Below are 57,671 nucleotides of genomic sequence, written 5' to 3'. Positions count from 1 at the left end.
GCCGCGCGTCGTATGAGAAACGGCTGCTCGACGGCGACACCGATTCCTGAATTCCGGCGTGTCGCCGCCGGGGATTCGGCGGAATCGACTCGTTGTCGTTGACCGGGGCACGGTCGGCGTTTACGCTCTCTGGCAATCACACATATGTTCGATAGTCCATATGTTCGAGTGGCGGAAGGCGCGACATGTCCGACGATCGGTTGAGCGAGAATGCCGCGATCGCGCCGAACACCGAGATCACGGCGCTCGCCCAGCAGGTCGCCACAGCCCGCGACAAGCTCCCCCTCCAACACGACACGGCCCTCTACGACGCGCTCTCCGACGACGAGATCCGCGCCGAACGGGAACTGGCCGAATGGATTCGCACGCAGCGGCGCACACAGCGTCGGCGCGCCGTGGGCGACGAGCTCGCCGCCGAACAACGCGACCGCCGCACCAGCGCCCTCATCCGCCGCACCGACGAAGCCGACGCGCGCTGGCATCGCAAGGCGCTGGCCGCACGACGACGGGTGTCGAGCGCCGACGCGCGCCTGGCCCAGCTGTACCGGCGGTCGGAATGGTCATCGCGCGCGCTGATCGGGGTCGTCGTTCTCGGCATGGTGTGGGCCGGGGTCAACGTGCAACGCAATCTCGTGCCGAGCGGCGACATGAGCGACCCGCTGTACTGGCTCAGCTACGGCATCGAGGCGATGATCTCGATCCCGATCATCGTCATCATGGTCACCGCGACCACCGCGGCCCGCTGGGGGCGTGAGTTGGAACGCGGCAAGGTAATCGTGTTCGAACTCGCCCTGCTCGGCACCACCATCGCCTTAAACGCGGGCCCCCACCTGGCCGCCGGATCCTTCGGTCGCGCAGCCGAATTCGCCATCGCCCCGGTGATGGTGGGTGTGGTGATCTGGTTGCACGCGTGGGTCTCGGCTCGGTACGCGATGTTGATCGAGAGCGCCTCCGTCGAATTGCCAGGGGACGCCGGGTATTCCGCATCCGAACGGATGGCTTCTCCTGCGTTCCCGCAGCAGGCGGCCGACTCCCTCGCCGCCGACAGGCGGGCGCTCGGGCACACTCTGAGGATCGCAGTCGCGCCCGAACTCCGATCACCGCTGATCGACCCGGCTGTCGTCAGCTCGACCGCTCCGCATTCGGCGGCGAAACACGACCTCCGTGCAACCGCGACCCCCACCGACGTCGCGACTGCCGCGACATTCGGCGGGCACGAGGCCGCGGACGTCGCGACCGAGGCGACCGAGTTCGCCGCCGTGAAAACAGCGTCCGCCGCAGGCACCGACGAATTGATCTCCACCACAACCGGAACGGCTTTCGAGACCGCCGCGGCTTCCGAGCAGGCGAACCCCGCCGACAGCCTCGACCAGCCGATCGTCTCGGAGCCGGTGGTTCGCGATACCTCGGCGCCGCTGGTCGCAGCGGCCGAGGGCATCGCAGCGCCGTCGGCCGAACGCACCTACCCGCACGGCCTGCGCCGCCCGTCCGCCGACAAGCCGAGCGCCCCCGGCACCCTCGAACTCATCCACAAGGCGGCCGCCGACCATCGCCGCAACGGCACCGAGCACGTCGGCCGGACCACTGGGGTCGGCGCGACCTTGCGGCGAATACCGGTCACCGCCGCCGCGCACTCCCCTGCGGGCGAAGCGACCGGTACCGACCCGGTTCCCGAGGCGACGATGCACGCCGGCACCGTCGCCCGTGACCCTGATGGCGACACTCCACCGATCACCGATCCGGTAACGGTGCACAACGATCCCCAGCCCCCCGCCGCGGAGCCGGAGCAACTGACCCTCACCGCCGAACCCGGCGAGCAACTGGCCTTGCAGCCGGCGCCCGCACCACACACCGAGCCCACCCCAGAGCCGGCCGAATCCACCGCCCCAGTCCCCGAGCGGACAGACACCACCGCCTCGACCTCAGCGCCGACGGCAGCCGTCTCGCACCCGACAACAATCCCCGCTGCCGATCTCGACGAGCCCGCGGTACCGGACCCGGTCGACCTGGACGTCCCCGACGAAGACGACGACGATCTCCCGGCCCCCGACGACTTCGACTTCGACGAAGACACCGAGGTCCGCGCCCTGGCCCGCCGCATCGCCCACCGCAGCCCCCTGCGCCTGACCCTCGACCAGATCGAAGAGATCCTCGAACTCACCGACCAGTCCTGGTCGGCCCGCAGCATTGGCAGCGAAGTCGGCGTCCCCAGCAGCACGGTCACCAACATCGTCGAATTCGCCCACAAGATCCGCCAGCCCTACGCCTTCACCGGCTGACCCGGCCCATACCGCAAAGGCCCGCCCCCACACCGGGAGCGGGCCTTTGTCATGTGACGGCATCGGGTCGTCGAACGACGAAGGCCCGCTTCCCAAAAGGGAAACGGGCCTTCGTACAAACGATCTCGATGGATCGAGGAGGGACCTTACTTGGCCTTCTCCAGGACCTCGACCAGACGCCAGCGCTTGGTGGCCGACAGCGGACGGGTCTCCATCAGCTGAACGTGGTCGCCGACGTGGGCGATCTCGTTCTCGTCATGCGCCTTCACCTTGGAGGTGGTGCGAATGATCTTGCCGTAGAGCTTGTGCCGGTGACGGTCTTCCAGCTCGACGACGATCGTCTTGTTCATCTTGTCGGAGACAACGTAGCCGCTGCGTACCTTGCGGCTGTTGCGCTCTTCGGTGTTCTCGCTCATGCCGCATCTCCCTTGCCAGCGGGCGCCGTGGCCAGGCCGAGCTCGCGCTCACGCATGACCGTGTAAATGCGCGCGATCTCGTGGCGGACGACGCGCAGTCGACGGTTGTTGTCGAGCTGACCCGTCGCCATCTGGAAGCGCAGGTTGAACAGCTCTTCCTTCGACTCGCGCAGGCGTGCCACGAGCTCTTCTTCGTTGAGCTCACGGAGCTCTGCGGCCGGTGTTTCGGTAGCCATCAGAACTGCTCCTCCCTGGTCACGATCCTGCATTTCATCGGGAGCTTGTGCATCGCGCGGCGCAGGGCCTCACGAGCGGTCTCCTCGTTGGGGTAAGACATCTCGAACATGACCCGACCGGGCTTCACGTTCGCGACCCACCACTCCGGCGAACCCTTACCGGAACCCATGCGGGTTTCGGCCGGCTTCTTCGTGAGCGGGCGGTCGGGGTAGATGTTGATCCAGATCTTGCCGCCACGCTTGATGTGGCGGGTCATTGCGATACGCGCCGACTCGATCTGACGGTTGGTGACGTAGGCGGGCTCGAGAGCCTGGATGCCGTACTCACCGAAGGCCACCGCGGTGCCGCCCTTGGACATGCCCGAGCGACCGGGGTGGTGCTGCTTGCGGTGCTTGACGCGACGGGGCATCAGCATGCGTCAGCCCTCCTTGTTCTCTGCCGGAGCCTCCGCCACTGCAGTGGCGGCGCGACCGACCTCGGTGCTGGTCGCGGTGGTGCCAGTGGCGCCGGACCGACGAGGGCGGCTCGGACGCTCGCGACGCGGGCGCTCCGGAGCAGCGGCGGCGGCGGTCAGTTCACGACGACCACCGACGATGTCACCCTTGTAGATCCAGACCTTCACACCGATGCGACCGAAGGTGGTCTTGGCCTCGTAGAGGCCGTAGTCGATGTCCGCACGCAGCGTGTGCAGCGGAACACGACCTTCACGGTAGAACTCCGAGCGCGACATTTCGGCGCCACCGAGGCGGCCCGAGCACTGCACACGGATGCCCTTGACGTTCGGCGAACGCATGGCCGACTGAATGGCCTTACGCATCGCACGACGGAACGCCACACGGTTGGACAGCTGCTCGGCCACACCCTGAGCAACCAGCTGCGCATCCGACTCGGGGTTCTTGACCTCGAGGATGTTCAGCTGAACCTGCTTCTTGGTGAGCTTCTCCAGCTCGGCGCGGATGCGGTCGGCTTCCGCGCCACGACGACCGATCACGATGCCGGGACGCGCGGTGTGGATATCCACACGGACGCGATCACGGGTGCGCTCGATCTCGACCTTCGAGATGCCTGCCCGCTCCATGCCAGTGGCGAGGAGCTTGCGGATCTGAACGTCTTCCTTCACGTATTCCGCGTACTGCTTGTCCGCGTACCAACGCGACTTCCAGTCGGTGGTGATACCGAGGCGGAAGCCATGGGGGTTAATTTTCTGTCCCATTTACTTTGCCCCTCCCTTCCGGCGGCTACGAGTGGCAGCGCCGGTGGTGGGCACGCTCTCGACCTCGATGGTGATGTGGCTGGTGCGCTTACGAATCCGGAACGCACGGCCCTGGGCCCGCGGCTGGAAACGCTTCATGGTGGCGCCCTCGTCGACAAAAGCAGTCGAGATGACCAGGGTGGCCGGGTTGAGGCCGAGGTTGTTCTCGGCGTTCGCCGCGGCCGAAGCCACGACCTTGGCCACGGGCTCGCTGGCAGCCTGCGGTGCGAACCGCAGGATCGCCAGCGCGTCCTCGACGCTCTTGCCGCGGACCAGGTCCACGACTCGACGGGCCTTCATCGGGGTGACCCGAACGTGCTTGGCGGTTGCGCGTGCAGTCGGGTTCTGAATGGTTTCAGTCATCGCCGCTTGCTCTTCCGGTCGTCCTTGACGTGGCTCTTGAACGTCCTGGTCGGCGCGAACTCACCGAGCTTGTGGCCGACCATGTTGTCCGAGATGAACACCGGCACGTGCTTGCGACCGTCGTGGACGGCGAAAGTGTGCCCGATGAAATCGGGGATGATGGTCGAGCGACGCGACCAGGTCTTGATGACCTGCTTCGTGCCCTTTTCGTTCTGCACGTCCACCTTCGCGAGGAGGTGGTCGTCGACGAACGGGCCCTTCTTGAGGCTGCGTGGCATTTCTTACCTCCTCCTTAGCGCTTCTTGCCGGTCTTACGACGGCGAACGATGAGCTTGTCGCTCGGGCGGTTGGGCTTGCGGGTGCGGCCCTCAGGCTGACCCCACGGGGAGACCGGGTGGCGACCACCGGAGGTCTTACCCTCACCACCACCGTGCGGGTGGTCGACCGGGTTCATCACGACACCACGGACGGTAGGACGACGGCCCTTCCAGCGCATACGGCCGGCCTTGCCCCAGTTGATGTTCGACTGCTCGGCGTTGCCGACCTCGCCGACGGTGGCGCGGCAGCGCACGTCGACACGGCGGATTTCACCCGAAGGCATACGAAGGGTCGCGTACGGCCCTTCCTTGCCCAGCAGCTGAATGCTCATTCCGGCGGAACGAGCCATCTTGGCGCCGCCGCCCGGACGCAGCTCCACGTTGTGAATCGTGGTACCGGTCGGGATGTTGCGCAGCGGCAGGTTGTTACCCGGCTTGATGTCGGCCGTGGGGCCGGACTCGATCGGGCTGCCCTGCTTGATGCCCTTCGGCGCGATGATGTAGCGCTTCTCGCCGTCGGCAAAGTGCAGCAGTGCGATGTTGGCGGTGCGGTTGGGGTCGTACTCGATGTGAGCGACCTTGGCCGGGATGCCGTCCTTGTCCAGCCGACGGAAGTCGATCAGACGGTAGGCACGCTTGTGACCGCCACCGCGGTGACGCGTGGTGATGCGACCGTGCGCGTTACGACCACCGGACTTGGTGAGCGGGCGCAGCAGCGACTTCTCCGGCGTCGACCGGGTGATCTCGGCGAAGTCCGAGACGCTGGAGCCACGACGGCCCGGCGTTGTCGGCTTGTATTTACGGATTGCCATGAGTTCTTCTCGCTTTCTGGAGTCCCAGGCGCTTACGCGACCGGTCCTCCGAAGATCTCGATGGGCTTGCTATCGGCCGAGAGGGTCACGAGTGCGCGCTTGGTGTCCTTGCGCTTTCCGTAACCGAATTTGGTCCGCTTGCGCTTGCCCTGACGGTTGGCGGTATTGACGCTGGTGACCTTGACGCCGAAAACCTTCTCAACGGCGATCTTGATCTGCGTCTTGTTCGAATCCGGGTGCACCAGGAAGGTGTAGGTGCCTTCCTCGATCAGCCCATAGGACTTCTCCGAGATGACCGGTGCGAGCAGGATGTCGCGGGGGTCGGCGATGGTGCTCACTTGCTCTCCTCCTGGGCCGCCTCGGCGGGACCGTGAACGAAAGCGTTCAGGGCCTCGACGCTGAACACCACGTCGTCGCTGTTGAGCACGTCGTAGGTGTTGAGCTGATCCGGGGCGATCGGCAGCACGTTCTGCAGGTTCGCCACGCTCTTCCACGCGGCGACGTCCTCGCGGCCGACGACGACCAGGAACTTCTTGCGGCCCGAGAGCTCGGCCAGGAAGTCCTTGGCGGTCTTGGTCGACGGGTTCTGACCCGCGACCAGTTCGGTGATCACGTGGATGCGCTCGTTGCGGGCCCGGTCGGAGAGGGCACCGCGCAGGGCGGCGGCCTTCATCTTCTTGGGGGTCCGCTGGCTGTAGTCACGCGGCTGCGGGCCGTGGACGGTGCCACCGCCGGCGAACTGCGGCGCACGGGTCGAGCCCTGACGGGCGCGGCCGGTGCCCTTCTGGCGGTACGGCTTCTTGCCACCACCGGAGACCTCGCCACGAGTCTTCGTGGAGTGGGTGCCCTGGCGAGCGGCGGCCAGCTGAGCGATGACGACCTGGTGCATCAGCGCGACGTTGGCGGTCACGTCGAAGATCTCCGAGGGGAGCTCGACGGTGCCTTCGGTCTTGCCGCCTGCGGCCTTAACGGTCAGCGTCAGGTTGGCCTTCTTGTCGAGGCTGGTCATGCGTGCGCACCACCCTTCACGGCGCTCTTGACGATCACGACGTTGCCCTTGCGGCCAGGGATAGCACCCTTGACCAGGAGCAGGCCGTTCTCGGCGTCGACCTTGTGAACCGAGAGGTTCTGCGTGGTGACGCGGTCGTTACCCATACGACCCGACATGCGCATGCCCTTGAACACGCGGCCGGGAGTGGCACAGCCACCGATGGAACCCGGGCGACGGTGCACAGCCTGCGCACCGTGCGAGGCGCCCTGGCCCTTGAAGCCGTGACGCTTCATGGTGCCGGCGAAGCCCTTGCCCTTGCTGATTCCGGTCACGTCGACGTAGGTGCCCTCTTCGAAGACATCAGCCGAGAGTTCCTGGCCGATCTCGAAGGTGGAGGCATCCGCGACGCGGATCTCGGTGACGTGGCGGCGCGGGGTGACACCGGCCTTGGCGAACTGGCCGGAAGTCGGCTTGTTCACCTTGCGCGGGTCGATGGCGCCGAAAGCGATCTGCACGGCCGAATAGCCGTCGCGCTCCACGGTACGAATCTGGGTGACCACGTTCGGGCCCGCCTTGATGACGGTGACCGGGACGACGCGGTTCTTCTCGTCGAAGACCTGGGTCATGCCGAGCTTGGTGCCCAGGATGCCGGCTGCGGGCCGGTTCTTGTTGTCAGTCATGTCTCGAGTCCCCGTCACTGAATGTTGACGTCGACGCTGGCCGGGAGGTCGATGCGCATGAGCGCGTCCACCGTCTTCGGCGTCGGGTCGAGGATGTCGATGAGGCGTTTGTGCGTGCGCATCTCGAAGTGTTCGCGCGAGTCCTTGTACTTGTGCGGCGAACGGATGACGCAGTAGATGTTCTTCTCGGTCGGCAACGGCACAGGCCCGACCACACGGGCGCCGGTGCGGGTCACCGTTTCCACGATCTTGCGCGCTGACGCGTCGATCGCCTCGTGGTCATAGGCCTTGAGCCTGATGCGGATCTTTTGTCCCGCCACGCTAAGTGTCCTTTTCTCCGCTTTCCTTCGTGGTCACAGGAGCTGAACTCCCGCACCACCCTCAATTTGCACAGCCCGAACACAAGAAAGACGCCTCAGCGTGGTTTCCCACTGAAAGACCCGCAACCAGGGCGCACCAAAAGGCACTACCTAGTCCTCGCCGCTGTTCATCTGTCATGGTTCTCCGGCCCACGCGGTCGGGCGTGTCGCCCTAACGCTTATTCTCCGACCCCGGTCATCTGCTCACCATCGGTCGGAAGTGCGTGGTACCGAACGTATCCACACCGGTGAACCGGCGAGATACAAACTACTGCTCCCCCTGCCCGGACCATCCGCTCCGAGGAGTCGGTCGATCCTGCGCAAGGCAACCCGAACAGTATGCACCATGCCGACGACGTCCTTCAAATCGGGGGTCATGAGGTATCGATCACGCCCACAGGGGGCTTCCACCTCGACCGCACCGCCGGCTGGGCTGTACCGATGAATGGTAGCTGGCTTGTCGCCCCGCCTGACCACCGGAGGGTTACCGCAGAACTTACTTTTGAGTAAGATAGTGCTCATGACACAGGAAACCGCGACCTACCGCGGCTGGAAGAAGCTGCCCGACAATCGCATCGGGCACGCGCTGTTCTCGCTCGGCATGGTCGCCCGGGTCCCCTACTTCGGCACCGTGCTCCCCCAGGTGATCCGCCTCGAGCCCGGCGTCTGCGAGGTGACCTCCCCGAAGTGGTTCGGCATCCACAACCACCTCGGCACCTTCCACGCGATCGCGGCCTGCAATCTCGCCGAGGTGGCGATGGGCATGCTCAGCGAGGCCACCGTCCCCACCACCCACCGCTGGATCCCCAAGTCGATGAACGTCCAGTACCTGGCCAAGGCGGAATCCGGGCTGCGCGCCGTGGCGAAGCTCGACGAGATCCCCGACTTCGCCGCGATCACCAAGGGCCAGGAACTGACGGTCCCCGTCTCGATCTACGACAAGGACGGCATCGAGGTCGTGCACGCCGACATCACCACCTGGGTGTCGCCACGCTGATCACGGCCACGTGAACCGCGGCACCGGTACGGTTGTGGGCCAGGCAACAAAGGACGGGGAGTTCGATGTTGGAAGTCGCCCATGTGACGCGGCGGTTCGGGGAGAACGTGGCGGTCGACGACGTGTCGTTCGCCGTCCTGCCCGGTGCGCTGACCGGGTTCGTCGGGGGTAACGGGGCGGGCAAGACCACCACCATGCGAATGATCATGGGCGTCTTGGCCGTTCAGTCCGGCGAGATGCGGTGGGACGGACGGCCGGTGACCGAGCTGGACCGGCGCTCGTTCGGCTATATGCCCGAGGAGCGGGGGCTCTATCCCAAGCAGCCGGTGCTCGACCAGCTCGTGTACCTGGCGCGCCTGCGTGGACTGCCCGCCGACAAGGCCAAGGCGCGTACCGAAAGCCTGCTGGAGCGGTTCGATCTGGGCACGCGCGGCAAGGACAAGCTCGAATCGTTGTCGCTGGGCAATCAGCAGCGCGTCCAGATCGCGGCGGCGGTGATCGCGCAGCCGTCGGCGCTGATCCTGGACGAACCGTTCTCCGGGCTCGACCCCGTGGCCGTGGATTCGATGGTGGAGTTGCTGCGCGAGTACGCCGATCAGGGCGTGCCGGTGCTGTTCTCCTCGCATCAGCTGGATCTGGTGGAGCGGCTGTGCGATCAGCTGGTCGTGCTCGCCGCGGGCCGGGTGGTCGGGCAGGGCTCGGTCGAGGAGCTGCGGTCCACCGGTGGCTCGCGGTATCGGCTGGTGCTCGAAGACGATGCGGGGTGGTTGCGGGGGTATCCGGGGGTTCGGGTGGTCGAGAGTACCGGGCGGGGCGTGTTGTTCGAGGTCGACGGCGGCGGCACCGACGGGGTGCTGAAGGAGGCGCTGTCGCGGGGTTCGGTGCGCGAGTTCGCCGAGGTGCGGCCGACGGTCGCCGAGATCTACCGGGAGGTGACGGCATGAGAGTTCAGCGCCTGGCGGCGGTAGCTCAGGTGGCCACGGAGGGCGCCCGATCATGCCGAGCAGACGCGTGAACGGCGTGTGGCGGATCGTCGCCGCGCGGGAGATCGCGGTGAAACTGCGTGACCGCAACTTCGTCATCTCGACGGTGGTGACGCTCGTGGTGATCGTCGCGTCGCTGATTCTCACCGGGTTCCTCAGCAGCAGACCCGACAAGATCGATGTGGCGGTCGCCGGTTCGGACACCTCTGTCGTGCTCGAAACGGCGAACACCCTGGCCTCCGGCGCGGGTACCGACACCAGCTTCACCGCACGGCCCGTCGCCGACCGGGCCGCGGTCGAGCAGCTGGTGCGCGAGGACGCGGTCGACGTGGGCCTGGTCCCCGCCGAACCCAGCGGGTGGCAGCTGATCGGCAAGACCGCCGAGGACGACGCCGCGGCCACCTACATCACCGCCGCCGCCCAGCAGCTCGCGTTGCAGCGCAATGCCGCCGCCGCGGGCGTTTCGCTCGACGAATTGGGGCGCGGTGCCACCGTGACCTACGGCTTGCTCGAGCAGGGCGCGATCGATCCCGGGCTCGCCAGGAGCATCTCGTTCGTCTTCGCGTTCCTCTTCTACATGGCGTCGGTGTTGTTCGGCATGTCCATCGCGCAGAGCGTGGTCGAGGAGAAGCAGAACCGGATCGTGGAGATCCTGGCGAGTGCGATTCCGTTGCGGCAGTTGCTGATCGGCAAGGTCGTGGGCAACGCGGCGCTGGCCTTCGCGCAGTTGGCCGTGTTCGTCGGTGCCGGGCTGATCGGGTTGGCCGTCACCGGCAAGGGTGCTCAGCTGGGCCAGATCGCCGGGGCCGCGGGCTGGTTCATCGTCTTCTTCCTCGTCGGCTTCCTCGCCTTGGCGAGCCTGTGGGCTGTCGCGGGCGCGCTCGCCACTCGCAGCGAAGACCTCCAGTCCACCTCGACTCCGCTCGGGTTGCTCATCATGATCGTGCTGTTCGCGGGCATCTTCCTCACCGGCACCGCCCGTGTCATCGGCTCCTACGTCCCGATCATGTCCATCGTCGCCATGCCCGCCCGCCTGGCCGACGGCACCGCCGCCTGGTGGGAACCCTTCATCGCCCTCGCCCTGATGGCGATCGCCACCTACGGAATCGTCGTCATCGCCGAGAAGATCTACCGCCGCTCGCTGATGCAGACCCAAGCTCGCCTGACCATGCGCCAGGCCCTGGCCTTGGAGGACTAGGAATCGCGGCGTCGAGGCGGTGTGACGACCGGGTCACTGATGCTTGCGTGGCGATGGGTGGGGCCGATTGAATGCGGACGTGAGTGTTGTGCGGGAATTCGATATCTGTGTGGTCGGGCTGGGGCCGGCCGGGCGGGGGTTGGCGCATCGGGCCGCGGTGGCCGGGTTGCGGGTGGCCGCGGTGGATCCGCGGCCGGAGCGGCTGTTTCCGCCGACCTTCTCCTGCTGGATCGACGAACTGCCGCAGTGGCTGCCCGCGAGTGCGATCGCGCAGCGCATCGCGGCGCCGACAGTGTGGACCACAGGCAAGCATCGGATCGAGCGGCCGTATTGCGTGCTCTCCAAGGCTGGGCTGCACGCCGCGTTGGCCCTGGACGACGCGACCGTCTTCGCGGATCGGGCGCGGCGGGTGGACGCGCACGAGGTGGAACTCGCGGACGGGACGGTGATCTCGGCGGGGGCGGTGTTCGATACGCGGGGGCTGCCGACGTTGGGCCGGCGCAGGGCCGCCTCGGCGCACGGGATCTTCGTGGACGCGCAGACCGCGGCACCGATGGTCGCCGAAGGTGAAGGGCTGCTGCTGGACTGGCGGCCGGAGAACGGGGCGGGCCCGGACGAGCCGCCGTCGTTCCTCTACGCGGTACCGCTCGGGGACGGGACGGTGATCTTCGAGGAGACGAGCCTCGGGCTACGCGGCGGGATGCCGCAGCACGAGTTACGCAAGCGCACGCTGAACAGACTCGCGGCACACGGTATCCAGCTCACCGGCGACGAACCGCACGAAGCCGCCCACTATCCCCTGGATCAGCGGCCCCCGAAGAAGGGCACGGCGATCGCGGTGCCGTTCGGCTCGCGCGGCGGGATGATGCACCCGTGCACCGGCTACAGCGTGGCCGACTCCCTGGCGCTGGCCGACACCGCCGTCGCCGCGGTGCAGCGAGGCGAGGACCCGATCGGAGCCCTCTGGCCGTGGCAGGCCAGGGCCGTCTACTGGATGCGCATGCGTGGTCTGTGGGGTCTCGGCCGGCTCACCACCGATCAGTCGATCGCCATGTTCGACGCCTTCTTCACCGAATCCGAACGAGGTCAGCGGGCCCTGCTCTCGGCCCACGACGACTACACCGCCCTCGGCGCCGTGCTGTTCAACACCGTGGCCCACACCTGGCCGTTCCGCTGGCGCTACGACCTCGTCGGCTGGACCAACCGCGACCGCTGGCTCGACTACCCCTTCGCTCCCGCCGGCGCGGACTACCCCAGCCGATAACGCACTGATCGCCGCCACGACGTTCGCGGCGGCGATCAGGAGCGAGGCGGTCCGGGCTCAGGACGACTCGGCGGCCTTCTTGTAGCCGACGATCGCCGGGTAGGCGAAGACCGCGACCATGCCGACCGTCCAGGCGACGGTCTTCAGCAGCGGTTCAGCGACCGGCCCACCGTAGGACAGGCCCTTCATCGCATCGATGGCACAGCTCATCGGTTGATTGGCGACCACATCCTGCAACCAGGTCGGGTAGGCGAAGACGGGAACGAAGCCGGTGTTGAAGAACATCAGCAGCGTGTTGAGGATGCCGATGAGGCTGATCAGCATCACGCCCTCGGTGATCGTGGCCAGCGCGGTCACCATCACCGCGAACCCGATGCCGAACAGCACCGGAACCAGGACCAGCGCGATATTGGCGAACGGGTCCTCCATGAACAGGAACCCGAGCGGCACCGCGACGAGCAGCACGATCAGCGTGGTGAGCAGGATGCGCAGCATCTCGGCCAGCAGTCGGCCGGTCAGCAGCGAGGCCTTGTTGAGCGGCATCGTGTAGAACCGGCTGAGCAGCCCCGAAGCCTTCTCGCGCTTGAACCCGAGGGCACTCACCACCGCGCCGGTCATGGCCGCGACCAGGGTGAGCAGCGCGGCCTGGCCGTAGATGCTGGGGGCACCGGTGGCCGCGGTGATCGAGTCACCGAGCACGATCCGGAACATCAGCAGGGTCACCGCCGGGTAGGCGATGGTCTGGATGGTCGTCGACGGGTCGCGCAACCACACCATCAGCAGACGCTTGGTCTGGATCAGGCTGTGGGTGAACCACACCGACACCGAACCTTCCGGCTTGGTGTGCACCACCGGAAGGTCGGCCGCGGCCTCCTCGACCGAGGTCTTCTCGATTGTTGTCATGATCGCCTCACACTCGCCCACACAGCCAGTGGGAGGAAGAAAACTGCCAGTCCGCCGAGCCATACCAGCGACACCCACGTGCCCGCCCAGCTCAGATGACCCGCGGCCATATCGCTGAGGGTCTGGGCGAACTGCGAGATCGGCTGGTTGCGCGCGAACGGCCGCACCCACGACGGGAAGCTGGCCTCGGGCACGAACCCGGTCGACATCATGCCGAAGATCAGAATCGGCAGCGTGAGGGCCTGGCTGAGCGCCTCCGGGTTCTTGGTGAGGCTGCCGAGCGCGTCGGCGCCGAGCGTGAGCACCACGCCGACGGTCAGCGCGAATCCGCAGAACGCGAGCGCCTGCAACCAGCCGCCGGTGAATCGGAACCCGATCACATAGCCGTACCCGACAGTCGCGATCAGGGAGACGACCGACCGCACCAGACCCGCGCAGATGCGCGACATCAGCGGCACCAGCGAACCGATCGGCATGGTCTGCAACCGAGTGCTCAACCCGGTGAGCGCTTCGAACGCCGCGAGCTGCGCGTTCGACATCATCGTCATGGCCATCGTCTGCAGCACGACGATCGGCATCACGTACTGCGCGTAGTCGATGCCCTGGACCTTCATCACGTACCGCAACGGCAGGTAGAAGGCCACGGTCACCACGAGCGGAGTGAGCACCGCGACGATCAGCTCGCCCTTGGTGGCCATGGTGTGCACGATGCGCCCGGTCAGCGCGCGCCACTGCGCGAAACTGCTCGGGCGCACAGCGGGAAGCTCGGCGAACAAGCTGTTCGCCGCGGGGGTGGACACGCTCACTAGTGGCCGCCCGAGTGGCCGGTGATCGACAGGAACACGTCGTCGAGCGAGGGCCTGCGCAGCGCGATGTCGGCCAGGTCGATGCCCGCGGCGTCGAGCCTGCGCAGGGCCTCGGCGAGGGTGGCGGCGCCGTCGGGGGCCGGGATGGACACCTTGTCGGCACCGTCGGTCTCGGCGGCGACGGCGGCCGGGACCAGGTCACCGAGGGCCTTGACGGTCTGCGGGACGCGGCTCGGGTCGAGCGGCACGATCTCGCAGAAGCTGCCGCCGGTCTTGGCTTTGAGCTCGTCGGCGGTGCCCTCCGCGATGACGGTGCCCTTGTCGATGACGATGATGTTGTCGCTGAGCACGTCGGCCTCTTCGAGGTACTGCGTGGTCAGCAGCACCGTGATGCCCTGGTTCTTGAGCGCGGTCACCAGATCCCACACGCCCTGGCGGCTGCGCGGGTCGAGGCCGGTGGTCGGCTCGTCGAGGAACACCACCTCGGGCCGCACCACCAGCCCGCAGGCGATGTCGACGCGACGGCGCATGCCGCCGGAGTAGTTGCGCACGGCCCGCTTGCCCGCGCTCACCAAGTCGAATTCCTCGAGCAGCACTTCGGCGCGCTTGCGGGCGGCCGACTTGGTCAGGCCCATCAGGCGACCGAACAGCTCGAGGTTCTCCCGGCCGGTCAGATTCTCGTCGAGCGCGGCGTACTGGCCGGTCATCATGATCGAGCGGCGCACGCCCGCGGCATCGGTGAGCACGTCGTGCCCCGCGACGACGGCGGTGCCGGAGTCGGGACGGAGCAGGGTCGACAGGACCTTGACCATGGTGGTCTTGCCCGCGCCGTTGGGGCCGAGAATACCCAGCACACTGGCCTTGTCGGCCTGGAAACTGATGCCCTGCAAAGCGTGCACATCGCCGAACGACTTGCGCACGTCGGACACCAGCACCGCGGGTTCACTGTCGCTCGACGCGACGCCACCTGCGGGCGAATCCACTGAGATCGAACTCGGCATCAACTCTCCACCATCGGCCGGTGCGCACGGCCCTGGAAGAGACGAGCGCACGCGGAATAAATTCTTCCCGGTAAGTGATCCATACCGTTCGGCGCGATGTTACCGGTCCGGCGGTTTTCCGGGCCCGGTCTGCGTTGATGCGCCCGGTTTGCCGGGCGCTGCCTGCGACGCGCTGTGGTGTTGCTCACCTGGGCAGTGCAAGGGCAGTGCGCGAACCTTGTCGGCCGGGCCGCGCGCCCATACGCTGACAGCGGGGAAACACTCGTCTCACCGGCCCGCGCGCGGGCGTGTTCGATCTTGGGGAGGTGACCATGGTCGAGTCGGCTCCTACCGCCGCCGCGCCCGCCGGTCGATCCGATGTGCTCACGGCTTTCGATCCGCGCACCGGTGAACAGCTCGCGCAGTATCCCGTGCAGGGCACGGCCGAGGTCACCCGCGCTGTGCGCACCGCGCGCGCCACCCAGAACTGGTGGGGGGAACTCGCGTTCAGCGAGCGCAAGCACCTGCTCCTCGACTGGCGTCGCGAGATCGCCAGGAACGCAGGCGAGTTGGTGGAGCTGCTGCGCAGCGAGACCGGCAAACCGGAGGCCGACGCCACTCTCGAAGTGATGCTGGCGGTGGAGAATCTGGACTGGGCCGCCCGCAACGCCGAGCGCACGCTGGGCCGAAAGCGCCTGTCCACCGGCTGGTTCACCCGCAATCAGCACGCCTCCGTCGGCTACCTCCCGCTGGGCGTGATCGGCGTACTCGGCGCGTGGAACAACCCGGTCTTCACGCCGATGGGTTCGATCGCCTATGCCATGGCCGCTGGCAACACGGTGGTGTTCAATCCGCACGAACTCAGTACCGGTGTCGGCACCTGGCTGGCCGACAGCTGGGCCGCGGTATCGCCCGAACAGCCCGTGCTGCAAGCGGTTACCGGAAATTCGCGGACCGCTACCGCCCTGTGCAAGGCCGAGGTGGACAAGATCGCCTACGCCGGGCCCGAAGCGCGCGGACGCGAGGTGATCGCGCTGTGCGCCCAGACGCTGACGCCGGTGGTGGTGGAGAACAGCGGCAAGGGCAGCATGATCGTGCACGTCGACGCGGTGCTCGACGCGGCCGCGGAGGCGGCGGTGTTCGGGGCGATGGCCAATGCCGGGCAGAACTCCTCGGGCATCCAGCGCTGTTATGTCGCCGATTCGGTGTTCGACGACTTCCTGGCCAGGGTGGCCGAGCGGGCGGCGAAACTGCGTCCCGGTGCCGACAACCGCGCCTCCTACGGGCCGATGATCAATGCCACCCAGGTCGACGTGGTGCGCAGACAGGTCCGTGACGCGCTCGCCCACGGCGGGCACGCGGTGCTCGGGGGGCTCGATTCGTTCCGCGACCCGTACGTGGAGCCGATCGTGCTGGCCGAGGTGCCGGAGGAGAGCATCGCGATCACCGGCGAAGGGCTCGGCCCGGTGCTCGTGGTGAACCGGGTCGCCGACCTGGCCGATGCGGTCACCCGGGTGAACGCGGCGGGCAACGGCATCGCCGTCACCATCTTCACCCTCGACATCCCCAGTGCGGAGCTCATCGCCGAACAGCTGAAAGTGGGTGTGGTGACGGTGAATTCGTCGACCGCGTTCACCGGCATCCCGGCCCTGCCGTTCGGCGGTGTCGGCGAATACGGCCAGGGACACAGCCACGGTCAGCACGGGCTGTACGAATACAGCCGCACGATGTCGATCGCGCGCAGGCGCTACCGGGCCCCGATCCGGCTGTCGACCTTCGACCGCCGACCAGGGCACTTACAGACGGCGAAAGCCCTGTTCCGTTTACGCCACGGCCGCGGCTGAGCGGCTAGTTCCCGTCCGCCGAGCCGCTGCCGAGCAGCACCGCGCCGGTCAGCGCGGCGAGGCGGGCGAGCTGTTCGGGGCGCGAGTCGAAGCGCAACAGCCGGCCGACATCGATGATCTGGCCGACCGCGGCGTGCACCCGGAAGCGGGCTTCGATCGGGTCGCCGTCGAGCAGGTTGGCCCATTCCAGGATGTTCTGCCGCTGGATGGCGCGCAGGCGGTGCTGTTCGGCCTGCGGGAGGTTGCTGAACTCCGCGTAGTAGACGGGCGCGATCTCGGGCGTCGCGAAGGTGAGGCGCGCGTGCTGGTCGGCGATGCGGCGGGCGGCGTCGGCCCGGTTCTCGCTCTCGGCCAGCGCCTCGCCGATCGCGACCGCGAGCCGGTCGGCGGTGCGATGAAAGGCGGCCGCGAGCAGGTCGGCCTTGCTGTCGAAGTGGCGGTACACGCTGGAGGCGTTGATGCCGACGGCGGCGCCGATCTCCTCGATGCCGGATTCGTGATACCCGTTGCGGCCGAAGATCCGGATCGCCTCGGTGAGCAGCTGTTCACGTTTCGAGGTGACCGGCAGGCCACGGGGCTGCTTGTCGGGCTCGGCCGCGGCGGGGGTCGGCGGCAGCTCGGCGCGCACGATCGCCCAGGCCATCTCGCGCTGCACCGCGAGCATGCGGCCGTGCGAGAGGGTGGTGCGGTGCGCGGCGATGCTGGCCAGCGAACTCAGCGCGCCGACGGCGAGCAGGATGCGGTCGTCGGCGCTCGCCTCCGGCCGGACGTCGGCGATCCGCGCGGCGACGTTCGCCTCGAGTTCGCGATAGAACGCGCGAATGCGCACCCGGTCGTCGGGCTCGAGGTAGCGGCGTTCCCAGCGGTAGAGCCCGGCCTCGCGCCGGATGTCGATGTTGCGTTCGGCGACGGCGGTGAGCACCGCGTCGAGCCTGGCTTCCGGGCTCAGCGACGGGTCGTCGGCCGCCGCGGCGACATCGCGCAAACCCCGAGCACCCTCCTCGGCGGCGGCGACGAGCAGCGCGTATTTGTTGGCGAAGTGGCGGTACAGCGCGGGTCCGGAGATGCCGACCTCGGCGGCGATCTCGTCCACGCCGACCGGGTAGTAGCCGCGCGCGCTGAACGCACGGGCGGCGGCCCGCATGATCTGCATCTTGCGGTCCTTCGGCCTGCGGCGCACGACACGGGCAGGTGCGGCCGTCGGCTCGCGGGCCTGTTCGGCCTCACTGCGATCGGCGACCATGCACTCACTTTCCGTTGCGCGAACCGGGTTGGTCCAAGTCAACCTAAGTTAACCACAATTCGCAAACGTCGAGGGCAGGTCGAGGAAATGGGACCGCCCCGGCAGCGACGTGCTCGCTATCGGGGCGGTTCGGGAGAAACCGGCGCTTACAGGCCGAGCCCGCGGGCCAGGGTCGGCCACGACAGCTTCAGCTCGTCCTTCCAGTAGCCCCACGAGTGGGTGCCGCTGGGGCGGAAGTTGAAGGTCGCCGGGATACCCAGCTCGTTGAGCCGGTTGGCCAGGTTGTGCGTGCAGTAGTTGGTGCCGGCCTCGATGACGCCACCGATGACGATCTGGTTGGCCAGGCCGTAGGCGCCGGGCAGCGCGTACGGACCGTCGAGGGTGTCGTACGGGCCGGGCAGGCCGTTGCCGGTGGAGATGTAGAGATCGAGGCCGCGCAAACCTTCGGCATTCACGTACGGGTCGTTCGCGACCCAATTCTGCGAGCCCTGCGGACCCCACATGTTCATGGTGTCGCCGCCACCCCAGGTCTCGACCGTGACCTTCACGAACTCCGAACCGACCGGGTCGGAGGTCTGCGCGCAACCGCTGTACGCCGCGGCCGCCTTGTACAGGCCGGGCTTGGCGATCGGCAGCGCGAGCACGGTGGTGCCGGAGGTGGACAGACCCGCGATGGCGTTCACACCGTTGGTACCGAGCGCGCCGTCGACCAGCGGGGGCAGTTCCTCGGTGAAGAAGGTCTTCCACTTGTTGCGGCCGAGGACCGGGTCGTCGTGGATCCAGTCGGTGTAGTAGCTCCAGGCGCCACCGATCGGCTGGATGACGTTGACGTTCTTGTCGCCGAGGAATTCGAGCGCGTCGGTCTTGGCCACCCACGACGCCGAATCCTCGCCGCCGCCCGCACCGTTGAGCAGGTACAGGGTCGGGCGCGGGACCGAGGCGTCGGCGGGGCGCTGCACGTCGACGATGATGTTCTGGTCCATGGCCGCGGAGTACACGTGCAGTCGCAGACTGCGCGAGTCCTTCACTTCGGCCTTGACGATCTTGGAGCCGTCCTCGGAGACCGGGTTGGCGAGCAGGCTCTTGGAATCGATGATCGGGTCAGCTGATGCCGGGCTCGTACCGATGCCGGACATCAGTCCCGCCGCCACTGCCGTTGCCGCGATCATCGCCGCGGCCCGGGAGCCACGACGCCGGGTGTGCCGACGCATCAATTTCGCACCTTCGCTTCGTCTCGAATTCCGATTCGGTCCGTGCTCCGACAGGGCACGAAGTTGCAACCAGCCAGACCCTACGGGTTATCCGGTGGTTACAACAGGGGTAATCGTTACAACAGCGCGGTCACATCATGCCTCACCGGCACCGCTGATGTCATTGCGCCCCAGCGTTCATGTCGCCGCGCACCAGCGTTGGTGTCACCGTGCCCCGGCCGCGCGGTCACCGGCGTCGAGCAGCTCCGCCAATCGCGGACCGATCTCCGCCAGCGCCTGCGGCGAGGTCATCTGATCATGCACCACCGCGACCGGCCGATCACGCACCGCGCCGTCGACATACGGGGCCCAATTGGCCGCCGCCGCCTCATGTCCGAGCGCGCTGAAGTATTCCAGCCTGCCACGGAACACCGCGGGCCGGTGTTCGGCGATCAGCTCGGCCGAGCGCACCGCGCTGCGATAGATCCGGCGCACCCGTTCGGGGGTGAGTACGGCCATGTTGGCCGGGATGATCGCGTGGAGCGCGGCCAGTGCGTCCTCGCTGAGTTCGCGCACCCCCGCGGCGGGCAGCGCCGCGCTGATGTCGACGCCGAGTTCGGCGAGCGCGTCGCGGACCGCCGTGTGGAAATCGGGGACATCGATATCGGGATGCGAATCCAGCATCGCCAGCAACGACACCTGCTCCCCCGCCGCCTGGAGTTCGGTGGCGACGGCGTGGGCGAGCACACCGCCCAGCGACCAGCCCATCAGCCGGTACGGGCCGTGCGGCTGCTGGGTCCTGATCTCGGCGGCGTAGCGGCGCGCCATCTCGGCGAGCGTGCCCGGCAGGTAGCCCGCCTCGCTCAGCGCGGGCGACTGGAGCCCGAAGATCGGCCGCCGCGCCGGAATGTACTGTGCCAGCCCGGCGTAGCACCAGGACAGCCCGTACATCGGGTGGATGCAGAACAGCGCTCCGCCGGCTTCCGTGCCGTGCGGCACCCGGTTGCGGATGGCCAGCAGGACGCCGAGGGCGTCGTCGGATTCGAGGTCGGAGGTGAGGTCGCGATCGCCGCCGGCGGACTGGGTGGCGTCGATCCGCTCGGCCAGCGCGGCGACAGTGGCGTCGGTGAAGAACCATTGCACCCGCACCTCGGCGCCGACCCTGGTACGCAGGCGGCTGATCGCCTTGGTGGCGATCAGGGAGTTGCCGCCGAGTTCGAAGAAGTCGTCGTCGAGGCCGACCTTGCCCGCGCCGAGCACCTCCGCGTACACCTCGGCGACGGCACGCTGCAACGGCGTGGTCGGCGGCCGGTAGGCGCGTGTGGTGAAGGCGGGGACGGGCAGGGCCTTGCGGTCGAGCTTGCCGCTGGCGTTGAGCGGCAGCGAGCTCAGGATCACCACGGTCGCCGGAACCATGTACGACGGGAGCGCTGCCCTGGCATGGGTGAGCAACGCGACTTGATCGAAACCAGTGGTAGTGGCGCCGCTTTCGATCGAATAGCCCTCCGGTCGGGCCGACGCGGGGGCTTCCTCGACCGGCGGTTCGACCGGCACCACGTAGCCGACCAGCCGGTCTCCCGTCGGGCCGTGGACGAGCGCGACGGCAGCATGCCGGACACTGTGATGATCGCGCAAGACCGCCTCGACCTCACCGAGCTCGATGCGCTGACCGCGCAGCTTCACCTGGAAGTCACTGCGGCCCAGGTACTCCAGGCTCTCGTCGGTAGTCCAGCGCACGACGTCGCCGGTGCGGTAGAGCCGGCCGCCGCCGGGATGGGCGACGAAGCGCTCGGCCGTGAGGGTGGGCGCGCCGAGGTAGCCGCGGGCCAGCTGCACCCCTTCCAGGTACAGCTCCCCCGCGGTACCGGGCGGGACGGGTCGCAGTTGCCGGTCGAGCACGTGGACGCGCGTGTTGGCGACCGGTATGCCGATCGAGATACCCACGGCGGGACCGGCTTCTACCTGCGCCGCGGTCACCACGGTGGCTTCGGCGGGGCCGTACCAGTTGACCAGCGCCGCCGCGGGCAGCACCTGGCCGAACCGGCGCGCGGTCGAGGACGTCAGCGCCTCGCCCGCCGCGAACACCCGCCGCAGCGAGGGGAATTCGCCCGTGTCACGGTCGGCGAGGAAGGCGTCCAGCATCGACGGCACGAAATGCACGGTGGTGACGGCTCGTTCGGTGATCACCTCGGCCAGATAGGCCGGGTCACGGTGACCGTCGGGGGCGGCGATCACCACCGTGGCGCCGGTCTGCAACGGCCACAGCAACTCCCAGGTGGAGATGTCGAAGGTGACCGGGGTCTTGTGCAGAACCACGTCGCCGGGGCCGTGCGGGTAGGTGCGCTGCGCCCAGCGGAACTGGTTGACCAGCTGCCGGTGCGTCAGCATGACGCCCTTGGGCGTGCCGGTGGACCCGGAGGTGTGGATGACGTAGGCGAGATTGTCGGCCTTCGGCAGCTCCAGCTCCGCCGCTTCGCCACTGACGGCGGCTAGCTCGAGGACGGGAATGCCGGAGTCGGTGGTGAAACCGGCGGTGGCGAGCACACAGATCGGCGCGGCCGAAGCCAGCACCCGGTCGGTCCGTTCGGCGGGGTGGTCCGGGTCGACCGGTACGTACGCCGCACCGGTCCGCAGCACCGCGTAGATCGCGGTCACCAGGTCGATGCCGCGCCGCATCGCGACCGCGACGAGCGTCTCCGGCCGGGCGCCCCGTGCACGGAGGGAACCGGCGAGCTCGCGCACGCGTTCGTCGAATTCCGCGTAGGTGTAGGTGGTTTCACCGTCGACCAGTGCGGTGGCCTGGGGCGTGCGCCGGACCTGCGCGTCGAACAGCGACAGCAGGGTCGCCTCGTCGAGCAGTTCGGGCGCGTCGGTGGCGTTGACCGCCGCCAGGGTCGCGCGTTCCTCCGCGAGCAGCACATCGATCTCGGCGATCCTGGCCTGCGGACTCGCGACGAACCTCGCCAGCAGCATCGAAAAGCGTTGCGCCAGCGCGGTGGCGGTGTCCTCGCCGAACACATCGCGCAGGTACTTCACCGAGACCCGGAGCTGCCCGTCGGCGACCACCTGCACGGTGAGCGGGTAGTGGGTGCCGTTGGCCGCGTCCATCCCGGTGACGGCGGCCGATCCGGACGCGGCCTGTGCCAGTCCTTCGCGGTCGACCGGGAACGACTCGAAGACGACGAGCGAGTCGAACAGCGCGTCGATGCCCGCGATCTCCTGGATCTCACCGAGCCCCAGATAGTGGTGATCGAGCAGCGCGGCTTGATCGTCCTGCAGTGTGCGCAGCAGCTCGGCGACGGTGTCGCCGGGACGCAACCGCACGCGAACGGGAATCGCGTTGAGGAACAGCCCGACCATTCGTTCCACGCCGTCGAGCTCGGCCGGCCTGCCCGAGACGGTGGCGCCGAACACCACGTCGTCGCGATCCACCAGCCGTGCGATGAGCAGGCCCCAGGCCGCCTGGACCACGGTGTTCACCGTGACGCCGAGGCTCGCGGCGAGCTCGCTCAGCGCGGCGGTGTCCGCCGGGGCGAGCACGAACCCGGTTTCGCCGGTGCCCGTGGCGATCTCGCGGCCCTGATCGACGGGCGCGAGCGGAGTGGGTTCGGCCAGGCCGGTGAGCGCGGTGCGCCATGCGGTCCTGGCGGCTTCGAGATCCTGGCCGACGAGCCAGGCCAGGTAGTCGCGGTAGGGCGCGACCTTGGGCAGGCGCCTGCTCCGACCGCCGACCACGTACGCGGTGAGCAGTTCCTGTAGCAGCAGCGGGGTCGACCAGCCGTCGATCAGGATGTGGTGGCTGGTGACGAGCAGGTGCGCGGTCTCGGCGGTGCGCACCAGCGTGAACCGCAGCAGCGGCGCGGTGGCCATGTCGAAGTGCGCGGCCAGATCGGCGGCGCGAATGCGCTGGTAGGCGGCGTCGTCCGCGCCCCGACCGGCGGGCCCGGAGGCGGCAGCGGAGCGTGACCACGCAGGGCCCTCGGGAGGGGCGCCATCGAGCACTGTGTCGATGACCTGCCACGGCACGTCGATGTCGTCGAGCACCACTTGCAGGGGGGTGCCCGCGGCGTCGGTGGCGAACGCGACGCGCAGGTTGTCGTGCCGGTCGAGCACGGCCTGTGCCGCCTCGTGCAGTTTCTCGTCGTCCACGGACAGATCGAGGTCGAGCACGAACTGGGTGATGTAGGGGTCGACCGAGTTCTCCGCGAGCAGTGCGTGGAACAGCATGCCCGATTGCAGCGGCGTCACCGGCCACACGTCGCTGAGCAGCGGGTAGCGGCGGACCAGACGCGTCAGCTCGGTTTGGCCGAGTCGCACCAGCGGGAAGTCCGACGGCGTGAATCCGCCCGCGCCGGGCTGCAATCCGTGTTCGGCGAGTCCGCCGAGCGCGCGGATCCAGTGTTCGGCGAAGGTCTTGACCGCGTCCGCGGTGAGTACGGCGGTGGCGTAGTCGAATCGGGCGACCAAGCCGTCATCGGTCGCGTCGACCGTGAGCACCAGGGCGAGGTCGTCGGCGGCCACATCGGTGTGCACGCGCGCGGGGCGCAGGTCGCGCAGACGGACGGCGAATCGGCCGCGATCCAATGTGCGGACACTGTCGGCGGTCTCGGTGTCGAGGTAGCGGAGCAGACCGAAGCCGGCGCCGTGGGCGGGAACCGCGCGGCGCAGTTCCTTGATCTGGGCCAGGGCCGTTCCCGCGGCGGGACCGCCGACGAGCGCGTCGGCGACGTCGATGCCGTCCAGGCGCAGCGCGAGCGGGTAGTCGGTGGTGAACCCGCCGACGACGTTCTCCGCATCGGGTCGGCCGAGCAGGCGCTGGTCGGCGCGCAGCCGCACCACCGTGCCGATCGCCCGTGCCGCGGCGGTGTCGGCGGCCGTGTGCAGGGCCAGCGCGGCGGCGGTGAGCAGTACCTCGTCGACAGTGGCGCGGTAGGCATCGGCGACGGTGCGCACCGCGGTGGTGCCCTCGCCGGTGATGCTCAGCGAGACCCGGTTGCGCAGGTGCAGATCGGCGGATTCGCCTGCCCTGGATCGGATCGCGCGATGCCAGTAGGCGCGTTCGGCTCGTGCGGCGGCGGTGGACGGGTATGCCGCGAGGTGGCGTACCAGGTCGCCGAGTCCGGCATCGGGTGCGGCGGGTGCGGCGTGGCGGCCGCGACTCCAGGCCGTGGTCAGCTGGTCGACCACCGCGCGCCACGAATTCTCGTCCAGGACGAGGGCATTGGCGACGACGACCAGGGTGGCCGAGCTACCGGCGTCGCCGGTGAGGACGAAGTGGATGTTGCGGCCCTCGTCCGGGTCGAGCGCTGCCGAGGCCGCGGCCACGATGTCGTCGACGGGTAGCGAGGACTCACCGTCTTCGTTGTCGAGCCTGCGGAAGGCGTCGCCGATGCGTTCGTCGGGCGGCGGGATGCGCAGCACCGGCGTGTCGCCGGTGCGGTCGAGCAGCGCCCACAGCATCGGATGCTGGTTCATCACCGCGGCTGCGGCGGCCGCGACGGCCTCGTCCGGGCAGTCTGCGGGCACTTCGAGCAGTACCGCGCGGGGTTCGACCGCGGCCTCGCCCGCTTCGGCGAGCTGGGCGGCGGTGGCGGTGAGCGGGAGCGTGGCCGACGGCGCACTCGGCGCGACGGCGACTTCGGCGCGTCCGGCGAGCGCGGCGACGGTGCGCGCGTCGAACAGGTCGCGCGGTCGCAGGACCACTCCGGCGGCCGAGGCCCGCGACACGACCTGGATGGCGGTGATGCTGTCGCCGCCGAGAGCGAAGAAGTCGTCGTCGAGACCGACCCGGTCGTGGCCGAGGACATCGGCGACGACCCGGGCGATGGTCTTCTCGGCGGCGGTACGGGGCGGGCGGTATTCGCCGCGAGCGGCGAGCGGGTCCGGCAGCGCGCGCCGATCCAGCTTGCCCACGGGAGTCAGCGGAATCTCGTCGAGGACGATGATCGCGGCGGGCACCATGTAGTCGGGCAGCACCTGCGCGGCGAGCGCGGTGAGTTCGGCGGTATCGAGCGCTCGGCCCTCGTCGGCCAGGACGTAGGACACCAGCATCGTCGAGCCGGCGCCGTTGTCGCGGCCGAGCGTGGCGACCCAGGAGACTCCGGGTGCGGCGGCCAGCACGGCGTCGATCTCACCGAGCTCGATGCGCAGTCCACGGATCTTGACCTGGAAGTCGTTGCGGCCCTGGAACTCCAGGACATCGCCACGTCGGCGAACGAGGTCGCCGGTGCGGTAGAGGCGGGCGCCCTCGGGACCGAACGGGTCGGCGATGAAGCGCGCTGCGGTGAGAGCGGGGCGCTGGTGGTAGCCGCGGGCGAGTTGGATGCCGCCGAGGTAGAGCTCGCCGGTGACACCGCCGGGGACCGGACGAAGGCGTTCGTCGAGGATCAGGGCGCGGATGCCGCGGATCGGGCCGCCCATGTGGACGGCATCGCCCGGCCGCAGCGGGTCGCTGATGGCGGTCATGACGGTGGTCTCGGTGGGACCGTACCCGTTGTGGAAGTGCCGCTGGGGCAGCGTGTTCCAGCGCGCGGCGAGGTCGGCGGGTACGTGTTCGCCACCGACGATCAGGACGCGCAGACCGGGAACGCCGTCGGGGTCGAGGGTGGCCAGCACCGAGGGGGTCAGGAAGGTGTGGGTGACGCCCTCCGTACGGATCAGCTCGGCGAGCTCGGTGCCGCCGACGGATCCGGCGGGAGCGACCACAAGCGTGCCCGCGCCGCCGATGGCGAGCAGCAGCTCCAGCACCGACGCGTCGAACGACGGGGAGGCGAAAGCCAGTGCGCGCGTCGCGGAGTCGAGGCGGTAGCGCTGTTTCTGCTCGGCGCAGAAGTTGGCGAGCCCGGCATGGGTGACAACGACGCCCTTGGGCAGTCCGGTCGAACCGGAGGTGTAGATCATGTACGCGGCATTGGCGGTGCTCGGCGGGGTGAGCAGTTCGATCTCGCGCAGGCCCACGGTGGCACAGCCGGCGATCTCGGCGGTGAACGCCCGATCGTCGAGCGCCACCCAGCCGCCTGCGCCGGACAGCGTGGGCAATCCGGCGAGTTCGGCGGCGAGGGTGATACCGAAGACGGCGCCCGAGTCGGTGACCATGTGGCTGATCCGCTCGGCCGGATAGCCGGGGTCGATCGGCACGATCACCGCGCCGGTGCGCGCGATCGCCCAGACCGCGAGCACCGATTCGACCGAGCGCCGAATCGCCACGGCGACTGCGACTTCCGGGCCTGCACCACGGGCGATCAGGCCACGGGCCAGCTGGTTGGCGGCGGCATCGAGCTCGGTGTAGGTGAAGCCGCGCCCGTCACCGCGCAGGGCGATGCCGGTCGGATCGGCGCGCACCGCCTCGTCCATCAGCTGGGCGAGGGTGCGCTCCGGCACGGCCGCCGGGCCCGCGAAGGTGATGTTCGCGAGGAATTCGGCGGGGTCGAGCAGGTCGATATCGCCCACGGCGAGATCGGGGTCGGCGGCTACGGCGGCGAGCAGCCGGACGAAGCGCGCACCGAAACTCCGCACCGTCTCGGCATCGAACAGGTCTGTCGCGTAGGCGAATTCGGCGTGCATGCCGCCGTTGTCCTGCTGCTCACGCATGGTGAGCAACAGGTCGAACTTGGCCTCGGCAGTGCGGGCGTCGAGCGCGCCCACCGTGATTCCCGGCAGTTCGAAGGCGACCGGGGCGAGGTTCTCGAACGACAGCGCCACCTGGAACAGCGGGTGTCGGCCCGCCGACCGCGCGGGTTGGAGCGCATCGACCACCCGCTCGAACGGGACGTCGGCGTGGGCGAAGGCGCGCAGATCGGTGTCGCGGGTCTGGGTGAGCAGCGCGGTGAACGGATCGCTCTCGGTGATCCGGCTGCGCAGCACCAGGGTGTTGACGAACATGCCGACCAGATCGTCGAGCTCACGGGCGCCACGGCCGGCGATCGGAGTCCCGATGGCGACGTCGTCGGTGCCGCTGAGCCGGGCGAGCAGCACCGCGAGCGCGGCCTGGACGACCATGAACACCGTGACGCCCTGCGCGCGGGCCAGGCCGGCGAGCTCGGCGTGCAGTGCGGCGTCGATCTCGAAGGTGCTGGTGGCGCCCGCGAAGGACTGCACCGCAGGGCGCGAACGGTCGGCGGGGAGGGCGATCTCCTCGGGCAGGCCGGCGAGCTCGTCGTGCCAGTAGGCCAGCTGGGCGGCGGCCGTGGAGGCGGGGTCGGCTTCGTCGCCGAGTGAGTCGCGTTGCCACACCGCGTAATCGGCGTATTGCAGCGGCAGCGGCGACCACGCGGGCGGCGAGCCGGCCGTGCGCGCGGTGTAGGCGAGGACGAGGTCGCGGGTGAGCGGCCCCATGGAGAATCCGTCGGCGCTGATGTGGTGGGCGACGAACACCAGGACGTGATCGTCGGCGCCCAGGCGCAGCAGCCGCACGCGGACCGGCGGCTCGACGGTGACGTCGAACCCGGTGGCGACGATCCGGCGCACCTCGTCGGTGAGGTGGTCGGGGGCGACCTCGACCGGGGTCAGGTCGACGCGCACCGCGTCGGGCGCGAGCACATCCTGGATCGCCGCATCCCCGCGCGCCGGGTAGCGGGTGCGCAGCACCTCGTGCCGGGCGAACAGGTCGGCGACACCGAGCCCGAGGGCTGTCAGGTCGAGGGCGCCGGTGAGGCGGATCGCGGCCGGGATGTTGTAGACGGTCGCGTCGGGGTCGAGCCGGTTGAGCAGCCACATCCGCTGCTGTGCCAGTGACAACGGCACCCGCTGCGGGCGCGGTCCGGCGAGCAGCCGTGGTGCGGTGGCCTCGTCCGATCGGTGCACGCGCAGGGCGAGATCGGCCACCGTCGGCGCTTCGAACAGCAATCGGACGCCGACCGCGCGATCGAGCGCCGTCCCGATCCGGGCCGCCGCCCTGGTGGCGAGCAGCGAGTTGCCGCCGAGGGCGAAGAAGTCGTCGTCGGCGCCGACGGAGGCGACTCCGAGGATCTCGCCGTAGACCTCCGCGACCACCTGTTCGGTAGGTGTCGCCGGGGCGCGGAAGGTGGCGGCCTCGAAGACCGGCGCGGGCAACGCCTTTCGATCCAGCTTGCCGTTGACGGTGTAGGGCAGTTCCCCGAGGACAGCGAAGGCGTCGGGCACCAGATAGGTCGGCAGCTTGTCCCCCAGCGCGGACCTCAGCTGTGCGACATCGAGATCCGCGCCGACCACATAGGCGACCAGTCGATCACCGAAATGGGCGTCGGTCCGGGCGAGCACCGCGGCCTGGCTCACCGCGGGCAGCCCGAGCAGCACGGCTTCCACCTCACCGGGCTCCACGCGGAACCCGCGGATCTTCACCTGGAAGTCGCTGCGGCCCAGGTAGATCAGCTCGCCGCCCGCTGTGGCGCGACCGGCTGGGGGCAGGCTGTCCGGTACCTCGGTCAGCGGTGTGCGCGCGACCAGGTCACCGGTGCGGTACATGCGAGCGCCGGGCTCGAAGGGATCGGCGACGAAGCGATCAGCGGTCTGGGCCGCTTTGCGCAGGTAACCGCGAGCCAGCTGGACGCCGCCGAGATACAGCTCGCCTCTGATGCCGGGGGCCACGGGCCGCAACCGCTCGTCGAGAACGTAGACGCGACTGTTCCATGCGGGCGCGCCGATCGGCACGGTCAGCACGTCGGCGGTGCCGACACGGTGATCGGTGATCGACACAGCGGCCTCGGTGGGTCCGTACAGGTTGTCGATCCTGTTGCCGGGCAACGTCTTCAGCAGGCGCTGGGCCAGCGCGGCGGGCAGGGATTCGCCGATCGCGAGGATGCGGGTCAACGGCACGACCCGGCTCGGGACGCCGCTCTCGTCGTGCGCGGACGACTCCCAGTACCCGGACAGCGCGTCGAGCAGCGACGGCACCGCTGTCAGGGTGGTGACGCCCGCGTCGGTGATCAGGGCGTCCAGGTAGGCGGGGTCGCGGTGCCCGTCGGGGGCGGCGATCACCAGGCGGCCACCGCAGACGGCGGCGGACCAGAATTCCCAGACGGACAGGTCGAAGGTGGCGGGGGTCTTCAGCAGGAACACATCGGCGGCGTCCGTGCCGAATTCACCGCGTAGCCACTGCAACTGGTTGATCACCGCAGCGTGCGGCACCGCCACGCCCTTGGGGCGACCGGTGGAGCCGGAGGTGAAGATGACGTAGGCGGTGTTGTCGGGGCGCAGCGGCGCGCGGCGGTCGGCGTCGGTGATCGGGCTGGGATCAGCGGAGGCAATCACCGGGTGGTCGACGCGCACCACCGGTGCGGCGTCGGTACGGAAACCGTTGGTGAGCACGCAGATCGGGGCGGCGGTGTGCAGGATGTAGTCGGTGCGATCGGCGGGCTGATCGGGGTCGATAGGCACGTAGGCGCCGCCCGACCTGGTCACCGCGTACATGGCGACGACGAGATCGATCGACCGTGGCAGGGCGAGCGCGACCAGCGACTCGGGACCGACGCCGATCGAGATCAGATGCCGCGCGAGCCTGTTGACCCGTGATTCGAACTCGGCGTAGGTGAGCTCGAGGCGACCCTCGGGCAGGTCGGCCACGAGTGCGACAGCTTCGGGCCTGGCGACCGACGGCAGGTCGGCGAGCGTGCCACCGGGCACAGCGAGATCAGCGGCACCACTGACGATTTCGGTCGCGCGCTCCTCGGCGGACCGCAGGTCGACATCACCGACCACCACGGCGGGCTCGCGAATCACCGCGTCGAGCAGCAACGTCAGCCGGTCCGCGAAGGCCGCCACCGTCGCGGCGTCGAAGAGATCGGTGGCGTAGGTGAAGAAGCCCTCGATGCCGGTGGGCGCCCCGTCGGCGTCGTAACCGTCGCCGACGATCAGATGCAGATCGAATTGCGACACAGCGAGTTCCGCCGATACCGGCGCGATCCGCAGGCCGGGCAGTTCCAGTGCGGCACGGTCGATGTTCTGGAAGGACAGACCGACCTGGAACAGCGGGTGACGTGCCGTGGAGCGCGGCGGATCGAGCACCTCGACCAGTCGCTCGAACGGAACATCGGCCGCGGCGAAGGCGGCCAGGTCGCTCGTGCGCTGGGCGGCGAGCAGCTCGGCGAACGTGGCGCCACCGTCGTAGCGGGTGCGCAGAACGACCGTGTTGACGAACATGCCGATCAGATCGTCGAGTTCGCGCTCTCCGCGTCCGGCGACGGGAGTGCCCACCGCCACGTCCGCGGCACCGGACAGCCGGGCCAGCAGGACGGCGAAAGCGGTGTGCAACACCATGAACACCGTGGCGCCGCGGTCGCGCGCGAGCGCCGCGAGCGCGGCGTGCGTCTCGGCGTCGATGCGCACCGGCACCCGTCCACCCGCGAGGGAGGCGACGGCGGGCCGCGGGTAGTCGGCGGGCAGTTCGAGCAGATCCGGCAGGCCGGCGAGTTCGGAGCGCCAGAACGAGAGCTGTCGGGCAGCCGCCGAATCCGTCTCGTCCTCGGCACCGAGCCGATCCAGCTGCCACAGCGCGTAGTCGGCGTACTGCACCGGCAGCGCGGCCCACTCCGGGGCATGTCCGGCGGTCCGTGCGAGGTAGGCGGTGGTCACATCGCGCACCAGCGGCGCCATCGAGGAGGCGTCGGCGGCGATGTGGTGCACCACCACGGCGAGCACGTACTCCGTGGGCGCGTCGGGTCCGCTGTCCGTGACATCGAACAGCCGGACCCGCAACGGAACCTCGACGGTCACGTCGAACGCGGTAGACGCGAGCGCGGTCACCGCGGCGATCAGCGAGGTCGCGGCATCCCGGGATCCGGCCTCGCCGGCCGTCGGCTGCCCGGCACTGATCCGGTGCACAGTGAAGTCGAGGTGGACCTGGTCGGCGGGGAGAACCTGCTGAATCGGGCCGTCGGCGGTGTCGGGGTAGACCGTGCGCAGGACCTCGTGGCGGGCCAGTACGTCGCGCAGCGCGGTGGTGAGCGCCGCGACGTCGAGGGCGCCGGTCAGCCGTAGTGCGAAGGGCAGGTTGTAGGCGGCGGCTCCGTCGTCGGCGCCCTGGTCGAAGCGGTTGAGGAACCACATCCGGCGCTGGGCGGGCGACAGCGGCAGCTCGTCGGGGCGGGGCAGGGTGCCGAGGCCACTGGTCGGCTGCGCCACCGCGCCGGGGTCGAGCACCGCCGCGAGCCCGGCGACGGTCGGGGTTTCGAAGAGGGTGCGCACGGCGATGCGGCCACCGGTGGCGGCGCCGAGGCGGGCGACCAGGCGGGTGGCGATCAGCGAGTTGCCACCGAGTGCGAAGAAGTCGTCGTCGGCGCCGATGTCGGTGCGGCCGAGCACTTCCCCGAACAGATCGGCGACGAGCCGCTCCTGGGTGGTGCTCGGCGCGCGGAACGCCCGGGCGGTGAAGCTCGGCGCGGGCAGCGCCTTGCGGTCGAGCTTGCCGCTGGGATTGAGCGGCAGTTCGCCGAGCACGGTGATCGACGCCGGAACCATGTAGACCGGCAAGGTCTTCGAGACAGCGGCTTGGAGCCGGTCGGGCTCGGCGGCGTGGCCGGGCGCGGGCACCACGTAGGCGACCAACTGGTCACCGAGCTCGGTCGCCGCGACCAATGCCACTGCCTGGCTGACGGATTCGTGCGCCAGCAGCGCGGTCTCGATCTCGCCGAGCTCGATCCGCTGTCCGCGGAACTTCACCTGGAAGTCGATGCGCCCCAGGTAGTCCAGCCGGTGCGGGGCAGTCGCGGTGGGCCGACGCCACACCACCAGGTCACCGGTGCGGTACATGCGAGCGCCCGCCGCGGCGAGGCCGGAGGCCGGGGCGAAGGGGTCGGCGACGAATCGATCGGCGGTGAGACCGGGTCGCGCGACATAACCGCGCGCGAGCTGATCGCCCGCGAGATAGAGCTCGCCCGCGATACCGGGTGGCACCGGTCGCAGCCGATCGTCGAGGACGTACACGCGGGAGTTCCACTGCGGCAAACCGATCGGCACCGAGCGGTCACCAGGGCGGGCCGGCCAGTACGTCACCGAGACAGCGGCTTCGGTCGGCCCGTACAGATTGTGCAACCTGGCCGAACTGACCGCGGCCATGGCGTCGACGGTCTCGGCGGGCAGCGCCTCACCGATGACGAAGATCTCGCGCAGCGACTCCAGGTCGGCATTGCCTTCGGACGCGGAGTCCGTGCCGACAGCTGCCGCCTGGGTGGCGAACATCGTGAGCATCGACGGGACGAAGTCGGTGACGGTGACCTTGTGCTTGCCGATCAAGTCGATCAGATAGGCAGGATCGCGGTGGCCATCCGGGGTGGCAAGCACCAGTTTCGCGCCGACCCGCAGCGGCATGAAGTAGCCCCACAGCGACACGTCGAAGGTGGTCGCGGTTTTCTGCAGGTACACATCGCCCAGCGCGAGTGGGTATTTCGCCAGCATCCAGACGAGCTGGTTGTGGATGGCGGCGTGCGAGATCGCGACACCCTTGGGCTTGCCCGTGGACCCCGAGGTGAAGATGACGTAGGCCGGGTGGTCGGGGTGCAGCGGTGCGCGCAACTCCGGTGCGAGGACGGGATCACCCGGTACGCCGGCGACATCGAGCTCGTCGAGCAACAGCAGCGAGGTGCCGGGCGGAACTTCGATGGCGTCGGCACGGGTGCTCAGCACGCAGGCCGGGCGGGCGGTGTCGAGGATGTAGGCGATGCGATCGGCCGGATGGTCGGGATCCAGCGGCACGTAGGCGCCACCCGCGGTGAGCACCGCGTACATCCCGATCACCAGGTCGGGCGATCGCCGGACAGCAAGGCCGACAAGGCTTTCGGGACCGACGCCCTGGTCGATCAGCAGCCGGGCGAGGGCATTCACGCGCTCGTCGAACTGCCGGTAGGTCAGCTCGGTGTCCTCGTAGACCAGCGCGGTGGCATCCGGATGCGTCTGCACCGCACGGCGATACGCGTCGAGCATCGGCTCCGGCGGCACGGGGTGGCGGGTTTCGTTCCAGCTCACCAGGCTCTGCTCCCGCTCGACCTCGGTGAGCAGGTCGATGTCGGCGATCGCGAGACCGGCGTCGGTGGCGACCGCGTCGAGCAGGCGGGTGAACCGGGCCGCCAGGATCTCGATGGTGGCCGCATCGAACAGATCGGTGGCGTAGTTGAACGACGCGGCCATCGGCTCGGCCGGGTCCGCACCCGGCACGATCGTGAGCTGTAGGTCGAAACGCGCTACCGCACCGCCGAATTCGACGGGAGTGGCGTCGAGGCCGGGCAGGCGCAGGTTCGGCAGGTCCAGATTCTGGAAGAACAGGGCGACCTGGAACAGCGGGTGATGGGCCTGCGAGCGAACCGGATCGAGCAGTTCTACCAGGCGCTCGAACGGCAGGTCGGCGTGGGCGAAAGCGGCGAGGTCGGCCCGCTTGGTCGCGTGCAGCAGCTCGGCGAAGCTCGCGCGCGGGTCGAGATGCGTGCGCAGGACGAGCGTGTTGACGAACATGCCGATCAGGTCGTCGAGTTCCCTGGCACCGCGACCGGCCACCGGGGTGCCGATGGCGATGTCGTCGGTGTGCGCGACCCGGCCCAGCAGCACCGCGAAAGCCGCGTGGACGACCATGAATTCGGAGGTACCGCTGCGCTGGGCGAGCGCGGCGAGTGCCGTGTGCACCGCCGCCGGAATCTGGAACCCGAATTCGGCGCCGCGACCGGTGAAGACGGGCGGGCGTGGGCGATCGGTCGGCAGGTCGAGTCGGTCGGGCAGTCCCGCGAGCGCCGTGCGCCAGTGCGCGATCTGGGCGGCGGCCACCGAATCCGGGTCGTCTTCGGCGCCGAGGAGCTCGCGATGCCACAGCGTGTAGTCGACGTACTGCACCGGCAGCGGCTGCCATCGGGGTCGCGATCGGTTGCGGCGGGCGAGGTAGGCGCCGAGCAGGTCACGCAGCAGCGGTGCGACCGAGGCGCCGTCGGCGGTGATGTGGTGCAAGGCCACGGCGAGCACGTGATCGTGCGGCCCGAGCTCGGCCAGCGCCACCCGGAACGGCACACCGGCGGCGACATCGAACCCGGTGGCGGCGAATTCGCCCAGCCACAGCGGCAATTCGTCCTCGGTGAGCGAGTCGACCAGCACATCGGGGACGGCTTGCGCCATCGGCAACACCACCTGGTGGCCGACGCCGTCCACCACCGCACCGTCGGCACCTCGCTCGTACCCCTCGGCGGTGTGGACCGGGTACAGAGTGCGCAGGGATTCGTGCCGGGCGACCAGGTCCGACAGCGCCGCGTGCAGGGCGCGCGCGTCGAACGGTCCGGACAGGCGCAGCGCGAACGGGATCGTCTCCGCGGTCGAACCCGGATCGAACTGGTTGAGGAACCACATCCGCTGTTGGGCGGGCGAGAGCGGAATCAGCTCGGGGCGTTCGCGAGGTGCCAGCGGCGCGTGGCCGCCCGCGCCCTTGAGCGGTTCGAGCAGGGCAGCAAGACCGGCGACAGTGGGACTTTCGAAGACGTGACCGGCGGGCACCCGAGCCGACAGCTCCGCTCCGAGGCGCGCGGCTGCCCGCGTGGCGAGCAGCGAATTGCCGCCGAGGGCGAAGAAGTCGTCATCGGCGCCCACCGGGTTCTCCGGTGCCAGCAACTCGGTGAAGACATGCGCCACCAGCTCTTCCATCGCACCCGAGGGCGCCCGGAACTCCTCGGCACGCAGGGTGGGCGCGGGCAGGGCGGCCCGATCGAGTTTGCCGACCGGCGTCAGGGGAATGGCGTCGAGCACGGTCAGCGCGGTCGGCACCATGTGCGCGGGCAGCCCGGCCTTGGCGTGCTCGAACAGCTGGTCGGTCTCGATGCGCGCGCCGGGCGCGGCGTGGACGTACGCGGCGAGAATCGTGGTGCCGTTGTCGAGTTCATGACCCACGGTCACCGCGAAGTCGACGGTGTCGTGCCCGGTGAGCACGGTGTCGATCTCACCCAGTTCGATCCGGAACCCACGCACCTTCACCTGGAAGTCGTTGCGTCCCACGAACTCGATCGCACCGTCCACCCGGCGGCGCACCAGGTCGCCGGTGCGGTACATCCGCGCCTCGGCCCCGGCGAAGGGATCGGCGACGAAGCGCGACGCCGTGAGACCCGGCTGACGGTGATAGCCACGCGCCAGCCCGTGACCGGCGATGTACAGCTCGCCGATCATCCCGTCGGGCACCCGGACCAGGCGCTCGTCGAGCACGTACTCGGTCACCCCACGCAGCGGCGCCCCGATGTTCATCGTGTCGCCGACCACCAGCGGCGCGCTGATATTGGTCACGATGGTGGTCTCGGTCGGCCCGTAACAGTCGTGGAACCGGCGGGTATCCGTGGCCCAGCGCCGGATCAGGTCCGGCGGGCACGCCTCGCCACCGGTGGTGACCACGGCCAGCGCGTCGAGCCCGGCCGGATCCAGCGATGCCAGCGCGGCGGTGGTGATGAACATGTGCGTGACGGCTTCGCGACGCAGCACGTCGGCCAGCTCGGCGCCGCCGAGAATGCCCGCGGGCGCGAGCACCATGGCGGCTCCGGCGCCCACCGCCATCAACAGTTCGAGCACGGCCGCGTCGAACGAGGGCGAGGCGAAGTGCAGCGTGCGCGAGGTCGGCTCGATCGCGTAGTGCGCGCGCTGTTCGGCGCAGTACCCGGCCAGCCCGGCGTGCGTCACCACCACGCCCTTGGGCAGACCCGTGGAACCGGAGGTGTACACGATGTAGGCGGGGTGCTGTAGCCGCAGCGGACGGACCCGGTCGGCGAAGGTCACCGGATCACCGGGCTGGTCGTCGGTCGCGCGCCGGACGGCCTCGTCATCGAGGCACAACCACCTCAGCGCACCGGGCAGACGGTCCATCGCCGTGCCGACCGCGACCCCGAGCACCGCACCGGAATCGCCCAGCATGTGACTCACCCGAGCAGGTGGATAGTTCGGGTCGACGGGCAGGAACGCCGCGCCCGTCTTGGTCACCGCCCACATCGCCAGCACCGATTCCGGCGAACGGGGAATGCCGACGGCCACCACGTCCTCGGGGCCGACGCCGTAGGCGATCAGCAGCCGGGCCAGCCGGTTGGACCGTTCGTCGAGCTCGGCGTAGGTCCAGCGCACCGGCGCGGACACGCCGTCGTCCCACGACAGCGCGAGCCCACCGGGGTTGGATTCCACCGCCACGGACAGCAGTTGCGGCAGCGACTTCCCGCGCTGCCGGGCGCGGGCGCCGGACGCCCGGTTCGCCCGGGTCACGACAGTTCCGTCCGATCGACGGAGTCGACTAGCCGTTGCCCGGTCATGCACACCTCGTACCGATACAGACGCGCACTGCCACTCATCCGCACCGCGTGCGGACCAGCCAGTGTTCGTTCCACCTATCCATCCATCCCGACCACCGCGCGCCGCTCGTGCGGCTGCCCGGTGTTGCCGATCATCTCACTGAGCGCGACAATCCTCGCACCTGTCCCGTCGCCGGGTTCGGCAACGGCCACCGCGGCCTCGGTGAACACATGGCTCACCTCGTCCGCACCCCCCTGGTCTGCCCCCATCACCAGCGTCGCGCCCGCGATCGCGGCCGCGACGATCTCGAGCACGCCCGCCACCGAATCAGGTCGGCCCGCCGCTCGCGTGCGTGATTCGAAGTTGAGCCCGGCACGCTCGGCCACCTGCTCGGCCGCGGTCGCCAGCTCGTCGTAGCTCAGTGTGCGACCGCCGCCGGCGAAGGCCACGTCGTCGCCGCGCAGGGCGCGGGTGCGGTGCGCGTAGCCGATCGGACGAGGTGATTCCGCGGCCAGTTCGGCGCGCAGCGCGGGGTCGGCCAGGTCGTACCAGTCCAGCCCGTCGGGGGCGTCGAGGATGTCGATGGTCAGGCCGAGTTTCACCTCGAGGTTGCTGCCCGGCGGGCGGGCGTCCATCGTCATCAGCGGCACCACCGCCGCGCCTGCCTTGAGCACCGCCCAGGTCGCGATCGCCGCGTCCACCCCTCGGTCGAGCCGCACCGCGACTCCCGTACCCGGACCGGCGCCGCGGGCGATCAACGAACGCGCCAATTGTGATGAGCGGGCATCGAACTCGGCGTAGGCGATCGCCGTTTCACCCAGCTCGAGCGCAGGTGCGTCCGGGTCTTCCTCCACGGCCGAGGCCAGTTCCTGCGCCAGCGCGGCACCGTTGGCCGACGGCACGGGGGCATAGGCCGCGGCCGTCAGCTCACGTTCGCGCTCGCTGGCGTCACGCAGATCGATATCGCCGACACGCACTGCGGGATCGGCGGCGACCGCGGTGACGATCTCGGTGAGCCCGCGTGCGAAGGCCGCGACGGTGTGTTCGTCGAAAAGGTCGGTGGCGTAGGTGAAGACGATGCCGATCTCATCGGGCTCGCCGGTCGCCGACAGGCGCGGTTCGATGTTGACCTGCAGGTCGAACTTGGCGGGCCGGGCCGCGAGGTCCATCGCCTCGATGGTGAGGCCCGGCAGGCGGAGCACGGGGGTCTCGTTGTTGTGGAAGGAGAGCACCACCTGGAACAGCGGGTTGTGCGACACGGTGCCGGTCGGGGCCACCTCCTCGACCACGCGCTCGAACGGCAGGTCGGCGTTGGCGAAGGCGGCCAGGCCGACTTCGCGTGCGGTGCTGACCAATTCGTCGAAACCGCGGCTGGGATCGACCTCGGTGCGCAGGGTGAGGGTGTTGACGAACATGCCGACCAGGTCGTCGAGCTCGGGTTCACCCCGGCCGGCGATCGGGGTGCCGATCGCGATATCGGTGCTGCCGGAGATCCTGGCGAGCAGCACGGCCAGTGCCGCGTGCACGACCATGAACAGCGACGCGTTGTGCCTGCGGGCGATCTCGGCGAGGCGGACATGAACGTCGGCGGTCAGGGTGGTGCTCACATCGGCGCCGCGCAGCGAGGCGTGCGAGGGGCGCGGATGGTCGTGCGGCAGCTCGACCGTGCCCGCCTGCCCCGACAGCGTGTGCCGCCAGAACTCCAACTGCCTCGCGGCGGTGGAATTCTCGTCGGATTCCGAGCCGAGCACCTCGCGCTGCCACAGCGCGTAGTCGGCGTACTGCACGGGCAGTGGCGACCAGGCGGGTGAGCGTCCTTCGACGCGGGCCCGATAGGCGATCACGAGATCACGGGCCAGCGGCGCGAGCGAAGCACCGTCGGCGATGATGTGCTGCACCACTACGGCGAGCACGTACTCTTCCTCCGCGAGCGGGTCCTCGGCGGGCGAGGTGAACAGCCCGGCGCGCAGGGGAACTCGCTCGGCGACATCGAAACCGCCCGCGAGCAAACGCATCACCCGGTCACGTGGATCGTCGCATTCCTCCAGCGCGAGGCCGGTCGGCAGCACCGCGCTGACGGGCAGGATCTCCTGATACGGAACAGCGTCGGCGTCATCGGCCGGGAAACGGGTGCGCAGCGCCTCGTGCCGTTCGAGCACATCGGCGACGGCATAGCGCAGCGCAGAGGTGTCGAGCGCGCCGCGCAACCGCAGGACCAGCGGGATGTTGTACGCCGGTGAGTCGGGGTCGATGCGGTTGAGCAACCACATCCGCTGTTGCGCGGGCGAGAGCGGAACGACGCCACGGTCCTGCGCCGGAATCAGCGGTGGTCGTGGCGCGGCCACCGAACCTGGGCGCACGCGGGCCGCGAGCGAGCCGACGGTGGGCGCCTCGAACAGGTCACGTACCACCAGGTCGGTACTCAGTGCCTGGTCGATGCGGGCGATGGCCCTGGTGGCCAGCAGCGAGTTGCCACCGCGGTCGAAGAAGTTGTCGTCCAGACCGATCTCGGGCACGCCGAGCAGGGTCGCGAATACCTCGGCGACGCTGAGTTCGATGGGAGTGGTCGGCGCGCGGAAGGTGGTGGCGGCGGTGAACTCCGGCGCGGGCAGTGCCGCCCGGTCGAGTTTGCCGTTGGTGGTCATCGGTAGTTCCGCGACCACCACGACAGCGTCGGGAACCATGTATCCGGTGAGGAATTCGGCTACGGCCGCCCGCACTTCCACCGGGTCCAGACCCGCGACCACGCGAAGATCGGCGGGCGTGGAGTCGTCGTCGGACCCCGCGCCGCTGTCGCCACGTCCGAAGCGCGCGCCTACCGGCGGCTTCGGAAGTACGGTGGTGGGCGCGTCGTTCGGATCGACTACATCTGTCGCCGGGACGACATAGGCGATCAGCCGGTCTCCGGCGTGCTCGTCGGCGCGCACGATGACCGCGGACTGCCCGACGCCGGGCACCCGCAGCAGGGCTGCCTCGATCTCGCCCGGTTCGATCCGGAAACCACGCAGCTGCACCTGCTGGTCGCCGCGGCCGCCGTATTCGAGGGTGGGGGTGCCGCGGAACCCGATCCAGCGACCGAGGTCGCCGGAGCGGTAGCGCCGGGCGCCCGGTTCACCGAACGGGTCGGCGACGAAGCGGGTGGCGGTGAGACCCGGCTTGCCGAGGTAGCCGCGCGAGAGCTGGTTGCCCGCGATGTAGAGCTCACCCGCCACACCGAACGGCACCGGACGCAGACGGTCGTCGAGGACGACCACCGACAGTCCGGGCAGCGCACGGCCGATGAGGCTGCCGGGCAGGTCGACGGCAGATCCGCCGATGTGGTCGGCGTCCACCGGCGCCCGGTCGGCGACGATGTCCGCCGTCCGCGCGGTCAGGACCTGGTGCGAGACATGGACGGTGGTCTCGGTGATGCCGTACATGTTGACGAGTTCCGGTGCGCCCGGCCCGTTTCCGTAGCGGTCGTACCAGCGGCTGAGCTTGCGGGGGTCGAGAGCCTCACCACCGAAGACCACGTACCGCACCGGCAGCGCGATGGCGCCCGCGGCCTGCGCGGCCCGGTCGGCTTCGTCGAGCTGGGCGAAGGCGGTGGGCGTCTGGCTCAGCACCGTCACGTGTTCACGGGCCAGCAGTTCGCGGAATTCGATCGGCGACCGGGAGGTCAGGTGGTCGACGACGACCACCGACGAACCGCCTGCCAGCGCGCACCACAGTTCCCAGACGGAGAAGTCGAAGGCGAAGGAATGGAACACCGTCCACACGTCGTCCTCGTCGAAGGCGAACAGCAGCTGGGTGTTGGCGAACAGCTCGAGCACATTGCGGTGGGTGACACCGACGCCCTTGGGCAGGCCGGTGGAACCCGAGGTGTAGATGACGTACGCGAGATGATCCGGGCGCAGCGGAGCACGGCGTTCATCGGGATGCAGCGGAGCGTCGCTGTAGACGGGCGGCTCGTCGAGCAACACCACGGGCAGATCCGCGAGCGGCGTCAGCAGTCCGTGCTCGGCCGAGGTGGTCAGCACCACAGCGGGTTTCGCGTCGTCGACGATGTAGGCCAGCCGCTGCGCCGGGTATCCGGAGTCGATCGGCAGGTAGCCCGCACCCGACAGCAGCACCGCGAGCAGCGCCACCGGCAGCTCCTCGGTGCGCGCAACGGCTACAGCCACCAGGGTTTCCGGGCCCGCGCCCTGCACGACGAGCGCGCGGGCCAGCGCCGATGCCCGACCGAGGAGGCCGGCGAAGGTGAGGGACCGCTCCCCCGCCCTGATCGCGATCGCCTCGGGACGCTGTTGCGCCTGGGCGGTGATCAGGTCGGTGAGCGTGACCTCGGGAACCGCGATGCCGGGCGAATAGCCCTCGCGCAGGACGAGTTCACGCTCGCCGGGGGCGAGCACGTCGATATCGCCGACCGGCTTGGCCGGGTCGGCCACCACCGCGGCGAGCACCCGCGTCCAGCGGTCGGCGAAGTCGGCGACCGTGGCGCGGTCGAAGAGGTCGGTGGCATAGACGAAGGTGGCCGCCAGGCCCTGCGGCGCGCCGTCGACGCCGATGTGTTCGGCGAGCTCCACCTGCAGATCGAACTTCGCCAGTGGCACCGTGAAGTCGGCGGCGGAGACGGCGAGGCCGGGCAACGCCAGGTCGGTGCGGGCCAGGTTCTGGAAGGTCAGCATCACCTGGAACAGCGGGTGCCGCGCGGTCGAACGCACCGGCTCCAGCAGGTCGACGAGCCGCTCGAACGGCACGTCGGCATGTCCGAAGGCGGCCAGATCGCGTGCTCTGACCTCGGCGAGTAGCCCGCCGAAGTTCGTCGCCGGATTCACCTCGGTGCGCAGGACCAGGGTGTTGACGAACATGCCGATCAGCTCGTCGAGCGCCTGCTCGCCACGGCCGGCCACCGGGGTGCCGATCGCGATGTCGCGGGTGCCGGAGAGCCGGGCCAGCAGCATGGCCAGCGCGGTGTGCACCACCATGAACAGCGTGGCGTTGTGCTCGCGGGCCAGCGCCGACAGACCGGCGTGCACCGAGGCGGGGACCTGGACGCTCAGCGACCCGCCCGCCCGGCTCGACACGGCGGGACGCGGCCGGTCGGTGGGCAGTTCGAGCTGTTCGGGCAAGCCGGACAGCGTCTTTCGCCAGAAGGCCACTTGCGCGGCGAGCAGCGAATCCGGGTCGTGCTCGGCGCCGAGCAGTTCACGCTGCCACAGCGTGTAGTCGACGTACTGCACCGGCAGCGGCGGCCATTGCGGCGCGCCGCCACCGCGCCGTTCGGCGTAGGCGGTGAGCAGATCCCTGGTCAGCGGCGCGAACGAGAAGCCGTCGGCGGCGATGTGGTGCACCACGCAGACGACGACGTGCTCGTTGTCCGAGATCGCGAGCACCCGCACCCGCACCGGCGGCCCGGCGGTGACGTCGAAGCCGGTCAGCGCGGCAGCGCCGATCGCCTCGGTCAGGTCTTCCTCCGCCACCTCGACGATCTCGAACTCGGGCACCGCGGCAGGGTCGCCCGCCGCCAGCACCAGCTGGTGACCTTCGCCGTCGAGGACCGCGCCGTGGCCCTCGGCGCCGATACCGTCGGACACCGGGTAGACCGTGCGCAGAACTTCGTGGCGCGCGATCAGGTCGGCGATCGCGGCGCGCAGGGCGGGCAGGTCGAGGCGGCCGGAAAGGCGGACCGCGACCGGGATGTTGTCCACGGCCGACGTGGGGTCGAAGCGGTTGAGGAACCACATCCGCTGCTGGGCGTAGGACAGCGGGACCAGCTCGGGGCGCGGACGCGGCGTCAGTGGGAGCGCGTGTGCCGAAACACGGTGCTGCTCGGCTCGATTGGCGAGGGCGGCGACGGTCGGCGCCTCGAACACCGCCTGCACCGGCACCCGCACGTCCAGCGCGGCGCCGATGCGGGCCACCGCCTGCGCGGCGAGCAGCGAGTCGCCGCCCAGTTCGAAGAAGTCGTCGTCGGCGCCGACCCGGCCCGCGCCGTCACGCAGCAACAGGGCGGCGAACACGTCGGCCACCACCTGTTCGGCCGGGGTGGCGGGCGCGCGGAAACCGCGGGCGGAGAACACCGGCGTCGGCAGCGCGGCGCGGTCGAGCTTGCCGACCGAGGTCAGCGGCAGCTCGTCGAGGACCATGATGACCGACGGGATCATGTACGCGGGCAACGATTCCGCGAGGAATTCCGCCAGCGCGCCGGTGTCGATCGTGCGGCCGGCGCGCGGCAGCACGTAGGCGACCAGCGCGGTCGCGCCCGAGGGCATCGTCTTACCCAGCGTCACGGCGTAGTCGAGGTCGGGGTGCGCGGTGAGCGCGTTGTCGATCTCGCCGAGCTCGATCCGGAAGCCGCGTACCTTCACCTGGAAGTCGGTGCGGCCCAGGTATTCCAGCGTGCCGTCGTGTTCGAACCGGCGCACCAGATCACCGGTGCGGTACAGCCTGCCCGGCCCGAACGGCGAGGCGACGAAACGTTGCGCGGTGAGCCCCGGCCTGCCCAGATACCCCTGCGCGAGCGCGGGGCCGGAGAGGTACAGCTCGCCGACCACTCCGGCGGGCACCGGCCGCAGGCGCGCGTCGAGCACGTACAAGCCCATGCCGGGCACCGCGTGGCCGATGGTGATCGGCGCGTGGGCCCGCAGCGCCGAGGTGCTGGTGGCGAGGATGGTCGCCTCGGTGGGGCCGTACCCGTTGTAGAACGCGCGCTCACCGGTTGCCCAGCGACCGACCAGTTCCGGGCCGAACCGGTCGCCCGCGACGATCACGGTCGACAGGTCCGGCAGCCCGGCCGGGTCGACGGACTCGAGCGCACCAGGGGTGATCAGCAGGTGGGTGATGCGTTCGCGGCGCAGCAGGTCCGACAGTTCGAAACCGCCGAACACGCGCGGCGGCGAAACCACCAGGGTCGCACCGGTAGCGAAGGCGAGCAGCAACTCGAGCACCGACACGTCGAAGTTCGGCGAGCAAACATGCAGCACCCGCGAATCGGGTTGCACGTCATAGTGTTCGCGCTCGGCGGCGACCAATGTGGCAAGCCCGGTGTGCGTCACCACGACGCCCTTCGGCTTACCGGTGGAGCCGGAGGTGTAGATGACGTAGGCCGGGTGCGCTTCGTCGATCGGGCGGACCCGATCGGCGTAGCTCACCGCGTGCCCCGGCCGCACGGCGATGCGCTCGGCGACCACCGGGTCATCGAGTTCGATCCAGTACGCGGTGGTACCGAGGCAGGCGCGATGGGCCGCGGTGGTCAGGCCGATGGTCGCGCCGGAGTCGGCGACGATATGGGCGATCCGGTCTGCCGGGTAGGCCGGGTCGACCGGCACGTACGCGGCACCGGTCTTGGCGATGGCCCACACCGCGAGCACGGATTCGATCGAGCGGGCGATGGCAATCGCGACGACATCGCCCGCGCCCATCCCCCGGTCGATGAGTTCGCGTGCCAGGCGCGAGGATCGCTCGTCGAGCTCCCGATATGTGAGGTGTTGTTCCGCGCCGGGCATCCCGGTGGGGTTGTAGCGCAGCGCGATCGAATCGGCCGCGGATTCGACGGCGGCCGTGAGCAGCTGACCGAACAACGGTGCGCCGGTAGTACGTCGGCGACCGGCACGGCCCGTGCGGCGGGGGGTTTCCACAGACCTATACACCTCTCGCGTCCGGCGGCCGAGTCGGACACAGCATAGCCACACCTACATAGCCGCTGCCGACCGTCGCCGAGGTGTGCGCCACGACACACCAACTCTATCGCAACAGAATCGTAATGCCCATGTAGTCCGTTACGGACGTGTATCGCCGGATCCGTCCGCACCCGCGACGACCTGCGCAATTGCCGGTCCGGACGTGGCTACCGCCACAGCGGAGAGCATCTCCTGGTGGGTGGCCTCGACCGGGTGGTCAGCAATGATCCCGCTGACGAACGGGCGCCATCGCGAGGCCCCGTCCCCCAGCTTTTGGGGGGTCCGCAGGGCGGTGAAATAGGTCAGATCACCGTCGAATCGTGCGGGTTCGAGCTCGGTGAGAAGCGCCACCGAGCGCAGTGCGCCGCGGTACATGCCCACGAACTGCGCGCGCGAGATCGGCGTGTCCGCAGCGAGTGTTGTGTGCAGTGATTCCAGTGCCTCGTCGCCGAGTTCGGTGAGTTGGCTGGGCAGTTGCCGCTCGGGTATGCCGAGTTCGGTGAGCACGTGCCGCAATTCGGTGGCGAAATCGGCGAGTGCGGCGCCGGGGAGGCTGTCGAGCATCGTCAACGACGCCACCGTCTCGCCCTCGGCTTGCAGGCGGGTCGCCACGGCCTGCGCCAGCACGCCGCCGAGGGACCAGCCGAGCAGCTGATAGGGGCCATGGGGCTGGACGCCGCGGATCTCGGCCAGGTAGCGGTCGACCAGCTCCTCGGCCGAGGCGGGCCGGAATTCCGGATCGCTCAGCGCCGGCGACTGGATGCCGACCACGGGCTGATCCTCGGGCAGGTGCGGCACCAGGCTCGCGTAGGCCCACGCCAGACCCGAGACCGGGTGCACACAGATCAGCGGCGGGCGGGTGCCGCGGCGGGCGATCGGCAGCACGACCGCGAGTGCGGCTTCGAGGTCGGCCGCGCCTGCGGGGCCGTCGCTGATTCTGGTAGCGAGACCGGCGACGGTCGGGTCGGCGAAGAACGCGGCGACGGTGAGCTCCACGCCGGTGTGTTCGCGCAGGTGGTGCACGACACGGGTGGCCAGCAGCGAGTTGCCGCCGAGCGCGAAGAAATCGTCGTCGAGGCCGGGGTTGCGCGCGCCGAGGACCTCGGTGAAGACGGCGGCTACGGCGATCTCGTGCTCGGTCCCGGGCGTGCGGTAGCGGCGGGGTTCGAGCACCGGCGCCGGAAGGGCGGCCCGGTCGAGCTTGCCGTTCGCGTTCAGCGGGAGGCGGTCGAGCACGACGAAGGCCGAGGGGACCATGTAGGACGGGAGCACCTGCGCCACCGCGGCTTTGGCCTGCGCGGTGGTGAGCGCCCCGCCGGGCGCGGGGACGACATAGGCAACCAGCCGGTCACCGAGTTGCGGGTCGGTCGTGGCGACGACCGCCGCCTGGGCGATCTGCGGTGCGGCGAGCAGGGCCGCTTCGATCTCGCCGAGTTCGATGCGGAATCCGCGGATCTTGACCTGGAAGTCGGTGCGACCGCGATAGTCGAGTTCGCCGTCAGCGGTCCAGGCGACGAGATCACCGGTGCGGTACATGCGGGCGCCGAGCGCGGAGAACGGGTCGGCGACGAAGCGGTCCGCGGTGAGGTCGGGTCGGCCGAAATACCCGCGGGCGAGCTGCGCGCCCGCCAGATACAACTCTCCCGCGACACCTACCGGGACCGGACGCAGACGGGCGTCGAGGACGTAGACCCGGCTGTTCCATTCGGGCCGGCCGATCGGGACCGTGGTGCGATCGGCAGTGGTGACGCGGTGGTCGGTGATGGAGACCGCGGCCTCGGTCGGGCCGTACAGGTTGTGTAGCGCCGCCGGGTTCGTCGCCAGGAACCGCTGGGCGGTGGCGGCGGGGAGCGCCTCGCCGATGGCGAGGACGCGCCGCAGCGAATTCGGCAGGACACCGGCGGATTCGGTGAGCAGCGCATCGAGCATCGACGGCACCGCGTGCAGGGTGGTCACCGAGTGCGCGGCGAGCACGCGGAGCAGGTAGGCAGGGTCGCGATGGCCTTCTGGAGCGGTGATCACCAGGCGGCCACCGCAGATCGCGGCCGACCAGAATTCCCAGACCGACAGGTCGAAGGTGGCGGCGGTCTTCAACAGGACCGAGTCATCGGGGCCCAGGCCGAATGCTGCTGTCTTCCACCGCAACTGGTTGACGATGGCGGCGTGCGAGACGGCGACGCCCTTCGGCTTGCCGGTCGAGCCGGAGGTGAAGATGACGTAGGCGGTGTTCCCTGAGCGCAACACACCGATGCGCTCGCTCGCCGCGATCGGGGCGGCTGACACCGCCGACAGCTCCAGGGTGTCGACGGCGATCACCGGTGCGCTCCGTGTCGCGTCGACGCCGGCGGTGAAACCGTCACGCGTGGTGGTCAATACGCAGGTCGGGGCAGCGGTCGCGAGCACATGCGATACCCGATCGGCGGGCTGGCCGGGATCGACGGGAACGTAGGCGGCGCCCGCCTGCGTCACCGCGTACATGGCGACGACCAGCTCGGTCGAGCGTCGCATCGCCAAGGCGACCCGGTCCTCGACACCGACGCCCTGCGCGATGAGGTGTCGCGCCAGCTGATTCACGCGGGCCGCGAAGTCACGATAGGTGAGCGCGGCGCCCTCGACGTCGACGAGCGCCACACCGTCCGGGTTCGCGGCGGCGGTGTCGGCGAACAGGGCAGGCAGCGTCGTGGCCGAGGTGGCATGGCCGGTCGCGTTCCAGTCGTGCAGGATTCGCGCACGCTCGGCATCGGAGAGCAGGTCGATCTCGTCGACGGGACGGCCCGGCGATGCGGCGATCGCGGTGAGTACTCGCGCGAAGCGCTCCGCGTAGGACTGTGCGGTCGACTCGTCGAAAAGGTCCGTGGCATAGGTGAACACGCCGCTGATCCCCTGCGCCACGCCGTCACTGTCGTAGCCGTCGGCGACGATGGCGTGCAGATCGAACTGGGACACCGCGAGATCCACGTCGACGCCCTCGACCGCGGTCTCGCCGAGTTCGAGGCCGGAGCGGCTGAGGTTCTGGAAGGACAGGCCGACCTGGAACAGCGGGTGGCGGGCAGTGGAGCGGGCGGGGTTGATCGCCTCGACCAGTCGCTCGAACGGCAGGTCCGCGTTCGCGAAGACCTGGAGGTCGGTATCGCGCTGGCGGGCGAGCAGTTCGGTGAACGACTCACCGGTTCGCAGCGTGGTGCGAAAGACCAAGGTGTTGACGAACATGCCGATCAGGTCGTCGAGCGCGGCCTCGCCACGACCCGCGACGGGCGTACCGACCGCCAGATCGTCGGTGCCCGCGAGCCTGGCCAGCGTCACCGCGAGGGCAGTGTGCACAACCATGAACAGCGTCGCGCCCTGATTGCGCGCCACCGCCAGGAGGGCGCGGTGGGTGTCGGCGTCGACCTCGATCGGGACGCGACCGCCGGCGAAGGACTGCACGGCAGGACGCGGCCGGTCGGCGGGCAGGTCGAGCTGGTCGGGCAGCCCGGCCAGCGCGCCACGCCAGTAGGCGAGCTGGGCCGAGGCCAGCGACCGCGGGTCGTCCTCGCTGCCGAGCAAGGCCCGCTGCCACAGCGCGTAGTCGGCGTACTGCACGGCCAACGGCGCCCACTCCGGCGCGTCACCCGCCGAGCGGGCCGCGTAGGCGAGCATGAGATCCCTGGTGAGCGGGGCGAGTGAGGACCCGTCACCGGCGATGTGGTGCACGACCACCGCGAGCACCGCTTCGTCGCCACCGAGCTCGAACAACGCGACCCGCAACGGCACCTGGCCGCGCACGTCGAACCCCGACGAACCGAACTCGCGCATGGCGGCGGCGAGCTGTTCGGGCGCGATCGAGCACACCTCGAGCCGCGGCGTCGCCTCGGTGCCGGCCAGGATCTGCTGGATCGGCCCGTCGTCGGTCTCGGGGTAGATCGTGCGCAAGGTTTCGTGCCGGGCGACGAGGTCGGCCACGGCGGCGCGCAGAGCTTCGACATCGATGGCACCGTGCAGCCGCACCGCCATCGGGATGTTGTAGGCGACCGATCCCGGGTCGAACTGATTGAGGAACCACATCCGCTGCTGGGCCAGCGACAGCGGAATCCGTGCGGGCCGCTCCCGGGCGGTCAGCGCGGGACGCGCACCCGCACCGGCGGATTCGGCGAGTCGCCGGGCCAGCGTTTCCACCGTCGACGCCTCGAACAGCAGCCGGACCGGAAACTCGGTGTCCAGCGCGGCGCCGAGGCGGGCGGCGACCTGGGTGGCCATCAGCGAGTTGCCGCCGAGGGCGAAGAAGTCGTCGTCGAGGCCGAGCTGCGTGTCGCCGAGGTCGAGCACCTGAACGAAGGTGCCTGCCACGATCTCCTCGACCGCCGTTGTGGGGGACCGGAATTCGGCGTGTTCGAGGATCGGTGCGGGCAGCGCCCTTCGGTCGAGCTTGCCGACCGGGGTGAGCGGAATGATGTCGAGTGCCATCAGCACGGTCGGCACCATGTGCGCGGGCAGGCTGCGCTCGGCGAAGGCGGTGAGCGCGGCGTGGTCGACGGTCGCGCCCGGGGCCGCGTGCACGTAGGACACCAGAATGGTGGCGCCGCTGTCGAGTTCGTGGCCGATAGTGGCGGCGAAGTCGAGGCTCTCGTGGGCCGAGAGCACCGCGTCTATCTCGCCGAGTTCGATGCGGAAACCACGGATCTTGACCTGGAAGTCGTTGCGGCCCACATAATCCAACGCGCCATCGGCGGTCCAGCGGACCAGATCACCGGTGCGGTAGAGGCGAGAACCGGACGGGTCGAACGGATTCGCGACATAGCGAGAGGCGGTGAGGACGGGGCGGGCGTGGTAGCCGCGGGTCAGCTGGGCGCCGGTGATGTAGAGCTCGCCGGTGACGCCGGGCGGGACGGGGCCGAGCCGGTCGTCGAGGACGTATTCGGCGACCCCGTTGATCGGGCCGCCGATGGTCATCGGGTCGCCCGGTTTCAGCGGCACACTGATGTTGGTGACAATGGTCGTCTCGGTGGGCCCGTACACGTTGTGGAATTCGCGCAGGGTGCCATCGGCGAGGGGAATCGCCCAGCGCCGCGGCAGATCCGGCGCAACCGCCTCGCCGCCGACCGCCACCACCCGGAAGTCGTCGAGCCCGTCCGGGTCGATCGAGGCCAGCGCGGCCGGCGTGATGAACGCGTGGCTCACCCGTTCCCGCCGCAGCAGCGCGGCCAGATCGTCGCCGCCGTACACACTCGGGTCCACGATCACCATCGTGGCGCCCGCGCCGATCGCCAGCAGCAGCTCCAGCAGCGACGCGTCGAAGGACGGCGACGCGAAATGTAGCGTGCGCGAGGTGGGTTCGACACCGTAGTGCCGACGCTGCTCCTCGCTGAACCCCGCGAGCCCGGCCTGCGTCACCGCGACGCCCTTGGGCAGGCCGGTGGAGCCGGAGGTGTAGATGAGGTAGGCGAGATCCTCGGCCCGCACCGGACGAAGCCGGTCGGCGGAGGTGATCGCCGCGCCGGAGAGGCTGTCGAAAGGGTCCGCCTGGTCAGTGCCGTAGAGCCCGCCACCCGCAGGCCGAGCGCCGTTGTCGTGCGTGTCGCCGGTCGGCTCGGCGTCGAGTCGGAGCCATTGCACCTGGGCCGGAAGTCCGTCGGCGACGGCCGCGACGGTCAGTCCGAAGACCGCGCCGGAGTCGGTGACCATGTGCGCCACCCGATCCGGGGGGTAGTTCGGGTCGACGGGGACGAAGCCCGCACCGGTCTTGGTGACGGCCCAGACGGCGAGGACCGATTCGATGGAGCGCGGGATTCCGATGGCTACCAGGTCGCCCGCGCCGATGCCACGACCGATCAGGAAGCGGGCGATGCGGTTCGACCGCTCGTCGAGTTCGGCGTAGGTGAGGCTGCCAAGGGTGCGGGCGGCGTCGGCGAGGACGACCGCGAGACCGTCGGGGTTGGTCTCGACCGCGGTGGCCAGCAGCTGTGCCAACGCGGTGACGCGCGGGCGACGCGTACGAACCGGTCGGGTTCTTGCCGGTCGTGTCATAGCTGTTCCACCTCACCCATCACCGAAACTTGTTGTCCCGCAGCGGGGCCCCCGCACTGCGGGCGCCGCTCACGCCACCGGGGCGCGCAGATCTCCGAGTACCAGCACTGCCTCGGCCGCTCCCGGATTGCCCGGTGCGGCATCATCGGCGATCAGCGCCTGCAGATCACCGAGCTCGGCGGTATCGAGCGCCTCGATCCCCACCCGGTCACCGAACAAATGGGTTACCCACTCCTCGGCCAGTGACGCCGACAAACCGTTGGCTACCCCGATGTCCGCGACACCGGGCACCAGCACCATCGACGCGCCCGCGACGCCCGCGGCCACCGGCTCGACCAGCGCCGTGAAGCTGTCGACGGAGCCGTGGCCGAAGGTGCGGGCTTCGAAGGTCAGGTCGGTGTCGGCGCGCACCTGCGCACCCGCCGTGGCGAGTTCGTCGTAACTGCGGGTGCCGTCGGCGCCGACGAAGGCCGGGTCACCGCCGCGCAGAGCTCGGGTGCGGTCGGCGTAGGTGACCGGGCGAGCGGACTGTGTGGACAGTTCGGTCTTGATCGCCGGGTCGTCGAGCGAGATCCAGTCGACGCCGCGAGGTTCGCCGACGGTGATACTCAGTTTCGCGGCGGGTTCGGCGGGCGACTCGGTGCCGGTCACCGGGACCACGGCCGCGCCTGCCTTGAGGATCGCCCAGACCGCGACGGCCCAGTCGACCCCACGCGGAAGATCGACGGCCACACCGTCTCCCGGCCCGAAGCCGCGCCCGATCAGCAGCCGGGCCAGGCGGGCGGAGCGGGCGTCGAGCTGCTCGTAGGTCAGCGCGTCGTCGCCCCAGACGAGCGCGGGGCCCTCGGGGTCGTCCTCGGCGGCAGCGGTGAAAGCCTGCGCCAGAGTGGTGCCGCCCGACGGAGTGCTCGGCGCGGGCGCCTTGGCCGCGCCGGCGAGCAGCCGGGTGCGTTCGGACTCGTCGAGGATGTCGATGTCGCCGATCCGGATCTGCGGGTCGGCGGCGACGGCGGTCAGGATGCGGGCGAAGCGGGCGCCGATGCTGCGCACGGTGGCCTCGTCGAACAGATCGGTGGCGTAGTTGAACAGCGTCACCAGCTCGTCGGGATCACCGGCGGCGGTGAAGCGCGGTTCGACGTCCACCTGCAGGTCGAACTTGGCGGCGATCGCGGTGTCCAGCGCGTTCACGGTGAGGCCGGGCAGTTCGAGCGCGGCCGCCTCGTTGTTGCTGAAGGTGAGCGCCACCTGGAACAGCGGGCTCTGCGCACTGCCCCGTCCCGGCGCGACGACCTCGGCGACCCGCTCGAACGGCAGGTCGGCATTGGCGAACGCGCCGAGGTCGGTCTCCCGCGCCACGTCCACGGCCTCGTCGAAGGAACCGGCCGGATCGAGGGTGGTGCGCAGGGTCAGGGTGTTGACGAACATGCCGACCAGCTCGTCGAGCGCCCGCTCACCGCGCCCGGCGACAGCGGTGCCGATGGCGATGTCGGATGTGCCCGACAAGCGGCCGAGCAGCACGGCCAGCGCCGCGTGCACGACCATGAACAGCGACGACTTGTGCTCGCGTGCCAAGTGATTGAGGGCGGCGTGCACCTCGGCAGGCAACCGCAGCTCGGACGTGGCGCCGCGCAGGGTCGGTACCGAGGGCCGCGGGCGGTCCTGCGGCAGTTCCAGCAGCGGTGGCACGTCGGCCAGCTGGTTGCGCCAGTAGTCGAGCTGGGCGGCGGCCAGGGATTCGGGCTGCTCGTCGTCGCCGACGACCGCCCGCTGCCACAGCGCGAAGTCCGCGTACTGCACTTCCAGCGGCGTCCACGCCGGGCTCTGGTGCGCGGCACGAGCCACGTAAGCGGTCATCAGATCGCGGGCGAGCGGGGCCAAGGACGCGCCGTCGGCCGAAATATGGTGCACCACGACAACAAGCAGCCACTCGGCCGAAGTCCCGTCGGTGAGCAATCGCGCACGCAGCGCAACCTCACGCGTCACATCGAAACCGGCACCGGCCAATTCGCCCGCACGAGTGAGGACATCGGTGGTCGTCTCGACCTGGAGCCCCTCGGGCAGCACATCGGCCACGGAGAGAATCTCCTGGAAAGCCCTGCCGTCGGACACCGGGAAGTAGGTGCGCAGCGACTCGTGTCTGCCGAGCACGTCGGTGACCGCGGCGCCGAGGGCGGCGATGTCGAGCTCACCGGTGAGGCGGATCGCGAAGGGGATGTTGTAGGAGCCCGAGGTGGGGTCGACCTGGTTGACCACCCACATACGCTGCTGAGCCAGCGACAGCGGAATGCGCTGTGGCCGTTCGGCGGCGACCAGCGGCGGTCGGGCAGCGGCACCGCTCGCCGCACCGACGCGCGCGGCCAGGGCCGACACGGTGGGCGTCTCGAACAGGTCGCGGATGGCGAGGTGGGCGTCGAGCGCCTCGTTGATGCGGGCGATCGCCCGGGTGGCGAGCAGCGAGTTGCCGCCGAGCGCGAAGTAGTCGTCGTCGGCGCCGACGCGGGCCATGCCGAGCAGTTCCGCGAAGACCCCGGCGACGATCTCCTCGGCGGGGCTGACAGGAGCGCGGAATTCGCCCGCGGTGAACGCGGGGGCGGGCAGCGCCTTGCGGTCGAGCTTGCCGCTCGGATTCAGCGGGAAGCCGTCCAGCACCGTGACGACGGTCGGAACCATGTAGGTGGGCAGCGAGTCCGCCACGGCCGTACGCAGCGCCGCGGGGTCGGGCTCCTCGCCGGGCCGCGCCACCACATACGCCACCAGGTGCTGGCCGGACGCGGTGTCGAGTACCAGGGCCACGGCCTGGCTGATCGCCTCCTGGGCGAGCAGGGCGGTCTCGATCTCACCGAGCTCGATGCGCTGACCGCGGAACTTCACCTGGAAGTCGGTGCGGCCCAGGTATTCCAGCGCGGGCTCGGCCGAGGATCCACCCCAGCGGACGAGGTCGCCGGAGCGGTACATCCGCGCGCCGGGCTCGAAGGGGTTGGCCACGAACCGATCCGCGGTCAGACCGGGACGGGCGACATAACCGCGCGCGAGCTGGTCACCGGCGAGGTACAGCTCGCCGACCACTCCGGCAGGCACCGCGCGCAGGCGTGAATCCAGCACGTAGACACGGGTATTCCACTCCGGCACGCCCATCGGCACCGATCCGCGATCGGAATCGCTTGCGGGCCATCGCGTCACGGTGACAGCAGCCTCGGTGGGCCCGTACAGGTTGTGCACCCCGGCCGTGGACACGCGGGCCACGTCGGCCACGGTCTCGGTGGGCAGCGCCTCACCGGCGGCGAACACCGCCCGCAGGCTCGGAATCGAACCGGCGGTGGTGTGCGCGGCGAAGACCGACAGCATCGACGGCACGAAGTCGGTGAGCGTCACGCCCTGTGCCGCGATCGTTTCGGCGAGGTACAGCGGGTCGCGATGTCCGTCGTGGGTCGACACGACCAGCTTCGCGCCGGTCCGCAGCGGCAGGAAGTAACCCCACAGCGACACGTCGAACGTGGCGGGCGTCTTCTGCAGATACACATCCGACGGGCCGATCCCGTACTCGGCGCCCATGTAGACCATCTGGTTGACGATCGCCGCGTGCGACACCGCCACACCCTTGGGACGCCCGGTGGAACCGGAGGTGAAGATGACATAGGCCGGGTTCTCGGGCCGGACCGGCCGAGCCGGCTCGACAGGCGCGGCCGAGAACTCTTCGAGCGCAACGGAATCCACCAGGATCACCGGCACACCCGCGGGTACCTCGATCGCGTCCGCGGTGGTGCTCAGCACAGCGGCGGGCGCGGCGGTATCGAGAATGTGGGCGATGCGATCGGCCGGATGGTCCGGGTCGATCGGCACATACGCACCACCTGCGGTCACGATCGCGTACATCCCGACCACCAGATCGAGCGAACGCCGAACCGCGAGGCCGACCAGGGATTCGGGACCGACGCCGTGGGTCACCAGCAGCCGGGCGAGCCGGTTGACCCGCTCGTCGAACTCCCGATAGGTCAGCTCGGCGCCCTCGTACGCGACAGCGACAGCATCGGGGTGCTCGGCCACCGCACGTCGATAGCCGTCGAGCAACAGTTCCGGCGCGAGGTCGCGGCGAGTGTCGTTCCACTGCACCAGGATCCGGTCCAGCTCGGCGGGCTCCAGAAGCTCGATCGCACCGAGCGGCGCGGCGGGCGCGGCGACGATCGCGGCCAGCAACCGCTGGAATCGATCGGCGAACCCGGCGACGGTCTCGGCGTCGAACAGATCGGTGGCGTAGGTGAGCCCGACCGCGATGCCGTGCGGCGCACCGTGGCGATCGGTGTCCTCCACCATCTCGAACTGCAGGTCGAACTTGGCGAACGGAATGGTCATCTCGACGCCCGCGACGGTCAGACCGGGCAGTTCCAGTGCCGTGCGCGCCATGTTCTGGAAGGCGAGCATCACCTGGAACAGCGGGTGCCGCGCGGTCGAACGGGCCGGGTCGAGCAGCTCGACCAATCGCTCGAACGGCACATCGGCGTGACCGAAGGCCGCGACGTCGACCGCGCGGGTCGAGGCGAGCAGCTCTTCGAAGCTGCCCGCCGGGTCGACCTCGGTGCGCAGCACCAGGGTGTTGACGAACATGCCGATCAGGTCGTCGAGGGCGGCGTCACCACGACCCGCGACGGGGGTGCCGATGGCGATGTCGGTGCTGCCCGACAGCCGGGCCAGCAGCGCCGACAGCGCGGCGTGCACCACCATGAACAACGTCGAATTATGGGCGCGCGCGATCTGATCCAACCCGGCGTGCACCTCGGCCGGGATGCGGAAGTCCAGGCTCGCACCACGGTAGGAGGCGGTGGCGGGCCGCGGCCGGTCGGTGGGCAGCTCGAGCTGGTCGGGCACACCGGCGAGCTGGGTGCGCCAGAAGTCGATCTGCTGGGTCAGGATCGACTCCGGGTCGTCCTCGGTCCCGAGCACGGCCCGCTGCCAGAGCGTGAAATCGGCGTACTGGACAGCCAATTCGGGCCAGCCCGGCGCGTTACCCGCGCTGCGCTGGACGTAGGCGGTCATCAGGTCGCGGGTGAGCGGGCCCATCGACACACCGTCACCGGCGATGTGGTGCATCACGCAGACCAGCACGTGCTCGGTCGCGCTCAGTCGCAGCAGCCGCAGGCGCAGCGGCGGAGCGACGGTGACATCGAAGCCCGCGCTGACGGTCTCGGTGACCAGGGCGGCGATCGCGTCCTCGCCTGCCTCGTCGGCCGCCAGAGCGGGCACGGCGCGCGGGTCCGACAGCGGCAGCACCAGCTGCGTGCCGACCCCGTCGACCGGCGGATACATCGTGCGCAGCACCTCGTGGCGGGCCACCAGGTCGGTAACCGCGACACGCAATGCGTCGACATCGAGCGCGCCCGACAGGCGCACCGCGATCGGCATGTTGTTCACCGCGCTGGCCGGATCGAACTGGTTGAGGAACCACATCCGCTGCTGGGCGAACGACAGCGGAATCGAGTCGGGGCGCTGCTGCGCGACCAGCTCGTGGCCGGAACCGGTGCCGATATGACGTTCGACGCGTTCGGCCAGCCCCGAGACCGTGCTGACCTCGAACAGCACCTGCACCGGAATCCGGGTGTCGAGCGCGGCGCCGAGGCGCGTGGCGGCCTGCGCGGCCAGCAGCGAGTTGCCGCCGAGCTCGAAGAAGTCGTCGTCGGCACCGACCCGGATCTCGTCCGGCGCACCGGCGGTCAGCAGATCGGCGAAGATGTCGGCCACCACCTGCTGCACCGGAGTCACCGGCGCGCGGAACTCGCGCACCGCGAAAACAGGCTCGGGCAACGCTTTTCGGTCCAGCTTGCCCACCGGCGTCAGCGGGATCCGGTCCAGCACCATGATCGCGGCCGGAATCATGTAGCCGGGCAACGATTCCGCGAGGAACGCGTCGAGCGTGGTCACCTCGAGCGTCGCGCCGGAGCGGGGCATCACATACGACACCAGCGCTGTCACACCGGAAGGCAGAGTCTTGCCGAGAGTCGCCGCGAAGTCGATGTCGGGGTGCGCGGTGAGCGCGTTGTCGATCTCACCGAGCTCGATCCGGAAGCCGCGGATCTTCACCTGGAAGTCCGAGCGCCCCATGTACTCGATGACGCCGTCACCGGATTCGCTGCGCCGCACCAGGTCTCCGGTGCGGTACAGGCGCGCGTTCGCGTCACCGGACTCGGCGCCGAACGGGCTGGCGACGAAACGTTCCGCGGTCAGCGCGGGGCGGTTCAGGTAACCCTGTGCCAGCGCGGGACCCGACAGATACAGCTCGCCGATCACGCCCGCGGGCACCGGCCGCAGCCTCGAATCCAGCACGAACGCACCGACACCGGCGATCGCGGCACCGATCGTCACCGGCGCGGCCGGATCCATCGGCGCGGTGCTGGTGGCCAGGATGGTGGCCTCGGTGGGGCCGTAGCCGTTGTAGAACTCACGCTCGCCCACGGCCCAGCGACCGACCAGTTCCGGACCGAACTTGTCACCGGCGACGACCACCACGCGCAGGTCGTCCAGGTCCGCCGGATCCACCGATTCCAGCGCGCCCGGGGTGATGAGCATGTGCGAAACCTGTTCGCGGCGCAGCAGATCCGCGAGCTCGAAACCACCGAACACACCGGGCGGCGCGATCACCAGGGTGGCGCCCGCGGAGAAGGTGAGCAGCAGTTCGAGCACCGACACGTCGAAGTTCGGCGAACACACGTGCAGCACGCGCGAGTCGGCGGCGACGCGGTAGTGCGCGCGCTCGGCGGCGACCAGACCGGCCAGACCGGTGTGGGTCACCACGACGCCCTTGGGCTTGCCGGTGGAACCCGAGGTGTAGATCACGTAGGCCGGGTGCCGCTCGTCGAGGGTGCGGATCCGGTCGGTGTAGGAGATCGGGTGCGCGGGCTGGGCCGCGATCGTAGTGGCCGTCTCGGCGTCGTCGAGCTCGAGCCAGGTCAGCGCCGTACCGAGCACGTCGCGATGCGCGGCGGTGGTGAGCCCGAGCACCGCGCCGGAGTCGGACACGATGTGCGCGATGCGGTCGGCCGGGTAGTTCGGGTCGACCGGAACGTAGGCGGCGCCGGTCTTGGCGATCGCCCACACCGCGAGCACGGAGTCGATCGACCGGGCGATGCCGATGGCGACGACGTCGCCGGGGCCGATCCCGCGAGCGATGAGCGCGCGGGCCAGCTGCGAGGACTGCTGATCGAACTCGGAATAGCTGAGCTGACGCTGGTCGGCCGGGTCACCGGACGGGTTGAACCGGACCGCGACCCGATCGGCGGCCGATTCGACCGCTCCCGTCAGCAACTGCCCGAATGTCGGACTGCTCGACCGGCGACGGCGATTACCGCGGGCAGAACGACGGGCAGTTTCCATTCGAGTTCATTCACCTCTCATCGCGTCTGCACGTGCGGCTGCCCCGCATCGCGCAGATCGAGTCATCATATAGACCGGTCGCATAATGTCCGAGTCAGCGTGCCCCCGGTGCTCGGGGCCCAGAGGACTATCGGCACGGCCCCGGAACGTGTTGCCCCCACCAACGGCAAAGTGACGGGGTTCATAAGAACCACCGTCACTCGCTAACGCTGTCAGAGCACACCGCGTACCCGGACCCTTAGGGAGGGCGCCGCGTAGCGGCGGTTCGCGGCCGTCCCCCCCCAGCGCTGAGCGTGGGGGTGGGCCCGAGGCGGCACCCACCGGGCCCGAGA

At 69.6% G+C, this 57,671-nt stretch carries 27 protein-coding genes (1 of these 27 cut by a window edge); 7 read left to right on the top strand and 20 right to left on the bottom strand.

Features of this window, described 5'->3' with window-relative positions; all coding sequences use genetic code 11:
• Together ACFVVI_RS21525 and ACFVVI_RS21520 are read left to right on the top strand one after the other, a co-directional pair.
• Positions 1–50: the 3' portion of an SDR family oxidoreductase gene (locus tag ACFVVI_RS21525; protein WP_378993721.1), read on the top strand. It extends 787 nt beyond the left edge of the window; 50 of the gene's 837 nt are visible here — the last part of the coding sequence; its start codon lies beyond the left edge, outside the window; its stop codon occupies positions 48–50.
• Between the two features lie 135 nt (positions 51–185).
• Positions 186–2,279 carry a hypothetical protein gene (locus ACFVVI_RS21520; protein ID WP_387446465.1) on the top strand — a complete coding sequence of 698 codons (2,094 nt, stop codon included), beginning with the start codon at positions 186–188 and terminating at the stop codon, positions 2,277–2,279.
• A 146-nt stretch (positions 2,280–2,425) separates the two neighbouring features.
• On the opposite strand, the gene rpsQ is transcribed toward ACFVVI_RS21520, so the two are convergent.
• Genes rpsQ through rpsJ form a run of 11 tightly spaced genes read right to left on the bottom strand, consistent with a single transcriptional unit; the run spans position 2,426 to position 7,667 of the window.
• A complete protein-coding gene (gene rpsQ / locus ACFVVI_RS21515) occupies positions 2,426–2,695 on the bottom strand; it encodes a 30S ribosomal protein S17 (RefSeq protein WP_056818470.1) in 270 nt (89 codons plus the stop codon).
• A complete protein-coding gene (gene rpmC, locus ACFVVI_RS21510; RefSeq protein WP_056818473.1) occupies positions 2,692–2,931 on the bottom strand; it encodes a 50S ribosomal protein L29 in 240 nt (79 codons plus the stop codon). The genes rpsQ and rpmC overlap by 4 nt, the downstream gene beginning before the upstream one ends.
• The gene (gene rplP / locus ACFVVI_RS21505; RefSeq protein ID WP_266296839.1) at positions 2,931–3,347 is read right to left on the bottom strand and encodes a 50S ribosomal protein L16; all 417 of its coding nucleotides are present in this window, start codon (positions 3,345–3,347) and stop codon (positions 2,931–2,933) included. Before rplP ends, rpmC begins: the two co-directional genes overlap by 1 nt.
• 3 nt (positions 3,348–3,350) lie before the next feature.
• A complete protein-coding gene (gene rpsC, locus ACFVVI_RS21500; RefSeq protein WP_266296840.1) occupies positions 3,351–4,145 on the bottom strand; it encodes a 30S ribosomal protein S3 in 795 nt (264 codons plus the stop codon).
• Positions 4,146–4,547 (bottom strand): 50S ribosomal protein L22, encoded by a 402-nt coding sequence (rplV, locus tag ACFVVI_RS21495; protein ID WP_067448312.1) that lies wholly within the window; start codon positions 4,545–4,547, stop codon positions 4,146–4,148.
• A complete protein-coding gene (rpsS, locus tag ACFVVI_RS21490; protein WP_056818481.1) occupies positions 4,544–4,825 on the bottom strand; it encodes a 30S ribosomal protein S19 in 282 nt (93 codons plus the stop codon). Before rpsS ends, rplV begins: the two co-directional genes overlap by 4 nt.
• A gap of 14 nt (positions 4,826–4,839) precedes the next feature.
• Complete coding sequence (gene rplB, locus ACFVVI_RS21485; RefSeq protein ID WP_056818484.1) at positions 4,840–5,676, bottom strand: 50S ribosomal protein L2; 837 nt, start codon at positions 5,674–5,676, stop codon at positions 4,840–4,842.
• A 32-nt stretch (positions 5,677–5,708) separates the two neighbouring features.
• The gene (gene rplW, locus ACFVVI_RS21480) at positions 5,709–6,014 is read right to left on the bottom strand and encodes a 50S ribosomal protein L23 (RefSeq protein ID WP_067448314.1); all 306 of its coding nucleotides are present in this window, start codon (positions 6,012–6,014) and stop codon (positions 5,709–5,711) included.
• The gene (gene rplD / locus ACFVVI_RS21475) at positions 6,011–6,685 is read right to left on the bottom strand and encodes a 50S ribosomal protein L4 (protein ID WP_378993692.1); all 675 of its coding nucleotides are present in this window, start codon (positions 6,683–6,685) and stop codon (positions 6,011–6,013) included. The genes rplW and rplD overlap by 4 nt, the downstream gene beginning before the upstream one ends.
• The gene (gene rplC, locus ACFVVI_RS21470; RefSeq protein WP_071926407.1) at positions 6,682–7,347 is read right to left on the bottom strand and encodes a 50S ribosomal protein L3; all 666 of its coding nucleotides are present in this window, start codon (positions 7,345–7,347) and stop codon (positions 6,682–6,684) included. The genes rplD and rplC overlap by 4 nt, the downstream gene beginning before the upstream one ends.
• Positions 7,348–7,361: 14 nt before the next feature.
• Entirely contained in the window at positions 7,362–7,667 is a 306-nt protein-coding gene (gene rpsJ / locus ACFVVI_RS21465) for a 30S ribosomal protein S10 (protein ID WP_040804197.1), read from the bottom strand.
• Between the two features lie 559 nt (positions 7,668–8,226).
• Here rpsJ and ACFVVI_RS21460 point away from each other — a divergent pair.
• The 4 genes from ACFVVI_RS21460 (at position 8,227) to ACFVVI_RS21445 (ending at position 12,148) form a co-directional block, all read left to right on the top strand.
• Positions 8,227–8,703, top strand: a complete 477-nt coding sequence (locus ACFVVI_RS21460; RefSeq protein WP_378993695.1) for a hotdog fold domain-containing protein — start codon at positions 8,227–8,229, stop codon at positions 8,701–8,703.
• A gap of 65 nt (positions 8,704–8,768) precedes the next feature.
• On the top strand, positions 8,769–9,647 hold the full coding sequence (locus ACFVVI_RS21455) for an ABC transporter ATP-binding protein (protein WP_387446461.1): 879 nt from the start codon (positions 8,769–8,771) through the stop codon (positions 9,645–9,647).
• 52 nt (positions 9,648–9,699) lie between these two features.
• Positions 9,700–10,884 (top strand): ABC transporter permease, encoded by a 1,185-nt coding sequence (locus ACFVVI_RS21450; RefSeq protein WP_387446459.1) that lies wholly within the window; start codon positions 9,700–9,702, stop codon positions 10,882–10,884.
• Between the two features lie 79 nt (positions 10,885–10,963).
• On the top strand, positions 10,964–12,148 hold the full coding sequence (locus ACFVVI_RS21445; protein WP_379312951.1) for a lycopene cyclase family protein: 1,185 nt from the start codon (positions 10,964–10,966) through the stop codon (positions 12,146–12,148).
• Positions 12,149–12,205: 57 nt separating this feature from the next.
• Here the strand turns inward: ACFVVI_RS21445 and ACFVVI_RS21440 are convergent, their stop codons facing one another.
• Genes ACFVVI_RS21440 through ACFVVI_RS21430 form a run of 3 tightly spaced genes read right to left on the bottom strand, consistent with a single transcriptional unit; the run spans position 12,206 to position 14,858 of the window.
• Complete coding sequence (locus tag ACFVVI_RS21440) at positions 12,206–13,051, bottom strand: ABC transporter permease (RefSeq protein ID WP_378993703.1); 846 nt, start codon at positions 13,049–13,051, stop codon at positions 12,206–12,208.
• Entirely contained in the window at positions 13,048–13,851 is an 804-nt protein-coding gene (locus tag ACFVVI_RS21435; RefSeq protein WP_378993705.1) for an ABC transporter permease, read from the bottom strand. Before ACFVVI_RS21435 ends, ACFVVI_RS21440 begins: the two co-directional genes overlap by 4 nt.
• Before the next feature lie 5 nt (positions 13,852–13,856).
• Positions 13,857–14,858: an ATP-binding cassette domain-containing protein gene (locus ACFVVI_RS21430; RefSeq protein WP_378993707.1), complete on the bottom strand. Its 1,002-nt coding sequence runs from the start codon at positions 14,856–14,858 to the stop codon at positions 13,857–13,859.
• A 311-nt stretch (positions 14,859–15,169) separates the two neighbouring features.
• Between ACFVVI_RS21430 and ACFVVI_RS21425 the strand changes: the two genes are divergently transcribed.
• On the top strand, positions 15,170–16,681 hold the full coding sequence (locus ACFVVI_RS21425; protein ID WP_378993723.1) for an aldehyde dehydrogenase family protein: 1,512 nt from the start codon (positions 15,170–15,172) through the stop codon (positions 16,679–16,681).
• 4 nt (positions 16,682–16,685) lie between these two features.
• Here the strand turns inward: ACFVVI_RS21425 and ACFVVI_RS21420 are convergent, their stop codons facing one another.
• The 6 genes from ACFVVI_RS21420 to ACFVVI_RS21395 all read right to left on the bottom strand — a co-directional run bounded on the left by ACFVVI_RS21420 (position 16,686) and on the right by ACFVVI_RS21395 (position 57,339).
• Positions 16,686–17,924 carry a TetR/AcrR family transcriptional regulator gene (locus ACFVVI_RS21420; protein ID WP_378993709.1) on the bottom strand — a complete coding sequence of 413 codons (1,239 nt, stop codon included), beginning with the start codon at positions 17,922–17,924 and terminating at the stop codon, positions 16,686–16,688.
• 146 nt (positions 17,925–18,070) lie between these two features.
• Positions 18,071–19,093, bottom strand: a complete 1,023-nt coding sequence (locus tag ACFVVI_RS21415) for an alpha/beta hydrolase (RefSeq protein WP_387446547.1) — start codon at positions 19,091–19,093, stop codon at positions 18,071–18,073.
• A 246-nt stretch (positions 19,094–19,339) separates the two neighbouring features.
• Entirely contained in the window at positions 19,340–36,337 is a 16,998-nt protein-coding gene (locus ACFVVI_RS21410) for an amino acid adenylation domain-containing protein (RefSeq protein WP_387446456.1), read from the bottom strand.
• 71 nt (positions 36,338–36,408) lie between these two features.
• Complete coding sequence (locus tag ACFVVI_RS21405; protein ID WP_387446545.1) at positions 36,409–43,800, bottom strand: amino acid adenylation domain-containing protein; 7,392 nt, start codon at positions 43,798–43,800, stop codon at positions 36,409–36,411.
• A gap of 273 nt (positions 43,801–44,073) precedes the next feature.
• Positions 44,074–49,977 (bottom strand): amino acid adenylation domain-containing protein, encoded by a 5,904-nt coding sequence (locus tag ACFVVI_RS21400; RefSeq protein WP_387446454.1) that lies wholly within the window; start codon positions 49,975–49,977, stop codon positions 44,074–44,076.
• 69 nt (positions 49,978–50,046) lie between these two features.
• Positions 50,047–57,339 carry an amino acid adenylation domain-containing protein gene (locus ACFVVI_RS21395; RefSeq protein ID WP_387446452.1) on the bottom strand — a complete coding sequence of 2,431 codons (7,293 nt, stop codon included), beginning with the start codon at positions 57,337–57,339 and terminating at the stop codon, positions 50,047–50,049.
• Positions 57,340–57,671: the final 332 nt, after the last annotated feature.

It is taken from the genome of Nocardia sp. NPDC058114 (assembly GCF_042884695.1).
Lineage (GTDB): Bacteria > Actinomycetota > Actinomycetes > Mycobacteriales > Mycobacteriaceae > Nocardia.
The sequence above is the reverse complement of the archived record's forward strand: the minus strand, read 5'-3'. Positions and strand labels throughout refer to the sequence as shown.

Bases quoted from the DNA above. Each gene is read 5' to 3' on its own strand.
- ACFVVI_RS21520 (WP_387446465.1), top strand. From the start codon at position 186: ATGTCCGACGATCGGTTGAGCGAGAATGCCGCGATCGCGCCGAACACC.
- rpsQ (WP_056818470.1), bottom strand. From the start codon at position 2,695: ATGAGCGAGAACACCGAAGAGCGCAACAGCCGCAAGGTACGCAGCGGC.
- rpmC (WP_056818473.1), bottom strand. From the start codon at position 2,931: ATGGCTACCGAAACACCGGCCGCAGAGCTCCGTGAGCTCAACGAAGAA.
- rplP (WP_266296839.1), bottom strand. From the start codon at position 3,347: ATGCTGATGCCCCGTCGCGTCAAGCACCGCAAGCAGCACCACCCCGGT.
- rpsC (WP_266296840.1), bottom strand. From the start codon at position 4,145: ATGGGACAGAAAATTAACCCCCATGGCTTCCGCCTCGGTATCACCACC.
- rplV (WP_067448312.1), bottom strand. From the start codon at position 4,547: ATGACTGAAACCATTCAGAACCCGACTGCACGCGCAACCGCCAAGCAC.
- rpsS (WP_056818481.1), bottom strand. From the start codon at position 4,825: ATGCCACGCAGCCTCAAGAAGGGCCCGTTCGTCGACGACCACCTCCTC.
- rplB (WP_056818484.1), bottom strand. From the start codon at position 5,676: ATGGCAATCCGTAAATACAAGCCGACAACGCCGGGCCGTCGTGGCTCC.
- rplD (WP_378993692.1), bottom strand. From the start codon at position 6,685: ATGACCAGCCTCGACAAGAAGGCCAACCTGACGCTGACCGTTAAGGCC.
- rplC (WP_071926407.1), bottom strand. From the start codon at position 7,347: ATGACTGACAACAAGAACCGGCCCGCAGCCGGCATCCTGGGCACCAAG.
- ACFVVI_RS21460 (WP_378993695.1), top strand. From the start codon at position 8,227: ATGACACAGGAAACCGCGACCTACCGCGGCTGGAAGAAGCTGCCCGAC.
- ACFVVI_RS21455 (WP_387446461.1), top strand. From the start codon at position 8,769: ATGTTGGAAGTCGCCCATGTGACGCGGCGGTTCGGGGAGAACGTGGCG.
- ACFVVI_RS21450 (WP_387446459.1), top strand. From the start codon at position 9,700: ATGCCGAGCAGACGCGTGAACGGCGTGTGGCGGATCGTCGCCGCGCGG.
- ACFVVI_RS21440 (WP_378993703.1), bottom strand. From the start codon at position 13,051: ATGACAACAATCGAGAAGACCTCGGTCGAGGAGGCCGCGGCCGACCTT.
- ACFVVI_RS21430 (WP_378993707.1), bottom strand. From the start codon at position 14,858: ATGCCGAGTTCGATCTCAGTGGATTCGCCCGCAGGTGGCGTCGCGTCG.
- ACFVVI_RS21425 (WP_378993723.1), top strand. From the start codon at position 15,170: ATGGTCGAGTCGGCTCCTACCGCCGCCGCGCCCGCCGGTCGATCCGAT.
- ACFVVI_RS21420 (WP_378993709.1), bottom strand. From the start codon at position 17,924: ATGGTCGCCGATCGCAGTGAGGCCGAACAGGCCCGCGAGCCGACGGCC.
- ACFVVI_RS21415 (WP_387446547.1), bottom strand. From the start codon at position 19,093: ATGATCGCGGCAACGGCAGTGGCGGCGGGACTGATGTCCGGCATCGGT.
- ACFVVI_RS21405 (WP_387446545.1), bottom strand. From the start codon at position 43,800: ATGCCCGGCGCGGAACAACACCTCACATATCGGGAGCTCGACGAGCGA.
- ACFVVI_RS21400 (WP_387446454.1), bottom strand. From the start codon at position 49,977: ATGACACGACCGGCAAGAACCCGACCGGTTCGTACGCGTCGCCCGCGC.
- ACFVVI_RS21395 (WP_387446452.1), bottom strand. From the start codon at position 57,339: ATGGAAACTGCCCGTCGTTCTGCCCGCGGTAATCGCCGTCGCCGGTCG.